We start from the raw sequence: 57,671 nt of genomic DNA, 5'->3' as shown, positions 1-57,671 counted from the left end.
GGCCCCAAAGAGGCGGGCACCGGACTCTTCGCCTGCTCCGACGGTTGGATCTACCTCGTCGGAGGCCTCGGCGGCCTGCCCCTGGCCTGGGACGCGATCATCGAGTGGCTGGAGAACGGCGGGCTGAATGACGCCGCCCAGCTGCGTGACCCACGCTGGCGCGAGCGTGACTGGCGCCGCAGCGACGAGGGCGTACGCAACTTCCGTCATCTCTTCGAGTCCTTCGCAGCACCGCGCACCAAACAGGAGCTTTACGAGGACGGGCAGCGCCGGGGCATCAGCATCGCCCCCGTCGCAACACCGGACGACCTCCTCGCAAGCCCGCAGCTCACCGAACGTGCTTTCTTCCGGCAGGTCACCGCTGGCGACGAAGTGCTCACCTTCCCGGGCTCGCCCTACCGCTTCCAAGGCCTCGACGTTGCGCCCGGGCATGTCCCGGCACAGCCCGGCAGGGACACCCCTGGCGTCCTGGACGACCTTCCCGCGGCCACTGCCTCAGACAACAAGGAGTAGCACCATGTCCTCCCGGCTCCCGCTCGACGGGGTTCGCGTGGCCGACTTCACGTGGGTCGGCGCAGGGCCCTTCCTGACGAAACCGCTGGCCGACCACGGCGCCGATGTCATCAAGATCGAGTCACGGACACGCACCGACCCCATTCGCAGCATGGCCCCATTCCGTGACGGGCACCCCGGCGTGAACCGGAGCGGATACTTCGCCAACCGCAACACCAGCAAGCGCTCCATCTGCCTGGACCTGAAGGACACCCGCGGGAAGGACCTGGCACTCGAACTGATCGCTCACAGCGACATCGTGGCCAGCAACTTCACCCCCGGAACCATGGACCGTCTCGGGCTGGGCTACAAAGACGTCCTCGAGGTCCGGCCGGACGTCATCTACCTCGAGATGCCCATGCAGGGCAACGCCGGTCCGCACCGCGACTTCCGCGGCTACGGTCTCACCATCGCGGCGGCCGGAGGGCTGCTGGGCCTGACCGGCCACCCCTACCGGCCGCCCGTGGGCACGGGCACCAACTACCCGGACCACGTCCCCAACCCCCTGCACGCCGCCGTCGCTGTTCTCGCGGCCCTGCGCCGCCGACGCCGCACCGGCGAGAGCCAGTACATCGAGCTGGCCCAGCTGGAATCGACGACCAACGTGATCGGCCCGGCGATACTCGCCGCGGCTGCGGGCATCAGCACCGACCGCTCCGCCAACCAAGACTCCGTCGCCGCCCCGCATGGTGTCTACCCGTGCCAGGGCGAGGATCGCTGGTGCGCTGTCGCTGTCACCACCGACAGCCAGTGGGCAGCCCTCGTGCGAAGCCTGGGCAACCCGCCATGGGCGGCGAACCCCGCGTACGCCACGGCCGCCGGCCGCCGGGCAGCACACCAGGCACTCGACGAACACGTCGCCACCACCACCGCCGGCCGTCACGCGGACGAACTTGCGGACGCTCTGTGCGCCGCAGGAGTCCCGGCAGCAGCCGTCAGCGACGCAGCACAGGTCCTTGCCGACGAACAGCTGAACGCCCGGGACCACTGGAAGATGCTCGACCACCCCGAGATGGGACGCAGCGTCTACGACAACATCCCCTACCGGCTGTCTGCCACTCCCGGTCACCTGCGGGGACCGGCGCCTGTGCTGGGCGCCGACACCCGTGAGGTGTGCCTGGGCCTGCTGGAACTGACACCGGACGAATACGAGCACCTCGCAGCACAAGGAGTCGTGGGCTGACATGGCCATCGAAACAGAGCGCACCGGCCGGACACTGATCGTCCGTCTGAACCGCCCAGAAGCGCTGAACGCCCTGGACGTCGACGCCATGCGTGACCTCAACCAGACCCTCCGGGACTTCAGGGACGACCCCGGACTCGACGTCGGCATCATCACCGGCGCCGGCGATCGCGCCTTCTGCACCGGCGCGGACCTGAAAAAGACCCTTCCGCCGCAGTCCTCGTTTGCTCAGGCCTACTTCGCGCCCTACGAGCAGAGCATCGAGGAGGGCCTGTACGTCAGGGCCATCACCCTCAGCGAACTCAACATCGGCAAGCCGCTCATCGCAGCCGTCAATGGCCACGCCCTGGGAGGCGGAGCCGAGATCGCACTCGATTGCGACCTGCGCATCGCCAGTGAGAACGCCACATTCGGCCTGCCCGAAGCCCGCTGGGCCAGCGTTCCCGCGGTGGGAGGTGTCTCGAAGCTGCTTCGGGCGGTGCCGCGAGCCGTCGCCATGAAGATGATCCTCACAGGTGACCGCATCGGAGCTGAAGAGGCCCACCGCGTCGGCCTCGTCAGCGATCTCGTCCCGGCCGACGAACTCCTCGACACCGCGCTGAATCTTGCCGAGCGGATCACATCCAACGGACCTCTGGCGATCAAGAGCCTCAAGGCTCTCGCCGAACGGACACAGGACATGCCGCTGTCCCAGTCCGTGGCCCTCGAGCAACTGCTGTGGGGCGTCCTGCGGGACACCGACGACCGGGTAGAAGGACGGACCGCCTTCGCGGAACGACGCCCCCCCGAATACCACGGCCGCTGAAAAGCCCCCACGGAAGGACACAAGCCCATGCCATCCCCTCAGACGCCTCCCGAGACCCGTCAGGTCGGCGCCGACTGGACCCACCAGAACACCCGCCTCACCATTACCGTCTGCCACGCCTGCTCCGGCCGCTGGTTCCCGCCACGTGAGGCCTGCTCGACCTGCGCTTCCACCGACGTGGAAAACGTCGCCAGCGATACGCACGGCACCGTCTACGCCTCCAGCGTCGTCCGGATCGCCCCGCGCGGATTCCAGGCCCCCTACGTGCTGACGTACATCGACATCAGCGGCGTGCGCCTCCTCGCCCACAGCCCCACCTCTCACCAGGCCCTGAAGCCCGGCACCCCGGTGGAACTGACGGTTGCCCCGATCGCGGACACCGACGACGGCGCCCTCATGTCCTACGCCGTGACCCCTCTCGACGACCCGCACACACCCACTGGAGAAGAGCGATGAGGCCTGTCCATGTCGCCGGTGCCGCAGTCCACCCCTTCGGCAAGCACCCCACCCTCAACGCAGCCGAACTCGGCTACCGAGCCGTCCGTTCCCTGCTCGACACCACCGGCATCACCCCGGACGCCGTCGACACCGGATTCGCCGGTTCGTCCTATGGAGGATCCCTTCTGGCGCAGCGTGTCCTGCAGCGCGTAGGCGTGTCCGGACAGCCCGTCTTCACCGTCGAAAACGCCTGCGCCAGCGGCGCCTCCGCCGTTCACCTCGGCTGGCAGGCTGTGGCCTCAGGAGCCGCAGACGCCGTGATCGCCTTCGGAGCCGAGAACCTCTCGGCCTTTGGCGGTGGCACCCTGCCCCTGACAACCAACGACATCGAGATCGAACAGGGCATGGTCATGCCCGCCGCCTACGCCATGCGCGCCCAGCGCTACCTGCACGACTTCGGTGCCACGGTGGACGATCTGACCGCCGTGTCCGTCAAGAACCGAGCCAACGGCGCCCTCAACGAGCGCGCCCACTTCCAGCGCAAAGTGACCGCCCAGGACGTCGCCGACTCCAAGCTGGTCGCCGATCCGCTCCACCTGCTGCACTGCTGCCCCAACAGTGACGGCGCCTCGGCCGTGCTGCTGTGCACCCAGGAGGTCGCCGAGCAACTGCACACGCCGAGCGTACGGATACGCGCCAGCGTGGTGCGCTCGGGCACCTTCCACACCCAGTACCGCGACATGACGTGGCCCGACATCACCGAACGCACTGCCCAAGCGGCCTACGCCATGGCGGAGCTGGGACCGGCAGACCTGGACCTGGTCGAGCTGCACGACGCTTTCAGCATTGCTGAACTCCTCCACTCCGAGGCCCTCGGCCTCGCCGAGCGCGGAAAGGCGCACCGCGCCGTCCGCGACGGAGAGTTCGACCGAAACGGACGAGTCGCGGTGAGCCCCAGCGGCGGACTCATGTCCCGCGGCCACCCCGTGGGCGCCACCGGTGCCACCCAGATCTGCGAGGCGTACTGGCAACTCACAGGCCAGGCCGGCGCCCTGCAGGTCCCCGGAGCCTCCGTGGCCCTCACCCACGTGACAGGCGGCGGCATCTTCGGAGTCGACAACGGTGCCTGCTCCGTGCACATCCTCACCGCCGACTGAAAGGCACAACCAGATGTCCGACCGCATCTTCCCGCCCCGCGCTCTCGTCCTGGACCCGGCCGGAACCGCAACAGCAGATGCCCTCACGGCCCGACTGAAGTCCAACGGCTACGGCGTCGACACCCGCACCGTCTTCTCCGAGCCCACCGGACCGATCGACGCGTTCGCCTACGAGCCCGGCCTCTTGGACGGCATCCCCACCGGCAACGCCGCCGAACAGCTGCTCACCGCCGTCAAGCGGTTGACCCCCTTCCTGCGCGCCGCCGAGGAGGGAGGCTCCCGGATCGTCGTCATCGCCAGTCGGGACGGTCTGGGGTGGCCGAGCCGCCCCGACCTGGCCGCCCAGAGCGGGGCACTGATCTCCGCGGCACGCAGTCTCGCACTGCAGCTGGGCCGCACGGGCACCACCGTCAACGTCGTGGCCGCGCTGCCCCCTGAAGGCAGCCCGCTGCGCTCCGCCGGCCGTCCCGAGAACACGCACCTCTACGAACCTGAAGCATTGACCCCCGAGCCCGTCACCGCACAGGACATCGCGGAAACTGCAGCCTTCTTCCTGGACCCCCGCAGCGGCTACATCACCGGACAGGTCTTGAACTGCTGCGGCGGCGCGAGTCTGCTCTCGAGCCTCTCCGTCTGACCCGCGACCATGATCAAACTCAAAGGAGACACGATGGATCTCGACGGACACGTCGCGGTGGTCACCGGCGGTGCCAGTGGGATCGGCCTCGCCATCGCCCGTGACTTCGCCGCCGCAGGAGCGAAGATCGCGATAGCCGACATCGACGAACACCGGGCTCGCACCGTGGCTCAGGAACTCGCTGATACCGGTGCCATCGCCGTGGGACTTCCGGTGGACGTGAGTTCCCGCAAGGACGTCGCCGCGCTCTTCACCATGGTCGAGGACCGGCTCGGACCCGTAGACATCCTCGTCAACAACGCCGGCATCAGCATCGACCGAGGAGTGCGTCGCATCACGGACGACGACTGGGACAAGACGCAGGCCATCAACCAGACCGGCGTCTTCCTGTGCAGCCAGGCGGCGGCCACCTCGATGATCCCCCGGCGCACCGGCCGCATCATCAACATTGCCTCCCGTGCCTGGCTGGGCTGGTACGGCCAGCTCGCCTACGCCACCTCCAAGGGAGGCGTGGTCTCGGCCACGAGGTCTCTCGCCATCGAATTGGCGAAACACGGCATCACCGTCAACTGTCTGGCCCCCGGGCTGATCGACACCCCCCTGCTTCGCCGCGAGCCCCAGGAGGTCATGGACCGCCTCCTGACGGCGCAGCCCATGGGCACGATCGGCGCTCCCGCCGACGTTGCCTGGGCCGCCCACTACTTCGCCTCGCCCGCCAGTCGTGCTGTCACCGGACAGGTGATGTACGTCTGTGGCGGCAAGAGCCTGTATGCCCAGCCGGCCCGGGGGTGACCCAGGTCGTGCACGGGCCCATGGGCGGTCCGGTGCGCCACTCGCGGCGGACCGCTCCCGGGATTGCGAAAGCACGGATCCGCATCCGGGAAATCGAATAACTGCACGGGTTGCGGCGATGGGATAGGCCCTCGATGCTGAGGCCATCGGATAAGTAACCCATGGGCGCCCCGAACCGGGCCTACCCCGCCGTGAACTGCCCGCAGGATCGGTGTTCGAGATGTCTCGTATGAGTACTGTCCCCTCGACGCTGGTGCTCACCGGTGCCACCAGCGGCATCGGAGAAGCCGTCGCCCATCGCCTCGCCGCTCACGCTCCTCGTCTCATCGTGCACGGCCCCCAGCGGTCCGAAGACGTGAGCCGGTTCCTTGCACATCTCAAGGAGCTCGGCCCAGGCGATGTCCACTACATCCAAGCGGATTTCGACGAGCTTGCAGCCGTCGAAACACTCGCAGAGCGGATCACTGGCCTCACCGACCGGGTCGACGTGCTTATCAACAACGCAGGACGCCCGGGGCCAACGGCCCGGCAGCTCAGCAGTGACGGCAACGAACGGACTCTGCAGACCAACTATCTTGCGCCCGTGCTGCTCACCGCACGCCTCGCCCCACTGCTCCGTGCCGCGCGCGGACGCGTCGTTAACGTCTCATCGGCCACGCATCTGTCCGCGTCTTTGAACATCGACGACCTCAACATGGAACACGCGGCCTACAGTTCCACCAACGCCTACTCGCGATCCAAGCTTGCCCTCGTGGCGCATGCGCGATGGCTGGTCGACCAGGCGCCTGAACCTCGCTACGACGCGGTGAGCCTGCATCCAGGTGTCATCCGTACGACACTGCTGCACGCCATGTTCGACATTGACGGGGACCCCGTAATCGACGGTGCGCGCAATGTGGTGCGGGCCGCCAACGCCGCCGCCCCATGGAAGGGGAAATACCTAGACGAGGACAGGCCGTCCCGCCCGAACCTTGTTGTGCTCAAGACGGAGTTCCGGCGCCTTCTCATGGAGCAGACGTTCCGACTGACACGGACCGGCGCCGACGGAACGCACGGCCCATGACGGTCAAAGCCAGCGCTGCACCGCTGACACGGTCCAGTAGCGAAACAGCCAATTACGTAATTTATAGTAGTTAGGTCGCTTCAAGGGGGGGCCGCTTGCTCACCGATACCTTCGGCCGAGTGGCCACCGACCTGCGTGTGTCACTCACTGACCGGTGCAATCTCCGGTGCTCCTACTGCATGCCCGAGGAGGGTCTGCAGTGGCTGGCCAAACCGGACCTGCTCACAGACGAGGAAGTCGTCCAGCTGGTACGTATTGCCGTCACCGACCTGGGCATCACCGAGGTTCGTTTTACGGGCGGTGAGCCCTTGCTGCGCCCCGGACTGATCGGCATCGTAGAGCAGTGCGCGGCAATGGATCCGCGGCCCCCGTATGTCTTTGACGACCAACGGCATCGGACTCTCTCGCGCGGCCGAAGCGCTAGCTCGCGCCGGGCTGGACCGGGTCAACGTGTCGCTGGACACCCTGCGTCCGGACGTCTTCAAGCACCTGACGAGAAGGGACCGCCACGGTGACGTCCTGCGTGGTCTCGAGGCTGCCCGCGCAGCGGAGCTGACGCCGGTGAAAGTCAACGCGGTCCTGATGCCGGGTCTCAATGACGACGAGGCCCCCGAACTGCTGGCCTGGGCCATGAAGAATGCCTATGAGCTGCGGTTCATCGAGCAGATGCCGCTCGATGCCCAGCACGGTTGGAAGCGCACGGAAATGATCACCGCAAGCGACATCCTGCGCTCGCTGCGCAGCCGCTTCCGCCTTGCTCCGGAGAGGCAGGAGGATCGCGGCTCGGCTCCGGCTGAGCGGTGGGTCATCGACGACGGGCCGCACTGCGTCGGCGTCATCGCCTCCGTGACCCGCCCCTTCTGCCGCGCCTGCGACCGGACCCGGCTGACCGTCGACGGGCAGATCCGCACCTGCTTGTTCGCTACCGAAGAGACTGACCTGCGCAGGGCGCTGCGCCGCGGTGCACCGGATGAGGAGATCGCCCACATCTGGCGGTTGGCGATGTGGGACAAGAAGGCCGGTGCAGGTCTAGGGGCGCCGGGCTTCGAGCAGCCCGATCGCCCCATGTCGGCAATCGGTGGCTGATGCAGGACGACCGGCAGGTGATCGGTCGCACTGTCTGCGCTGCTTGTCCCTTGCGTGTGATGACACTAACAGGAACTTGAGGGGACCCTCGGGTTATCTTTGCTGAGCGAACATGAGGGCGCCCTCGATATCTGCGTGTCAATTGCGGACGGGTGTGCCTCTGCGGCTATGCGTCGTGCCGCAAGCGCAGTGAGTCAGTAACTTCCCTTCGATCGAGCAAGGGGCGGCGCCGCATGCGCATCTCATGCGCCCGCGGTCCAGAGCCTCAGGAGACTTCGTGGAGCCGATCTTCTCCTTCTCCGCGCCTGCCGACGCGCGGACCCTTAAGGCCGGACAGATCCGGTGAGCGCGTGGGTTCATCAAAGGCGCCGCGGCGATGCCCCGGCATCGCATGCGGCCTTGTGCCGACGCCGGCGTGGTCAGGTCGTGGCAGCCGTCTCAGTCCTCCTTTCCGCCGCTCTGCTAGCCGTGACCGAAGGCGCCGGGCCGAATCGATTGGCGTCGTGGACGCTCGCTGTTGCCCCCCGAGCGAGGACCGCGTCGGAGGATTTCGCAGCAGACGTGGCACACGGGCTGTCCAACGTGCACTCCGTCGTCCAGTGGCCCTTGATGGCTTTGATCCTGCTCTGGCTGGGCCGACGGCACCAGACCCTCTACGTTCGCACCGCCTTCGCGTTGCTGCTGTCCAGCGCGGCTGGATTCGCCGTCCTGGCCGGGAGCCGGATACCGGCCAAGGGAACATCACTCGTCTCTCAGTATGTGGAGACACCCGGGGCACAAGCGGGCTGGTACGCAGTGATGGCCTTGGCGCTGGTCACCGCCGTACCGGCGCTATGGGCACGGGCCATCGCAGTGGTGGCGGCGGCGCTCGTGGCCGTCACCGTGGCGCATACTGCCGACAGTTGGAGTCTCAGCGTTCTCCTGGCCGGAGTCTTGCCGCTCACGGCTTGGTATGCCGCGGCGCCCTCCCTGCTGCAGCGTAGGTCCAGGAGGGCCACGCGCGCATCTTCCAGCCGCTTGGCCCGGAGAGCTGACTGATGCACATCGATACCTTGATCGATTCAGCCGGCTGGTGGTCGTACCTGCTGGTCTTCGCCGTGACGGTTGGTGAGACCAGTGCCTTTGTCGGCGCGTTGCTGCCGGGCGAGACCGTCATTCTCATTGCTGCCGCTCTGGCTGGCAAAGGCGACCTCAATCCTTTCCTCCTCGCCGTCGTAGTGGTAGTCGGAGGCATCCTCGGAGACAACCTGGGCTACATGCTGGGACGCCGGTGCGGGCAACGGCCGAGCAGAGGGAAGTTCGCCCGGCTCCGGCTAGATGTCCACCTTCGAAAAACCCAGACGTTCCTGGCACGGCACGGGGGGAAGGCAGTATTCACTGGGCGGTTCATCGGATTCATCCGCACCTTCCTGCCCTTCGCCGCAGGTGCGTCCGCCATGCCCTGTCGGCGTTTCTTCTTCTTCAGCACGCTTGCGTCGGTGGTCTGGGGAGTCGGGAGCGTCGTCCTCGGATACTTCGTCGGCGCCGCGGCCATCGACTACCTGCACTCCGCTGGATTCGTTGGCGCCATTGCACTGGCCGCGCTGGCGGTGGTGGCGTTCACCACTGTGCGGCTCGTGAAACGGTATCGACAAGGCGGAGGGGACCGATCCACAGGTTCGGTGTCCCCTCTGCCGGCCATGAAGCAGGGCCGGCCGCCCTTCGACGGTGACGGCGAACGCCCCACCCCTGAAAGTGGCCAGCCAAGGAGCGGCCCCATCGCAGGCAGCGCTTCCTGGGAGCCCGCTGATCCCCTATCGCAAGGGAGGCAAGTCGGACTTCAGCTGGGTCAACGCAGCGAGGGCCATTGCTGATACGGCGGCAGGCAGCGCGGTGGGAGGGTGCGGGGCGAAGCGCGGTGAGTGGTTGGGAGGAAGACTGGCAAGCCGCTCCGCCGCGGTCGTTCCTGAGGCTTCGGCCCACTGACGTGGACCCACCGTCCCCACCATCCAATAGCAGAGGGGCACCCCGGGACAGCCGTGAATCGAGAGACCTGCGTCTCCGTATAGAGCGAAGTCCTCGGTGGCCAGAGCAGGAGGCCACGGCACTACCCGCTGGACACCGAAGGCCGCCCGGTGGGCAAGGACCACCTCCGCAGCCGTTCGGGGGTCCGGGACAGTGGCGGCTGACTGGTGGAGCACAGTGATCCCGGCGGGGCGCGAGCTCCCCGACGCGTCTGACTCCTCTCGTACCAGGTGCTCGATGGCCGTGACGAGACGGTCGAGCGTTGTCTGTGAAAGAGCCCGCACACTGATTCCCAGCTCCGCACTGTCAGGAATGACATTGCTCTGCGTGCCCGCATGCACCGAGCCGACCGTCACAGCAGCCTGCCCCGCCAAAACGCCCTCGTGCTCCACGATCTTCGCCAGCCGCATGGTCACAGCGGCTGCGGTCAGGACGGGATTCACCGACAGGTGAGGTGCCCCGGCGTGCCCGCCCCGCCCGTGGAGCGTGACGTTCAGGCTGACACTCGCTCCGAGCACCGGCTTGCCCGCACGTCCATGGGCCACCATGCCGGCGAGCAGTGGTGCCGAGTGCTGCGCGAGCACCACCTCGGGGCGGCCGAAGCGTGCGTACAGGCCGTCCTCCAGCATCATGCGCGCACCCGTGAGGGTCTCCTCCGCCGGTTGGCCAACCACAAGGACAGTCCCTCGCCAGGAGGCCCGCGTCCGGGCCAGCAAGGTCGCCGCCCCCAGAACAGCCGCGATGTGAAGATCGTGGCCGCAGGCGTGGGCCAGTGGTCCGGCTGCCGAGTACGGCAGGCCGGTTTGCTCGACCACCGGCAGTGCATCGAGTTCCGTTCTGAGCATGACACGTCTTGTGCTCCCGTTGGTGAGCACACCGACCACTCCGTGGCCGCCAACGCCACGTGTCACCTCATATCCTTCGGCTTCCAGGGCGTCAGCCAGACAGGCTGCGGTGCGCTGCTCCTTTCCAGACAGCTCGGGATTTTGATGTAGGTCCAGCGCGAATACCGTCAGAGGCCGTAGCAGTGACGGCAGCTGCCGCAGTACGGGATGGTGCTCTGCCGAAGCAAATACCGGTGCGCTCACCAGCGCATGATGAGGGACCTCACTGGCCGCCCTCTGACAGGTCGCTGGCAGGGCGCTGACGCAGCTGTCAGCGCCCTGCCAGCGATGTGCGTCTCCACGCGTCAGCGGCGCCCGCTGCAATGGGGGAGCCAGACAGCTCCGGGAAAGACCCGGGGTGGCTGACTTTAGGAGTCACCATGGTTGACAAGTCGATCCTCGCCTCCCTCGCCGACGAGATCCTGGAGCTCGAGTCGGAGACTTTCGAGATCTCGGACTACTCGGACGCCAGCGAGGTCGTGCTCGCCGGCTCGACGAGCTGCTCCTCCACCTCCACCTGCTCGTCGACCACGAGCACCACCTCCTGCAGCGCCTGACCCTGTGACGCCCTCACCGGCCTGAGTGTCTGTGTCTGTCTGTGGGAGACGACGACGCTCACGGATTGCCATCCGGCTCCGGCGAGGTGCGGACCCCGGAGGGAGGTGGCGTGACGCCCAGCCCGCCCAATGCCACTACGGGCGTGTGAGCTCACGCCGGCCTCCCAGCCTTCTCAGGGGTGGATGAGGAGGCTGGGTGAACGGGCACGGAGTTGCCATCGCGGTATGTGCAGGACCGGGCCAGTCGGTTGGCCCGTCGCACGATCGTGACTGAGCCGTGGGCGGTGCATTGCCCGTCCACGGCGCACGTGCTTTGCCCCGGGACCACGACAGCCGCGGTCCTGGCAACGGCCGAGGGGCTGACGGCATCAGCTGGACTGTGTCGGGGGAACCACCGCATGCCAGGCTTACCAGCCGCCGGAGCCAGGGAAGTCGAACCGACGACTATGCGCCTGAAGGCCATCGCAGCGGTCGGAGCACGACGTCCGGCGAGTGGCGACAGCTGCACATCCCCTGGCCCACCGCATACCAGGGGGAGAGCCTGTCGAGCCCTCATGACCGCCGTCAGGATGGGGGACTGTGCGGCGGAGCCCTGTGTGAGAAGGTCAGGACCGCGTGGCCTGGTCCAGCTCTGTCAAGACTGAGCGGTATTCATGCCCTGTGGCCCGGTCCATGCCGATCTCGCACATGCGGTTGGCAGAGAGGTAGGCGTCGTACTCGCGGGAGTTCACCTCGGCTGCCTCCTTCGCTGTCGCTGCGGCGGTCAGTTCTTTGTGCAGCATTCCGCGGTCGCCTGCAAATGCGCAGCATCCTGTGTCGTCCGGGACGACGACTTCGTCGGCGCATGCCTGTGCGAGGGTTACCAGGTGGTCTACGACGTCCAGGTGCTGCATCGAGCACGTTGGATGCAGGACTGCTGATCCGGTTTTCCGGAGGATGGTGAGTTCCGGCAGGAGTTCTTTGGCCGCCCAGACGAGGGAGTCGACGATGGTGAGCTGTCGGTGGAGCTGTTGGTTCGCTTCAGTGAGGTAAGGCACGACCTCGCGGGCTATGCCCAGGGTGCAGGATGAGGCATCGACGACTAGGGGCAGGGCGCCGCCCGCTGTCCACTTCCAGGCGGCCTCAACCATACGGTTGGCCATGACGGTGTTGCCTTCGTCGTACCCCTTGGAGTGCCAGATCGTCGCGCAGCAGGTTCCCGCCACGTCTGCCGGGATCCATACCGGTTTCCCCGCGCGGGCCGAGACGTCGACGAGCGCTTGTGGCAGGGAGGGGGTTCGGTGTCCGTCGGGGCCGGCGAAGATCCGGTTCACGCAGGCCGGGTAGTAGACAGCGGTCGCCCCGGTCCGGGAGGTATGGGGGAGTTTTCGTGCGGCGGCGCCGGGGATCTCGGGCAGCCATTCGGGGACCAGGTCGGGGCGTACCGCTTTGCGTGCGAGGCCGGTGATGCCGCCCAGAAGCCGGTCGCCGAGCTTCTCCGCGGTAGCGACGGCGAGCCGGGTCGATGACTCCAGTGTTTTGAAGTTCTTGGCCGTGAGTGCTGCCATGCGCTCTTCGCGCGGTGAGTGCCGCTGGTGGCGGAAGCCCTTCATCATCGCGCCGGTGTCGATGCCGACGGGGCAGGCGAGTTTGCAGGTGGAGTCGCCTGCGCAGGTGTCGACAGCCTCGTAGCCGTACGAATCGAGCAGGGCGTTTTCCACCGGGGAGTTGTGGGGTTGGCGCATCATCTCGCGTCGCAGGAGGATGCGCTGGCGTGGGGTGGTGGTCAGATCCTGGCTGGGGCAGGTGGGCTCGCAGAAGCCGCACTCAATGCAGGGATCGGCGATCAACTCAATCGTGGGGATGGTCTTCAGGCCGCGCAGGTGGGCACGCGGGTCCCGGTCAAGGACGATCCGCGGCGCCAGAACGCCGGCAGGATCGATGATCTGCTTGATTCTCCACATCAGCTCGGTCGCCCTGGAGCCCCACTCCAGTTCCAGGAAGGGGGCGATGTTGCGACCGGTGGCATGCTCAGCCTTGAGCGAGCCGTCGAAGCGCTCCACGGTGAGTCTGCAGAAGTCGTCCATGAAAGCGGCGTACCGCTCGACGTCGGATGGCTTCGATGCATCGAAGGCGAGCAGGAAGTGCAGGTTACCGTGTGCGGCGTGGCCGGCGACAGCTGCGTCGAACCCGTGGTCCGCCTGCAGACGAAGGAGGGATTCGCAGGCGTCGGCAAGCCGAGAAGGCGGAACAGCGAAGTCCTCGGTAATCAGGGTCGTCCCCGGCGGGCGGGACCCGCCGACGGCGGTGACGAAGGCTTTGCGCGCCTTCCAATACCCGGAGATGGTTGTGCTGTCACGGGTGAATTCGTTGGTGACCGAGGCGACCGGCGCAATGAGGTCTAGCCCTGCCAAGGCTTCGACGGCTGCCTGTTCGTATCTCTCCTGAGCCGGTCCGTCCGGTGCCCGGAACTCCACCAGCAATGCCGCAGTCTCGCGGGGCAGCTCGGCCCAGTCCGCAGGTACCCCTTCCACACTTACCGAAGCGCGCAGGGTGTTGCCGTCCATCAGCTCTACGGCGATTGCTCCGGCTGCGTTGAAGAGAGGCACCGCGGCGGCAGCAGCCGCCAGGGTGGGAAAGAAGAGCAGTGCGCTGGACACCCTGCGCTCCAGCGGCAGGGTGTTGAAGACGACCTCGGAGATGAACCCGAGGGTTCCCTCGGAGCCGACCATCAAGCCGCGAAGGATCTGTACGGGTGTGGCGCCGTCCAGAAAGGCATCGAGCCGGTATCCGTTGGTGTTCTTGATCTCGTACTTGGCACGGATGCGGGCGGTGAGAGCGTGGTCCGCCTCGATCTCCGCTTTGAGGGCCATCAGGCCCTCGCACAGTTGGGGCTCGGACTGTGCAAGAGACTCATCGGCCGCGGGATCGGCCGTGTCGACGGCCGTGCCGCTCGGTAGGACCAAGGTCAGCGACGAGAGGGTGCGGTAGGAGTTGCGTGTGGTTCCAGCGGTCATTCCCGAGGCGTTATTGGCGACGACCCCGCCGACGGTGCACGCGATGGCGCTGGCGGGGTCGGGGCCCAAAAGTCTGCCGGAGCGGGCAAGGGTCGCATTGGCGCGCATCACCGTGGTGCCGGGGAGGATACGGGCTTGCATGCCGTTGTCCAGGACCTCGATGCCCGTCCAGTGATGCCGAACGTCGACGAGGATGTCCTCGCCCTGGGCCTGTCCGTTCAAACTGGTCCCTGCGGCCCTGAAGACCACTTCCCGTCCTTTGTCCCGGGCGTACGACATGATCGCCGAAATGTCACCGATGCTTGAGGGAACTACGACGACCTGCGGGACGAAGCGGTAGGGGCTTGCGTCGGAGGCGTACTTCACCAGGTCGGAGACTTTGTACAGAACCTTCTCCGCCCCCAGCAGAGCAGAGAGGTCCTCCCGCAGTCTCGCGGGGGTGCCCTCCGCCAAGCCGTCGGGAACCCGGTCAGGGGACGCAGAGCGCACAGCACCCGTGCGGAGGGCCGCGGGCTTCGGTTCCAGCAGGGGCATGGCGCCTCCTTGGCTGATGGGATTGATCTTCTGGAGATGGAGAGACGAGTCGTGGCCTGGCACAGACTCGGGGACCGCGCGCGTGCTGTCGGCGACGCGGTCCCCGAGGGTTATTGCCGTCGGAGCGAGACGAGGTCGCCCTTCGGCGCTCCGAGTGTCAGACGCCTGCTGACTCCTTGGGCTGGAAGCCGCCCGGTACCGCACTTTCCGGTGTCCGGCCGGGTACTGCGGAAGCGGCCGCGGGGGCGGGCTCCTGCGAAACGTTGAATTCCGCCAGCAGCGCCTGGCTGAAGCCGAAGAAGTACGTCGCCAGGAAGCCGGCAATGTAGCCGACCAGCAGGCCGCCCGCGTAGATCGCGATCGTGGAACCCAGGCCGTGGTTGCCGTCCAGAAGGGGGAACAGGGCCCAGCCCGACGGGCCGATGGCGGTGGAGCCGACCGAGTCACCGAGTTGGCTGAACAGCCCGACGAATCCACCACCGAAGGCACCACCGATGCAGGCGGTGATGAACGGCCGGCCGAGCGGGAGCGAGACACCGTAGATCAGGGGTTCTCCGACGCCCAGCAGACCTGCCGGGAGAGCGGACTTGATGGTCGCGCGGATCGAGGCGTTGCGTGGCAGGCGCAGGTAGACCGCCGCTGCTGCGCCCACCTGCCCGGCGCCAGCCATGGCGAGGATCGGGAGCAAGACTGTGAAGCCTTGCTGCTCGATGAGAGTGGTGTGGATCGGGATCAAGGCCTGGTGCAGGCCCAGCATCACCAGTGGCAGGAAGAGGCCGCCGAGCAGGAAGCCCGCGCCCGCGCCGCCGGTGGACAGCAGCCAGTCGGCGAACGTACCGATGGCGCTGGAGACCTCACCGGCTACGTACATAAGGCCGAAAATGGTGACCAGCCCGGAGACCAGGACGGTCAGGGTCGGGGTGACAAGGACATCCAGGGCTTCTGGAACCCAGCGACGGCACCATTTCTCCACGTACACCGCGAGCACTGCCGCGGCCAGCGCGCCGAGCACGCCGCCTTGGCCGGGGGCCAGGGTCTGGCCGAAGGCGTCGATATTGGCGACGCCTGGGAAGACGATGATGGCGGCGACCGCGCCGCCCAGGATCGGCGTACCGCCGAACTCCTTGGCCGTGTTGTAGCCGACGAAGACTGCGATCAGCGCCATGAAGCCTGAGGCGATTGCAGCGAGCGCCGGGGTGACTGCGGGCAGCCAGTCGAGGTTCACCAGCAGGCCGTTGAGACCGGCGATGATGCCGCACCCGATGAGCGCGGGGATCAGCGGGACGAAGATGTTCGCGATCTTGCGGAGGAACAGCTTGAAAGGAGTGGCGTTCTTAGCCTTTTGTTGTGCTTTGAGCGCCGCGCCTTGGGAGGCCAGCTCTTCAGCGGTGTGGGTGGCAGGAGAGTGAGCCGGAGTGGAAGCCCTTTCCTCCTCGATCAGCTGCTCGAACTCGGGAGTGACCCGGGCGACAGTGCCCGGCCCCAGAACGATCTGGTAGGTGTCGTCCTCCACTACGCCCATCACGGCGGGGAGTGCCTTGAGCGCATCCTCATCGACCAGGGAGCGGTCGATCAGGCCGAGCCGGAGTCGTGTCATGCAGTGGGCGACGGTACTGACGTTCGCGGCGCCACCGACGAGGGGCAGGATCGCGGCGGCAGTGGCGCGGTTCTTGTCTTCAGTAGCCATGGTGCGTGGTGCCTTGCTGTGCGTGGGAGCGGAAGTGGTGTCAGCGGGGGTGCACGGCCGCAAGGGCGGCTCGGAGGTGACCGTTCGATTCGTGCAGGAGCGTGGCGGCGGTGTGGCCGTCGACCTCGCCCAGGATGATGAGGATCGCGTTCTTTACCTCGCCGTCGGCCGCGGCGAGTGCGGCTTCGATCTCGCGGTCCGATGCGCCGGTGGCCAGGGAGACGATGCGGCGTGAGCGGGCGCGGAGCTTCTCGTTTGAAGCGCGCACGTCGACCATGAGATTCCCGTAGGTCTTGCCGAGTCGGATCATCGTGATCGTCGAGATCATGTTGAGGACGAGTTTCTGGGCCGTTCCGGCCTTGAGCCGGGTGGAGCCTGTCAGGAGCTCAGGGCCCGTGACGATCTCCAGACCGTGTTCGGCGGCGGCGGCAAGGGCGGAGTCTGCGTTGCAGGACAGGCCGATGGTCAGCGCGCCCTGGGCGCGGGCGTACTCGACTGCTCCGATCGCGTACGGCGTACGGCCGGAAGCAGAGATGCCGACCACGGTGTCGTTGGCGTTCAGAGCCAGTTTGTCCAGGTCGGCAGCGGCCAGATCCTTGCTGTCCTCGGCGCCTTCGACGGCCGTGACCATGGCGGTGGGACCTCCGGCGATCAGGCCGACGACCTCGGACGGGTCGGTGTTGAAGGTGGGCGGGCATTCACTGGCGTCCAAGACGCCGAGGCGGCCGGCCGTCCCGGCGCCTGCGTAGATGAGTCGGCCGCCTCGCGCCATGCGCTCGGCGGTGGCGTCGATAGCGGCCGAGATGTGTGGCAGTTCTTCGGCCACGGCGGCGGGGACGGTCCTGTCCTCACCGTTCATGAGACGTGCGATCTCGTGGGTGGAGAGCTGGTCGATCTCGGCGAGCTCGGGGCGGAATGCCTCGGTGGTGAGGGTGGCGAGCTGAGCATTCAACTGTTTGTAGCCGTCGGAAGCGGACGTGGTTGTGGTTGTGGAGTGCATCTCGGTGGTGGTCATGGCTGGTGGCTCTGCTTTCCAGGTCTGTGCGGTTCAGCGGGGGTGCGGAATGCGGCGGTGGGCGAGCGCCTCGTAGGAGGCGTTGAGCGCGGGGGCAGCGGCTTCGTTGGTGCGCTGGGCAACACTGACGAACAGGCAGTCGACGACCAGGAGCTGGCTCGTGCGGCTCGACATGGCTGCGGGCCGCAGCTTGCTCTCGCGAATAGGGGCTGTGGTCAGGAAGTGATCGGCGTACTGCAGGACTGGACTGATCTGGCGACCGGTGATCGCGATCGTCGTCGCGCCCTGGTTGAAGGCCGTTCGGAGGGGCTCGATGACGTCCCCGGTGGCCCCGGAGTGAGTAATGGCGATAGCGACGTCTCCAGATCGCAGCTGTACGGCGCTGGTCACAGCCAGGTGCGGGTCCGTGTGGGCGTGGGCGGTCAAGCCGATGCGCATCAGTTTCTGCGCTAGATCCTGGCCGACGAGGGAGGAGGCGCCGACGCCGTAGACGTCGATGCGACGGGCGGCCGACACGGCGGCGCTCGCGGCTCCGAGCTCGGCGGTGTCGAGGTCGGCGGCGGTGCTGGCGAGGGCCTGCTGCTCGTCGCGGGCGAGCTTGGCCACCACGTCACCGATCGGGTCGTTGACCACGATGTCGGCAGTGATGGCAGCTGGATGTGCTGTGAGGGCGACGAGCGCCAGACGCAGGTCTTGATAACTGGCATAGCCCAGGAGGCGGACGGTGCGCACCACGGTGGCCTTGCTGGTGCCGGTGAGGCCGGCAAGACCGGCCACGGTGAGGGCTGCACATCCGGTGGGATCACCGGCAATGGCTTTGGCGACTCGTTGCATGGAACGGGTCAGGGACGGTGTAAGTGCCCGGACCTTCCTCGTGAGGGCAGCAGACGCAGGCTCTGAAGCTGCGCCGAAACTTTCCTTCACGGTGATGGACATGGCCTGAAAGATATTTTCAGTAACATGTTCCGTCAACCCCCCTCTTCCGACCCCAGCGCTGCAGGCCCTCTGTCGCGCAGCCCGCCCCGACGGGCCGATGACACTGAAGTGTGATTCATGCAGAAGTGAGCTTGGTCGTGTCCCTGGGCAAGAGCCGCAAAAGCCGTTCCTGTCGGTGTGAAGTGGTGTGAACAGATCGCACCGGCCTGTTAGTGTGGAAACATGATCGACTGAAGTTGCCGATCCGCAGCTCTGTTGTTGGCGAGCTGGCGGCTTGCGGCACCATGCCCGGTGACTTGCATCGATGTGCATGGTGGATCCTGCTGTTGAGGAGCCTTGCCACCGCGATCTGGCCCCGGCCGAGTGTTCCCCCGCCTCGGCCGGGGCCTCTCCCTTCCTGGTGTGGTCAGGCGGTGGTGCGCCCAGCGTCTACGGGTGGCGGGGCAGGGGCGCCGACCGGCGGCGCGATCTTGTCGTAAGTGGGGGTTCCCGAGGCCGCGCCGCTGTGTGCACCAACTGGGGCCGTGGTGTGGCTGCTGGCGGAGCCGGGAGACCAGCCGGTGTTCACCACACGGATCTGCATGATCCAGGCGGCCACGAGGATGAGAGCGCCCAGGGTGAGCATGCCGACGAGTCCCGCAGCGCCGCCGAGCTTAGCGGTATTGCCCAGCAGGGAGCCGAACCAGCCGAAGTCGGCATCTCCGAAGGTGGTGTCGGCATCACCGTAGGGACCGAGCACCTTCAGTAGCAGGGCAGGGAGGAAGGTGATCAGTAGTCCGTTGAGGAAGGAACCGACCACGGCACCGCGGCGGCCGCCTGTGGCGTTGCCGTAGACGCCGGCGGCGCCTCCGGTGAAGAAGTGAGGCACCAGGCCGGGAAGGACAAGTGCCAGGCCAAAAGCGGGGTTGAACACCCAGATGAGCACCGCCAGGCCGGCGAGACCTCCGACGAAGCTGAAGATGAAGCCGATCAGGACGGCGTTTTGTGCGTAGGGGAAGACGATGGGTGCGTCGAGGGCGGGCTTGGCGCCCGGGACGACCCGCTTGGCGATGCCCTGGAAGGCGGGGACGAGTTCGCCGAGTATGGTGCGCACGCCGAAGAGAATGACGGCGACGGCGATGCCGAACTGCAGACCCTGCATGAGGGACTGCATAAGGTAGTCACCGACACCCGCGGCGTCGTTCCCGGTGGCTGCGGTGAAAGCCTTGAAAGCTGTGTCGCGGCCTGCCTTGGCGAGGAAGAGCACGGACATCACCAGATAGATGAGCACCATGGACAGCGCGGTGGCGACCATGGAGTCACGCAGGAAGCGCAAGCCTTCGGGCAGCCGCATGTCCTCGGTGCTTCGGCTGGGCTTTCCCATCTTGTCGGTCAGCTGGCCGGCGGCTCCGGACAGGACGTAGCCGGCCGTGCCGAAGTGGCCCATGGCCACGGTGTCGTTGCCCGTGACCTTCTTGGTCCAGGGGTGAGCGAATGCTGGCAGCGCGACCAAGAGGATGCCCAGCAGGACACCTCCTCCCAGGACCACGGCCACGGATGACTGCCCGGCCGTAGCCATGACAATGGTGAGCAGGGTTGCCATGAACAGCATGTGGTGTCCTGTGAGGAACACATACCGAAGTGGCGTAAAGCGGGCCAGGAGCAGGCTGATAAGGAAGCCTACGATCATCAACCAGGCGACCCGGGCGCCGAACTGCTCCTGGGCGATGCCGGCGATCGCCTCGTTGGTGGGAATGACCCCGTGGGCTCCTGTGGTGCCCTGGATCATCTTGCCCAGTGGATCGAGTGCGTTGGTGACCAGGCCGGCGCCGGCCCCGACAAGGAGCAGGCCCAGTGTGGCCTTAATGGCTCCGCCAGCGACCTGGCCGGCAGGCTTGCGCAGGGCCAGGAGGCCCACGGCCGTGATGATGCCTATCAGGTAGGCGGGTTGGCTGAGGACCTCGTTGACGAGGAACTTGGCGAGGGCGATGAGCCAGTCCATCAGATTGGGCCTTTCAGACGCTGTAGGTGTCCCGCAGGACCGCGTCGACTTCGGTGATGCTGGTGAAGTCACTGACGACCTTCACCGGTACGCCGACGTCGCCCAGGGTGCGGGCGATCTCGTGCGACGTGAGGATGGTGGCGGCTTCAGAAGCCTTTCCCTTGGCGGAGATGGTGTCGGTTGCCTCGACGACGACGTGCCGGGACCAACCCCATTGCTGAAGTACCTGCTCAAGGGTGTTCTTCAGGAAGAGGCTGGTGCCCAGGCCGTTTCCGCACACCGTGAGAATCTTGTGCACGGCGGGCGCAGCTGGCGCTTTCCCGGCAGAGGGCGGGGTGGGCGGCTGCCCGCCCAGAAGATCCAGGACGGTGGCGGCCGAACGGGCCTGCTGCAGGGCCTCGGTGGTCGCCGGGTCCGACAGCACGCGGGCCAGGGCCGCCATTGCCTGGGTGTGGGAGCTGGAGTCGGTGGCCGCGAGAGCGACGACGAGTGTGACCGGGTCGTTGCTCTCGTGGCCGAATGCGACAGGCCGGGCCAGCCGAACCCAGGACATGCCGGTCTTCAGCACGGCCGATGAGGGTCGCGCGTGGGCAAAGGCCAGTCCCGGGGCGATGACGATGTAGGGGCCGTTGTCGTCTACGTTGGCGATCATCTGCTCGGTGTAGTCGGCAGTGGCCGCCTGAGAGTCGATCAAAGCCTCTCCGGCCACGCGGATCGCGGAGCGCCAGTCGTCGACATGCACGTCCAGGCGTACGGCGAGGGGCGACAGCAGGGTGGTGAGTGCGGACATGGTGCCTCAGCTCCAGGTGGTCGAAGTGGGGGACCGGCGACGGCGAACCGAAGGGTCCCTCGGGAGGGAGCCGCGTGCCCGCTTGCCGGCGTTACCTGGTACGAGCGAGCGCGGGAAGTGGCCCCGCTGCTCCGAGTTCAGGCGCCAGGACGCAGAATGCCTTCGGGGTCGTAGCGCTTCCACAGCTCGGCGACGCGGGTTCCGACGGTTCCCGGGTATGTCTGGTCGAACGTGGCTTTGGTGGGGTTGCTCTCGAAATTCACGTAGGCCCCCTCCGTGTGCTCCGCCACCGGTTCCCATGCCTTTCCCAGGGCTTCGTGGCCGTAGGGAGGGAAGGACGAGGCGATGACGAGGGAACGCTGATGCCGGTGCGGAAAGGCAGTGTCTGCCGGATCGGCGTCGGCGACCGCGCCGCCCAGCGACCGAATCTGGATGAGGACGGGGGCGGGACCGCTTGCCACACCGACGATGGCGCGGGCAGCGGCGGGCGTGATGTCCGTGATCAGGCCGTTCGTGGACGAGGAATGCATTTGGCCCACGTTGGAGTGCATGTGCTGGCGCGGTACCAGGCTCGTGTAAGGCGCGATCACAGCTTGCTGGAGCGTCACATCCCCGATGCCGAGGAGGGGTTCGATCGCACGTCGGATGGCGTGCTCGTTATCTGTGGCCACGACTGCGGTGATGAAGGCACTCGTGACGGAACCCTGTGAGGACAGCATGAGAGCGGTCGTGAGTTCGCGTGGAGCATCCTTCAAGACCGCATCCAGGCGCTGGAGCACTTGACCCGCAGGGTCGACGCGTGCGACGAGCTGCGCATAGCCCACATTGCGCAGTTCGATGGCCTCGAACTCGAAGGCCACGGCGACACCTGCTCCCGCCCCCGCACCGCGCATCACCCACAGCAGGTCCGGCTCATTGGAGGCATCGGCGCGCACGACCGAACCATCGGTGAGTACCACCTCGACGGCGCGCACCCGGTCCACGGTCAGTCCGAAGTACCTGACGAGCCATCCGACCCCACCGCCTGTGGCCAGCCCACCGACACCGACATTGCCGTGGTCTCCCGAGCTGATGGCCAGACCGTGAGGACTCAGTGCCTCTGCGACCTGCGCCCAACGGGCGCCTGCTTCTACCCGCACCAGACGCTTCCTGCGGTCGAGTACCGTGACCTTGTTCAGCCGCCGGAGGTCAACGACCAGACCGCCATGGTTGGTGCCGCTGCCCGCCAGGCCGTGCCCGCCGCTGCGCACCGCGAGAGGAAGTCCGCGCTCGCGCGCCATGAGCAGCGCGGTGGCGACATCACTCGTGGTCACCGGCACGGCCACGACGGCCGGACTGCCCACCGTGGTGTAAGTGGACCGGTACTGGCCATACCGAGTGTCGTCAGGCGTGATCAGCTTGCCGGACAGTTCGGCCGGTGCCCTGAGCTCCGGGTTCATCGCTGCTCCCTGATGGCCGAGACGCGTGCACGCACAGCGGGTACGACTTCCGAGGTGAACAGGTCGAGCTGGGTCTCGGCATCTCCCGCGGGCCAGAAGATGAAGGTGTCGAAGCCCAGCTGCAGAGCCCAGGAGGTGAGGGTATCCACCCATACATGAACATCTCCGACGAGTCCTTGGCCGGCGCCGAGCGGCCCGATGGAGCCGATGACGTTGTAGATGCGCCGGATAGATCGCGGATCGCGTCCGGCGCCCGTAGCCGCGTCATCGATGATCTGCTGGCGCGCAAGCACCTCCTCGGGAGGTACGTAGATGTTGAGCGGGGAGATCCACCCGTCTGCAGCACGGCCGGTCACGGCGAGCATTTTCGACTTCTGGGCCCCCAGCCACAACTGCACCGGTGCAGAGGGCACAGGGCCGGCGCGGTAGCCCGTCACCGCGTGGTGAGGGGTCTGCATCTGTACTGTGCCGCCGCTCAGCGCCTGGTGCATGAGATGGAGAGACTCCTCGGTGAAGGCCACCATCTGGGCGCCGCGCCGAGGCCGGCCGCCCATCGAAGCGATCGCGTCAGCGAAGGCGCCGCCGCCGACGCCCAGCTGTATGCGCCCCTCAGTGAGGAGACTCAAAGAGGCGGCTGCCTTGGCGAGCATGGTCGGTGGCCTCAGTTGGAGGTCGGCCACGTCGGTGAGGAATGAGATGTGGTTCGTGGTTGCTGACAGGTGACTGATCAGCGTCCAGGTTTCCAGGTAGCCGGGCTGATACGGGTGGTCCTGGACGGCGAGGTAGTCCAGTCCGCCTGCGTCGGCCCGCTGTGCGAGCCGACGAGTCTCTTCGAGTGAGTTCGCCGCCGGGTTGAGGCTCAAGCCGAACGACAGCTGGTGTCCATAGTCGGTCATGACACCACAGTGCGGCAGCTGCTCACCTGCGACAAACTGCTCGTAAGGTGCTAATCTTTAGTAAGTAACTTAGGGAGTGATCGCGTGCCACGACAGCTTGAGCGCAGTTCCATTCACGACGAGACCTGCCCGAGCTTCCAGGAAGCTCTCGAGGTGATCGGCCGCCGCTGGACTGGCTCGATCCTGGTGGCCGCCCGTCAGGGCGCCACGCGATTCGGTGAGTACCGTGCGGTGATTGATGGCATATCCGACCGCCTGCTCTCCCAGCGACTCAAGGAACTGGAGAGCCAGGGGCTCATCAGCCGGACAGTGGTACCGACCACACCTGTCCAGATCACCTACAGCCTCGCGCCCGCCGGGGAGGCCCTGATCGACGCTTTGCAGCCGCTGGCGAAGTGGAGCATGCAAAGGGCCGGCCATGGCGACCCGGCCCCCGCTCACGCATCCGCGGTCGGCGGCCTGGGCTGAGCCCTCGCCGCCCAATGTCGCAGGCGCCGGTGACACCGGCGCCTGCGACATTGGGGCGGTGTGTTGTCGTCACGTTCAAGCGTCGGCGGTGGTCGGGCCCGGGGCCACCCGGACCCGGGTCCGACCCCGCCCGCTGCGGGGAAGGTAATACCCTGTACGCCTCCGGGTGACCCCAAGGGTGTCTCGACACCTGCCCGGGCGAACTTCGGGGCTTACCGGAGCGCCGATCCGAAGTGGCGTCGGCGGCCGGCCTTCCCGCAGCGGTCCATCGGATTCGTCACCCTCCGAAGTTACGCGGCGACGCGCTGCGCCAGCTCCTTGGCCCTGCTGGCCGCATGGGCGAAAGCCTGCTCACGCGAGGCTTCGTAGAGAGGGATCAGCTCTTCCATGGCCGGGTTGACCGGCGCCATGGTGAGTTCCGGCACGATGAAGTGCAGGTCCATGCCGAGCGTGTCGGCGAATATCGCGGTGAGGTAGTTGCGTACGTACTCGTACGGCTCCTTCGGTGTGCCGGGCTCGTAGGAGCCGCCACGGCTGGCGACAACAGTGATCGGCTTGTCCTTGACGGTGGATGCCTCGCCGACCGTACGGCCGAAGAGAATGACGTTGTCCAGCCACGCCTTGAGGGTGGACGGGATCGTGTAGTTGTACATCGGGGCACCGATCACCACCGCGTCGGCCTGCTCCAGCTCCTCGATGAACTTCACGCGCTCGGCGAAGGCTGCGACCTGCTCAGGTGTGTGTTCCGAGGCGTCGGACAGGCCCGCTACGTGCGCGTCAGCGCTGATGTGTGGGGCCGGCTCCACCGAAAGATCGCGGTAGATCACCGCTGCGTTCGGGTGCTGCTCCAGCCAGGTCGCGCGGAACGTCTCGGCGACGGCGCGGGAGGCGGAGGCGGAAGACGGGAAAACGGACGAGTCGATGTGCAGAAGCGTGGGCATGCCCAGGTCTCCAGATGGGGGAGGGGAGTGCGCTGCCGGTCTCGGCGGACGCGCAGAACTTTCGTTCCTTACTAGAGATAACACATGAGCTTACTTTTTTTCACCCGCCTACTTCGTACCAGTATCCTGGAGCCATGACGGTCGAGCAGAAGCACGAGGAGTCGGCATGCAGGCGCGTGGATGGCGGCATCACCCGGGTTTTTCAGTTGCTGGGCAAGCGGTGGACCGGGCCGATCGTGGCCGTGCTTGTGGCGCAGCCCGCTCACTTCGCCGATCTGTGCAGGGCGATTCCCGGCATCAGTGAACGCATGCTGTCCGACAGGCTGACTGAGCTCGGCGCGGCGGGCCTTGTGGTCCGCGAGGTCGAAGGGGGGCCGCCGCTGCGGGTGTCCTACCGGTTGACGGAAGCGGGGGCTGCACTTGAGCCCGCCTTGCAGGAGCTGGGTAAGTGGGCTGAGAGGCACCTGCCTGAGAGCCAGCCGGACGTCGAGGCCGACGCGGGTTGACGGTTTCGGAAAGATGCCAGCCGCAGGGTGAGCTACGCCTCGACTACCAAAACTTGAGGGCCCCCTCAAGTTTTGGTAGTGTCGTTGCATGTATGCAGCAAAGCCGGCCAGGCGCGAGGGACGTCCCCTGCGGCGGGATGCCCAGCGCAACCGTGAGGCAATCGTCGCAGCGGCGGCAGCCGCGTTTGCCCGAGAAGGCATGGGAACGCCACTGGAGCCCATCGCCAAAGCCGCTGGTGTGGCAATCGGCACCCTGTACAGTCACTTCCCCACGCGCCTTGACCTGGCGGAGAGTGTCTTCGCGGAGAAGATCGATGCCTGGCTGGAAGCAGCGCAGAAGGCAGCAACGGCGGAGGACCCATGGTCGGGCTTCGCCGAATACCTTGAAATGGTCTGCGAACTGCAAGCCGACGACCGAGGCCTCGGCGATCTCACCTCAATGAGCACGCCCCTGGCCGAGTGCGTCGAGAGCCGCCTAGCACGCATTCGCACACTGGGCCAGACCATCGTCCAGCGCGCGCAGAGCCAGGGAACCCTGCGGGCCGATGTGTCGCCGGACGACATGGCCTTCGTCATCTGGGCTCACGGCGGGATCATGGCGGCCATCCAGGACGTTGCGCCGGAAGCATGGCGCCGCCACCTGGCGCTGATGCTCGACGGATTCCGGGCAGAGCGCGCGACTCCCCTTCCCGTCCCCCCGCTGCACGTCGTCGCGCGGGCGGCTACGGGCAGCGCTCAGGATGGCTCGAAGAACGGAACCCTCTGCAAGGTCTTCGCTGCCGAGTGATCTGCCCGGCAACATGCAGTTACCGACGAGGGGGCCGAGGTTATGAGCGGGACAGTGACGGCGGTCAGCAGCAACGAAGAGTACTGGTCACCAAGCCGGACCCGAGGCAGCGCCAGGCTGCTCGCTGGGCTTGGTGTGGAGGGGACGTCCACGCTGGTGTGACGGTCATGCACCGCTCGCGCATCGCGCAGGATCTCAACCAGCCGAATCTGCGCCAGGCCTCATTCATGAAGAGCTCTTCGCCCACGTCGGCGACGGAGGGTTCAAGGTGGCGCCCGGCGACCTCGGCGAGAACATCACTACACGCGGCATCGACCTGCTCGTCTGCCGGTCGGCACATTGCTGCGCAACGCGACTTCGCGGGCCTGGAAGTCACCGGGCTCCGCAATCCCTGCCTGCAGATCGATCACTTTCAGGATGGTCCGCTGAAGCGTGCCGTCGGCCGCGATGAGGCGGGGAACATCGGGCGCAAAGCCGGAATCGTGAGCATCGTGAGGGACGGCGGCGTGGTACGCCCGAAGATTGAGGAGGCGCGGGACCATGGCCAGTCCCGGCCCTGCAGCGTCCCGCGTCAACATCTCGGCGAGTTGGTCGAAGAACTCAGGCCACGCGGGGAAGCGCGCTGAGCGTTCGTCGCGCAGCACAAGCGGCCGCCGAAGCGCGCGTCGGCGGCAGCCGGGGCGCGGTCGGTCCAAAGCGTGAACTCGCTTTCACCGACCGATGCCTGGCCGCCTGGTTGACCTGCGTTCCGGGTCCTGCCCACGAGATGCCGGCGTGATCTACGAGGTGGGCTTCTCCACCATCGACTGTGCCGTCAACGAGGTTCACCGGCCCCTGATGGAGCGCGGATCGCCCTCCCGAACCAGCCCGGTCTTCGCTTGCCTACCTAGGGGCACGTGCTCGCCTACGCCGTCTTCTTTGACTGATCACTTCGCCTGGTCTTCGTTCTGTCGTCCAACATCCGGAGCGTGGTTGTGCTCTGGGAACTGCGCCACGGCCCAGGAGGATCGTCCCCAAGGCCCTCACCGAGACGCTGTGGCGCTGCGGTCCGGCGGAATGGTGGGTCGGTGGGCGCACCGTGGAGCGCACCGTGCGTGGAGTACCGGCCTCGCCCCGGTGCGAATTCTGCTGCCCCATCGACTCTGTCGGAACGTGGCCTTCGGGCAGGGCGACGAGGTCATGGCCGCCCAGTACGCTCCGTGCGACGTAGCCGCCCCCGGGGTCCCTGAGAGTGAGGCGCAGAGGGCTCCTGCCCGGGTGATCCACGGCTCGGCTCTCGCTGCACTGTTGCCCTGGATGCGGGTGTCGTTGAAGGTCACGCGGGAGACGCCCAGGTTCGCACTGCGGAGTTCCGTAGGGGCTTGACGGAGTCGGGCGTATCCCGTTCGCTCACAGCACCTGGTCGGCTTCCTGCGACTCCGGCCATGCCGTCATGGATCCCCAGATCATGAAATCTGCAGTGACCTAATCATTGCTCAGCTCGACAGCAGGCAGGCCAGCTCGGTCTCTATGTCGAATTGCTCATGCTCGGAACCCTGCGGGACCAGTGACTGCGTCCGGCCCAGGAAAAGCTCCACATCTTGGTGGGACGCTTCGATCAGGGCCGATTCGCCGGCAGGTCCGAGAGCGATGTACAGCAAGCTCGGCTCTCGGTCGGCATCCGGCCATACACGCAGATCACCGAGGCCGGCGGGGCGCTTGAGTCCCTCTATCAGTACGTCACGGCTGAGAACCCAGTGCACTGCCGTGGCTGGATTGCCTACCAGGGCGAACGTCGCATGGACAGCAAGTGGATCATAGGCTACGTACTGCATGTGCATGGAGATTGGCCCGCTGCCGATGGGATGCACGAACAGCTTTACGGGCAGCTCGGTTTCAGCAGTACTGCTCGATTCCATGGTGGGCACGTCATTCTGATTGGTTCCTGGATGCCAGGTCGCCAGGAGGTGGAAAGACGCAATCGACGCTGACTGTGCTTTCCCACCGCCTGGCGACCTGACCGGGTGCTTGCGGATACGTGAGTTAGTGTCCGAGGCGACACTCAGCGCTGGGCCGCGATCAGCTGGTCGACGTACCAGCGGTCGACGACGCCATGACGGTAGGGCGTCACATCAACCCAACGGCCGTCCACCAGGCGGTACAGGTGGTGGCCGTCCCAGCGATACTCCATCTGGTCCCAGTTCCGGTCCGTCCAGGTTCGGTCGTTCCGGTTCCGGTCGTTCCCGCGGTGATCCCTGTCCTGCCCATACATGCCGCGGTGGTCTCGGTCTGTGGTCTCGAACCGCCGGTCGTCGCGACGGTCGGATTCCGAGTAGCGACCGCGGCTGTCCTCTCGATGGTCACCGCGCTCCGTACGGTACTCACGGGCGTGACCTTCACGGTCGGCCCCGTCGCTGCCTTCACCGCCCTGGAAGCCCGAAGCCGATACTCGCCCGTGCTCAGAGGGTGCGGATGGTGCCGCTGACGCCACTCCGGCCGTGCCGAGAGCCGCGCCGCCTGCGATTGCCACCGAAGCGACAGCGAGCGAGATCCGCTTGGCAAATGCATTCATCGTCAGTCTCCATGTGTCTGTGCAGTCCACCCACGCCGTTCGTGGGCCTTCGTCCATTGAGAGGGCGGTAGACGGCTCGCTCCTAGGACTCACTGAACTTGAGGGGTTCCTCATGTTCAGTGCTCTGGCAGCGTACATGAGGGTGCCCTCAAGTTAACGTGTCGCTCCTCACAAGCGGACGGGACTGTCGGGGTCGAGAGGTGCCACCTCTGGTCAACACCGCTTCTGGTTAGGTGACTTGAGAGCATGGAAGGTGGCAATTCAGGTGTCACGCCTCCGCGGGTCATGCGGTGTCGGGGCGTGAGTGAAAGGGATGATCCCGCTTGGCGCGCCACGAGCATGCCGGGGGTATAGGGCCAGGATGGCGACCCGTGCATGTGCAGTCGCTTCGGTGGTGACCGCGCTGGCGGCAAGCAGGGGTCTTCTCCGGTGCGTCCTTCTGTGCGGTGCGGCGGCGTCGTTCATGCCTCGCGGCCGCCTCAGCCGTCGAGGGGTAGGGCTGAAGCCGCCGAAGGGAACTCCCTTGTTATGAGATCATCTGCTTAGCAGATGAATAAACTACAATGGTGTCCACGAGATCGCCTGCCCTTCGGAGCGCTCCATGCCCGACTACGGTCACCCGCTTGTACTCGGTACCTTCATCACTCCGACTGCATCCGCCCCCGAGCGGGTCGTGCAGCTGGCGGAACTGACCGAGGCGGTCGGCCTTGACATTGCCAGCTTTCAAGATCACCCGTACAGAGGGGACTTCCTGGATACGTACACCTTGTTGACCTGGGTTGCAGCGAAGACCAGCAGGCTCCGTGTATCGGCGAACGTCATGAATCTGCCGCTGCGGCCGCCGGCGATGCTCGCCCGCGCCGCGGCGAGCCTCGACCTCCTCTCCGGGGGGCGTTTCGAGCTGGGAATCGGCGCAGGGGGTTTTCCCAAAGCCATCCACGGCATGGGAGGCGCCGACCTCAGTCCCGGGCAAGGGGTCGAAGCCCTGGAAGAAGCGATCGGCATCATTCGTGGCGTGTGGGACACCAGACAAACCGAACCGCTGCGCCACGACGGTCAGTACTACTCGGTACCCGCGATGAAGCGTGGACCGAACCCCGCTCACGACATCAGTGTTTGGCTGGGCGCCTACAAACCGCGGATGCTTCGGCTCACCGGCCGCGAGGCTGATGGGTGGCTGCCGACCTTGCAGTACATAAAGACACCCGGTATGTCTGAGGCGAACAAGATCATCGACGATGCGGCGTTGGAGGAAGGCCGGGCTCCTGGTGACATCCGGCGCCTGCTGAACCTTTTCGACGTCGGCTTCTCCACGGCGAGGCACGGATACCTGCAAGGTCCTCCGCAGCAGTGGGTGGACGAACTGTTGCCTCTGGTTCTGGAACATGGCTTCTCCGCGTTCCTGATAGGGCAGGACTCCCCACACGTCATACAGACCTTTGGAGAAGAGGTAGGGCCGGCCCTACGCGAGGCAGTCGCCCGTGAGCGGAAGGCCGCAGGCACGAGGGAAGCCCCACTCCGCCCGGCGGTAGTGCTCAGCAAGCGGCACCCAACTATCGATTACGAGGCCATACCCGACCAGCTGGCAGGGAAGACCCTTGAGCCCGGTGACCGGATATACGAGAACGTTCGGCACACCTACTCCCGGACCGGGTCACCTGCCTTGGTCATCCAGTGCGAAAACACCGACGACGTCGTCGCGGCACTCGCCTACGCACGCGGTCAGAACGTCGACATCTCCGTGCGCAGTGGCGGCCACGGCCTCAGCGGCCGGTCGACCAACGAGAGCGGCATCATCATCGACCTCGCGAAGATGAACTCAATTGAGGTCCTGGACGAGGACACGGGACGTGTCCGCGTCGGCCCCGGCGCACGCTGGGGTCACGTCGCGCAGGCCTTGGCCCCCTACGGTCTCGCGATGAGCTCGGGTGACTACGGGGATGTGGGTGTGGGCGGCCTCGCCACCACCGGCGGTATCGGCTACCTGGCCCGCAAATACGGCCTCACCATCGACCACATCACGAGCGTCGAAATCGTCGTCGCCGACGGCCGCATGCTCAGAGTCGATGCCACGCACTACCCCGACCTGTTCTGGGCGGTACGCGGGGCAGGTGGGAACTTCGGCATCGTGACGGCCATCGAACTCGATGCCTATCCGCTCAAGGAGGTGGCCTACTCGACCATCACTGTGGATGCCACTGACACCGCGGATGTGCTCGTCAAATGGGGACGTCTGGTTGAGTCGGCGCCGCGTGAACTGAACAGCTTCCTGTCACTCTTTCCTGTGCGCAGGGGAGGTCCCGTAACCGCGCAGGTCACCCTGGTGTACGCGGGAGACGATGTTGAAGCGGCACAGGAGGCGCTGACACCTTTCCTCACGATCGGGCCGGTGATCTATCAGCATGCCCAACTCGCGCCCTATCACGCGCTCGTCACACCGCCGGAGAACCGGCACGCGGGACAAGGGCTCGAGGATTCGCGCAGTGGGATGCTCGAGCACATCACCAGAGAAGCAGCCGAGACCATCGAGAAGACGATAAAGTCCGGCGATGTCATGATCATGCAGTTCCGGTCGATGGGAGGCGCGGTGCATGACGTTCCGCGGCACGAAATGGCCTGGCCGCACCGCAGCCAGAACTTCTCCGTGCTTGCCGCGACGGCGCCCGCCAAGGTGTCCCGCCTCGACGAGCACTGGGACAGGCTCTACCCCTTGCTGAACGGCATGTATCTAAGCTTCGAGACCAGAACTGACCCCGCGCGACTGCTTGATGCATTTCCTGAGCCGGCCCTGTCCCGCCTGCGCCAACTCAAGGCCGAATGGGACCCGCACGAGGTGTTCAACCGCAACTTCAACATACCGCCGGCGCTGTCAGGCGGACCGGACAGCCTGTAGCACGTCCGTCCTGAGTACTGCCTCACTCTTGCCATGCACCTATAGGGCGGGCCCGGGCAGTAGCACGCGTGCATGCAGCCGCCGTCAGGCCAGGAAGCCTGGGATCATGTGCCAGGGTCTGGAGCGCGACAGCGTGAGTCACGGGGATCACTCCAGGGCAAGGCTCTGCATATCTCCCTCCCCGCGACGCGGCCGCCGCAAGACCCGGCAGCCGGGGGCCGCCCGGTCCGAACACCATGCTCAGCGTCGGCGACAGCCGACCGAGCGCCAAAGACCTCTCAGGCGGGACTGCGGCGGTATGGGCCAGCAGATGAGACAACCGGCGACCTGCCGGCGGGCCCTGCTCAGAGCGGTGCAGATGGCGGGCCCGCATGTACGGGGGGCCATGCGGGCCCGCTCACGAGCCACCATATCGGCGATGGGCTCCAGCTCAGGGAGGTCGTTGAGAGGATGGAACGATCGGGAAGGCTGCACTTCCCCATTGGTCAACCGGGCGGCTGAGCCGACCGGTTACAGAATGCCGAGACGGGCGCCGTACCCCACTGCGTGGGCACGGTTGCGAAGGCCCAGCCGGGTGTTCAGGCAGTGAATCGCGTGCTTGATAGTGCGCTCGGAGTAGCTCAACTTCTCGCCGATCTCCTTGGTCGTCCATCCCTCGGCGAGCAGCCGGATGATGTCGATCTCGCGCTCTGTCAGGGTGAACGCAGAGACTCCAGAGGACTGCAGAGCCCTGAGATCCTCGACCAGCCCTCGTACGAGCGACACCGGCAGGTGAGCGTGACCGGCCCGGCCACCGAGCACTGCGGAAAGAATGTGCTGCATCCCTGCCTGCCGTCGGGGGAGAAAGCCCACCAACCGGCAAGCGATGGCGCCGGACAGCTGGCTTCCGGTGATGCTGTTGGCCACCAAGATGATCCGCATGTCCGGATTAGTGCTCTGCTGCGTCTCTTTCCTGATCTCGGTGAGGGTCGCTGCCGTGACGTCGGTGTCGAGGATGACCGTCATGTCCGCCCTGACACGATCATCGCCGTCGAGCAGGTCGACTTGTGGGTGAGCGGACAGGTAGGCCGACACCCCCTGCTGGGTGACCGGATCGCTGGCCCGGACGGCTACGGTGAGTGACTGTAGAGGCCGTAGCGCGTCGTGTACGGGCGTGTCGCAAGGTCCCGGAGAGGAGAATGGGGGAGAGGAGTGCAGTTCCATGGACATCCTTGCCGTCTCAAAATGCTTGGGGGCGGGCGACGCTGCAGGCAGAATCACCCACGCCTGCCGTTACGTGATCGGTCCATCAGCGATGTGATTCGTTGGGAAAGGGTGGCAGAGAACATCGGTGACAGCGGACACTACCGAGCTACCGCAACGACCCACCACCCCTGTGAGGAACGTGTATGGGCTGGTCAGAGTGCCTATCTTACGAACCGTAAGACCCAGAGCACAGAGTGTCGGGGCTGCACGGCAGTCGCGAGCACTCACCGCGAGTGCTCCCGGCTGTCGGCACGTCTCACCTGCGCCCGCCCATGCTTGGCGGTCCCATCCACCAATGCCACTGTTGCGGGCACCCGACTGCCAAGGCGTACAGTCTCGGCTCGCTTGGCACTGACGGCCATGTGCGCTGACAAGGCCACCGCTACCGCGCACAGCACTGCCTGCCCCAGGGCTGCGGCTCGGACGCTTTGACCGCTTTCCGCAGCGACGCCCACGTGTGGCGGGGAACGTCGGCCGCCGCCAGCGGTAAGAGAATCCGGCTGGCGAATGCGGCTGCCATCGTCCCGCTCAACAGCGTCACCTTGGCGAGTTGGATGAACCAGGTGCCGTCGTCGCCCCTTTGGTATAGGCGGCTCCTTCGCCCAGCGGCAGACTGTCGACCGCAGGGCGTCTGGCGACGGGAAGAGCAGAGCTGGCGCCGCAGGTGTGCACACCTGTCTATAGCCTGGTCACGCCACCGTATGCTCATGAGCAGGACGGGAAGCAAGGAGTGGATATGTCAGTGCCATCCTCGGCAGCAGACAGCATTGAGGCGGCGACAGCGTTGCTTCAGTCGGAGCTGAGGCAGCTCGAAGAGCAACAAGAGGTTCTCCAGAAGCAGCTGCAGTCGGTCCAGACGGACCTTGCCGCGGTCTCGGGCAAGGCCGAATCCATCCGCGGAGCTCTGGCTGCCCTAAGCGCACTGCCATCTGAGACGAACCCGCGCTCGCTCTCCCTGCAGGAATCAACACCCGTAAATACTGCTCCGGTGGCTGCGCCCTCTGCTCAGGCCGGGTCGGCTGTGTTGGATGATGTGGAGGAGGTGCCACAGGACTCGCCTGTGATCCAGGACGGCGAGCAGGAGGCGCCTGGAACGGAGCCGGCGACGCACAGGGCCAGCTCCAAGGCCGCTTCCCCGGACAAGCCCGTGCTAAGGGGAAGTCGTTTCACAGACCAGGTGATTGATGTACTGACACGCGATCCCCGTGTGGCGCTACGTGCCAGGGATGTGGCCCAGGCGCTCGGCCGCGATGAGGACTCGGGCAGTATCAACGCGGTCCGAAGCACCCTTGACCGTCTGGTCGCGACATCTCGGGCGCAGCGTGCGGGGAGAGGGCTGTACCAAGCTCCCGCCGTCTGAAGCAGGCAAACATCCGCTCCCGCTGGGTCATAAGCCAGGCCACCGTGGCGATCGGCCGTCTCCGCCTGGATTGCATCGGCGGCTGTACGAACTCTGCACGCGACTCCGGCACAGTTGGTGTCATCAGTGTGATGCGGCCGTGGCCCCCCCCGCAACGCAGTCGCTTCCACGATGGTGACGAGAAGACTTCAGAGGTTGGGGCGTGCTCGTCTGCGCCGTACAGCGCGATCGGGCTTCTTGCCAGCGGCTGACTCTGTAACCACTTCGCTGGGCTCAGCCTGCTCCTGCGCGCTCACCTGCCGTGCGATCGTGTACACCATTTCCTGGAACGCGGTCTGAGACTCCTCAGGGAGAGCCGAGAGGAGCTGCCGGTCGATATCGTTGACCTCGGCGTGCAGTACCTCCCACAACTTTGCTCCGCGAGCGGTGGCAACGATCCGCCGGCTGCGGCGGTCTGACGGGTCCGCCTGGCGTTCGACTAGGCCAGCTTCTTCCAGATCGTCCAGCAAATAGGTCATCATGGTCCGGTCGACGCCCAGTCGATCAGCAAGAAATCGCTGACTGCGCGCCTCCCCCCGAACTGCGGCAGCGAGGATGAAGTATCCGCGGGGTCCCCCAGTCAGGTTTGCGACAGTCGCTTCGACGGCCTTCGCGTAGGCGCGGAACATGATGCCGATCGCGAAACCGAAGTCGTCCTCCAGCAGTGGCCTCACCTCAGGCGGGCCTGCTCGATCGTTCGTGCTTTCCGACGTCACCGTGATTCCCCTGTGAGCTGTGGGGCTTTGATCGCTGCGATTTTAGTCTAGTTGGCAGAAGATAGGCAACGCCTACGATTGACGGCCCTCCAGCGTAACGAGAATGACCAGGCGGGTTGAGGGTCGGAGGGATGCTGAAGCAGTCCGGCCTACCTCCACGGGTGAGGCATGTCGATACCGGAAGTCATCGACCTGGCCGTTGCTGTGGTCGTCTGAGCGAGACGCAGCGTTGGACACAGTGTCCAAGTTCTCTTAGGGTGGCGGCGCGCTGCGCTCCGCCACCTGGTCACCCTGGACAGGTGATGTGAGGCCGAGGTGCTTCGACGGCCACTCCGTCAGCTGCCTCGCTCTGTGTGCCGCGCGAGAGCGAGGCGCGCGCAATTTCTCAAATGCAACTTTTGTGCCGCTGATCCGTCCCAAGACGAGTATCTGGAATCCCACGGGCTTTCTTCTGCATGCATGTGGAGGTGACGGCCGCTCAAAAAGGGATATATCGATGCAAGTGATGTCAAGGTGGTGCTCCGCTTTGCGACCGCAGTGCACGAGTACCACTGAAGAAGAACAGCGCGAGAGGGGCACGTTGCTGTCATCGGACGGTGCAAATGCATCCGGCGATAGCGCGCTGACGGTGTCCGGTCCGTCCGCCGGCGAATCGGCAGTGTTCGAAGGAGCCAACCACAGGCGCTCATTCATGCGTCACTGCATCGCCTCGTGGGCTGTATGGCCGACGGTGGCAACCCTCCTGCTGATGGTGGTAGCCCCTGCCGGTGCAGGATCCGGAGCGCAGCACCGGGCAACCCATGAAGCGATGCTGGCCGTAGTCCGAGGCGGTGTTCCAGGGGTGACGACAGCCGCCGCTGACGCACAGGGCAGCTGGTCGGCAGCAGCTGGCGTGGGTGATCTGAGGACGGGGAAGCCGCGCTCGGCGCGGGATCGTTACCGCGTGGGGAGCATCACCAAGACGTTCATAGCAACCGTACTGCTGCAACTGGAAGCAGAAGGAGAACTGTCGCTGGATGACAGGGTCGACAAGTGGGCGCCGGGATTGGTCGAGGGCGGCGGGAACAGCGGCAGACGCATCTCGCTACGCCAACTGCTCAACCACACCAGTGGCATCTTCAACTACTCGGACGACGGCTACTTCGCCCGAGCTGTTCTTGGAACGGGCGGCTTCTTCAGGAACCGCTACAAGACGGTGCCCCTGCATCGTCTCATCGACCTCGCGATGCAGCACGAACCAGACTTCCCGTCAGGAACATCGTGGAACTACTCCAACACCAACTACCTGCTTGCCGGCAAAGTCATCGAGGAGATCACGGGCCGCAGTTACGGCGAGGAGATCCGTCGTCGCATCATCGATCCCCTGCGTCTACGGGCCACCTCTCTTCCGGGGTCCCGTGTCACCGTCCCGCAGCCCAGCAGCCGCTCCTACTCGAGACTGGGGCACACGGCAACTGGGCAGCTCCACGACGTCACCGAACTGAACCCCTCGATTGCCGGACCAGCCGGTGAGATGATTTCCAACTCGGCTGACCTCAGCCGCTTCTACTCGGCACTGCTCCGAGGGCAACTGCTCCCACGGAAGCAGCTAGCTGAGATGACCTCCACGGTCCCGGCATGGAACAGGGAAGGCTACGGGCTCGGCCTGACCAAGAGGGTGCTGAGCTGCGGTATCACCGTTTGGGGTCACGACGGCCGTATCCACGGGTCCGTCTCTATAGCGGCCGTGACGAGTGACGGCCGGCATGCGCTGGCCGTCAACTTCAACGGGGACTGGGCAGCGGGCGCCGCCAGGGTGATCGAGGCCGAGTTCTGTGGCTAATACCTGTCCCTGCCTGTACTGCGGGTGACCTTGATCCCGAGAGGCACGACGGTTGAGTTCGATGGCAATCCGTGTGACTGCTGACACTGAGACACCTGACGGTGAGCGGACAGGGACCGGTGTGGAACTTTCCCTACGTACCCGCATACGGGCCGGTGACCCGCAGGCCTTCAGCCAGCTCTTTCGTGAGCACGCCGGGGCGGTGTCCAGCCATGCACTACGGCTGACCGGCGACTGGAACACAGCGGAGGACGTCGTCTCCCTGACCTTTCTCGAAGCTTGGAGACTGCGGGAGAAGCTGTTGCCGGATTCCGCGCCGGCGAACGGCACCCGCCCAGGGGCCACTGTCTCCGTCGACGACGCCGGACTGCGCCCGTGGCTCTTCGGCATTGCCACCAACGTGCTACGGAACACGCAGCGTGCTGCGAGGCGGCACAAAGCCGCCCTCGCTCGGATACCGGTGCGCCGGGCAGACATCGACACGGTGAGTGATTTCGCCGATGAACTGGTCAGCCGCATGGAGGACGCCGAACGGCTGGCCGCAGCCCGTACGGCCCTTGGGTACCTGCCTAGGCGTGAGCGGGAAGTGTTCACACTGTGCGTCTGGTCAGGACTCAGCTATGCGGCCGCTGCCGAGGCCTTGGGCGTGCCGGTCACCACTGTGCGATCTCGGCTGTCCCGAGCCAGGAAGCGACTACGTGCCCCGGCCGAGGCAGAGCTCGCCCGGAAACTGGGCCAGTCCCATGCGAGGGCAGCACTTCCTGAGGGAGCCGCCATGCCTCCGGAAGTTGATCAGCGGGCGGGACACACCTCTGGCAGCGGACAGGAAACGAGCGGCCGCACCACGGCGGCCCGGTTGACACAGGAGTACCACCGATGAACCCCGCGGAGCGCGAGGAACTGGCTCGGCTGCTACCGAGCCCGGGTGACCCGGTCCTGCAGAGCGACCGCCTACGACAGCTGGAGAACCGACTGATGCAAGAGATCACCCGAGAAGCCATCCCGCAGGCCACACCTGCGGTGGTACCGGAACAGCTGCCTGCTCGCCGCAACACACGTGCCCGGATCGCCTTGCCCATCGGGATCGCCGCCGCAGTTTCCGCGTTGTTCCTCGCGGCCGGAGCCGGAAGCGAGCCCGAGCGCCCGGCCTTCGATGATGAGGCCGTGGGGCTGTTGACCCGCATCGCCACGGTCGCGGCAGCCAAGAACACGCCCTCGGTCCGCGACGACCAGTACATCTACACCAGGACACAGGGCATGCAGCAGATCGCGGGCGAAGGTGAGGACAACTTCCAGCGGTCCGACTGGCATGCGGTCAACGGCAAACGTGACGGACTCGCCCGCATCACCGTGCTGTCGGGCCCTTCCGGGAAGGGAAGCATGGATATGAAACTCGCCGCCGATCCGAACGCCACCAGCTACCGCGAACTGCAGGAGATGCCGACCGATCCCGACAAGATGTACAACACTGTCTGGGAGGCGACGCAGGGGCAGGGGCCGACCCATGAGGCAGCGGCTCTGGAGCAGATTGGCACGATGCTGCAGGGAGCGACGCTGCTGCCCGAGGTAGACGCGGCACTCTACCGCGCCGCAGCCATGATTCCTGGCGTGAGCGTCATCGACAGCGCGAAGGACGCCGCAGGCCGCCCTGGTGTCGGCCTGGCCTTCGGAATCGGCGACGACCGCGATGTCTGGGTCTTCGACAAGAAGAGCCTTACTTACCTCGGCTCCGATGACGTGGCCCTCCTCCAGGTCGGTGTCGTCGACCACCTCGGCCAGGCGCTGAACAGGTGATCCGGGGCTCCCTAGGCCTTGAACGGCCTCAGCCGGCTCACTGAGTGACCGTACCGCCCATGGGAAGTCGGCCCGCCGTCCAGCACCGACGGCGGGCCGCACACGTAACTGACGCCCACGAGCACGCAAGCTTCTTCACGCCTTGTACCGGGCAGGCCTGCGCCACTGTCCCCCGCGCGGAGGCGACAGCGCTTCCTCCGCAGTCCAACGTCACAGCACTCGGCCTGTCGGCTGCCACAGCGACACCCCAGCGCCACGTGTGTCGAAGAAGCGCTACAGCAGCCGACCACTAAGGTCACGATCATGCGTATCGTCATCGCAGGTGGACACGGGAGAGTCGCGCTGATCCTGGAACGCATCCTTGCTGGGCGAGGAGATGCAGTCGCAGGAATCATCAGAAACCCGGCCCAGGCAGGCGCCCTCGAGGCCGTCGGCGCACAGCCGCTGGTGGCGGACCTTGAGACCGCTTCGGTCGCGCAAATCGCTGAGCTAGTTCAAGGCGCGGACGCCGTAGTGATGGCTGCTGCTGCCGGTGCGGGCACCCAAGCCGATCGCAAGGAACTTGTGGACCGCGACGCGGCCGTACTCCTGGCCGATGCGGCAGAGACCGCCGGAGTACGCAGGTATCTCATCGTCTCGTCCATGGGAGCTGACACCCAGGCAGTGGACGGAGCCGTCAGCCCCGAATTTCGCACGTACTTGCGGGAACATGACCCTCACAACGGCCAGGATGAGAACGGCAGCTCTCCCCTGTTCGGGGCCTACCTGCGGGCCAAGGGTGCTGCAGACGAGGCACTTCGTGCGCGCACGACGCTTGACCTCACCATCCTGCGTCCGGGGCTGCTGAACAATGACAATGGCACCGGCCGAATCAGAATGGCGCCATCAGCCGGGGCAGGGAGCATCCCCCGAGAGGACGTAGCTTCGGTCCTGGCGGCCTTGCTTGACGCTCCGGCAACGGCAGGAAAGACAGCAGAAATCATCAGCGGAGGCACACCGATCCCACGGGCCGTCGCCGCCCTTGCGCAGGAGACCGCGCCGTAGGGGGCCTCCTGCTTGCCCCACACGGGCACCTCCTCGTCGCGCCCCGCTCAACGGAAGACAAATGCGCGGCGCGCGGACAGACGACGGACCCCGACGGGCTAAGGCCAGCCGCCGTCATGCAAATGAGGGCCTAGCCTAGTGGGCATGCAGAGGCAGCCACCCTTGCCGTCAGAACGGTCCTTTTGGGCCCGATTCTTTGAGAAACTGCCAGAACAGCCCACCGTGACAACGCCCGCGCACCGGCACACACCGGAGTTTCTGGAAGCCGAACGGGCTCGACTGGCCTCCCAGCCCGGCCTTGGCCTCGCCGGCCTCCTGATGGTGCTTCCGATTGCCGCACTGTTGGCGGTTGGCCTGGGCGACGCAGAAGATTCGGTCGTGGTCTTCTCTCCACTGGTCACCTTTGCTCTGCCCGCGCTAGCAATGATCGCCTTTTGGTGGGAAGACTGGCCGGGGTCAAGTCTGCGTCCCGGGTGGTCAGGGCTCATCGACGCACTGCTCGTGGCAGCGGCGGGCATCGTCCTTGCGGTCATCGGCCAGATCGTGGTCGGGCGCTTCGATGTCCAAGGAATTTTCGACCCTGATCCAGGGCCGGGTCATGCTTCCTTGTTCCCTGCGGCATTACCATTGGGGCTGACAGCATTTACAGCAATGTTGCAACTTACGCTTGTCTGGGAGGGCTGGCCACTGAAACGTCTCCCTCGCCTGCTGGCCGGTCTGATGGCTCTTTCGATCTCCTGGGGCATCGCCCTCCTCGTCCACTACCTGGCTTACGACCTGCCTGCCGAGCCGGGTTCCGGTCTGAACGTGCAAGAAGGATCGTTCTCGGGCGAAGACATTTCAGTGCTCCTCGCCGTATGTGGCTCGTGGCAGGTGTGGATCTTTCTGGTCTGGCGAGGATGGCCCCTTCACGGTTTGCCGAGCCGGTGGCTTCGTATTGTGCTGGGTAACGTTCTGGTGGTCACCGGAACCACACTCGTCTACTTTTTGCTGTCTGAAGCTGCTGGAATGGAAAAGCCCGTAATTTTGGCGGGTTCAGCAGGATTCAGTTCAGCCGGACTTGTGATCGGAATGCTTTTCGAGGGTGCATTTCGATCGCATCTGTCCCGTTCGCAAGAGCGAGTGGTCACTCTTGCGGCGACGGCAGTGCTGGGGATTATCCTGTCCGTCAGCTTGTGTGCATATGCTCGGAATTGGGCCTGGTCAGAAGCCACCGCCGAAGCGTGGGTAGGGCACGTCTGCGTCAACGCCCTGGGGCTTGCCGTCATCCTGCACGTCGCCGTTTTCCACCGATGGCCTCTTGATGACAAGACAACAACTCCAGACAAGTCCGCAGCACGCTAGTGGCACCGCACAACCGGACCGCTCCGACAGCGGCAGGCCATACCGCGACGTCGGTGACGCAGGAGCAATAGTCAAAGACTTGTGGATCGGCAGTTGCTCAGCTTCGAGTTGATTGGAGCCTGGTGGTTTCTCCGACCGCCGAGAGCTCGTCGCTGAGAGGCTCGGCGGCGGCCGGCGAGGTGATGAGCAGGAGTACCGGCATGTCGGGGTGCTCGTCGTCGTAGAGATCGTCTTCCCCGTCGTCTCCGGCAATGGCGTTCGGCTGGACCTGGAGGCGGGTCGTGTCGGCGAGGGTGGTCAGGAAGCAGACGCCGAGGAGGACCAGCACGAACGAGTGCGCCTGGCCGAGCCGCACCTTCAGGTGGACCCCCTCGGGCCATACGTAGACGAAGTCGCGGTCGGACAGGTCCCGGTCCTGGAAGGCGGCGTGGCCTCGCTCCACTGCTTCGTTGTTGCTTGCTCCGTCCACTAGTACCGTCCCGGAGTGTCGGTCTGCTGGATCGGCGCCGGAGCCGCCGTCTTCTTCATCGCTTCCCGCGCCCTCGTGCGAGACGTGCGCCGACTCCTTACCGGGTCGACCACCTGACAAGCAGCGTCGCTACAACCAGCCCCGGCCCGAGCCCAGGTCGGCAGCGGGCCGAGGCCAGAGGGGTCCCACTGACGTCTTGACCGTCCCACTGAAGGCGCCGGCGCAGCCTGCCCTTGACACCGTGCCAAGCTCACCAGACTGCTCCAACGGGTGTTCTCTGTAGCGCGGCTGCTCTTGGACGGCGAGACACCCGGCACTGTCGACGGCAGTGCCCCGTCGAGATCCGCAGCCGGTTCCGGTCGCGCTGGCACCGCGAAACGCAGGGGATCGCTGCGGCCGATGGGGGCCCACATGATCTCGGCATCAGACCAGACCTTCAGAGTCCTACAGACAAGGGGCCCCGGCGGTAGCTCTCCGCGCTCGTCGATGAAAGCCGTGTCGAGTTATCACCCCATGGCCCACTTCGCCGTGTAAGAAGTGACCCGGCACGCGCATTGCTTAGTGAAGGCACCGATACGAGGAGACGGCGCGTGTCACATGATCAACGCTTCCGGGACGTATACGAGGAGTGCTACCCGCGCGTCCTTGCCTACGCCACGAGCATCGTGGGGCGGCAGATGGGGGAGGACATCACCAGTGAGACTTTCACCGTCGCTTGGCGCAGGCACCATGACGTTCCACAAGCCGCACTGCCCTGGCTGCTGGGAGTGGCACGCAACCTGATCCGCGCCGCCCGGCGCCGGGACAGCCAGCAGTATCTTCTGGCTGCCGAGGAAGCCCGGCTCATCGGCCAAGCGGAATCAGCTGATGTTGCGGCGGACGTAAGTGACCGGCAAGCCGCGCTGCAAGCCCTCAGCAGTCTCTCCGAGTCGGATCGAGAACTGCTCACACTGCTTGCCTGGCACGGTCTGACCACCAAGGAAGCCGCACAGGTCCTCGGTTGCACCATCGCGGCGCTGGCAGTACGGGTGCACCGAGCCCGGCGACGCCTGGAGAAGGCCCTTGAAAGAGCATCGGTCCTGCCGGAGACCCCAGTCCTCAACTCATCGGACCGCCGTTTCCCAGACCGCAAAGGGGCACTGACATGACGAACATCGACAAGCTTGAAGACCGTCGGCTGGATGCCCTTCGCCTTCTGGCCGACGCAAGGCCCGATGAACTGGATCCCGAGCGTCTCGGCGGCTTGCCGCGGCAGAACAACGACCTGGCTGTCATCTTGGCCGAAGCCCCGACATGTCGGCCCCATGCACCGACTCCACCGCTGGCACGGGGATGGAAGGTAGTCGGGACGGCTATTGCCCTGGGCGTCATCACTGCCTCCGCCGTGGTCGCGGTTGAGCACAGTGAGCCGGCGAAGAGCCCACCGCTCCGGCAATCCCGGCCTCAGCCGTCTCCGGCAACTGTTACGGACGCGCGCGTCTTGCTGCTGAGTGCGGCAGACCAAGCTGCCGCAGCACCGTCTGCAGGCAAGTACTGGCGAACCGACACGCGGTCAGAGACCGTGGAGATCGCTGAAGCGGCCGGAAGCCTGTTCGCCGTCACCAGGACCTCGTCAGCACAATGGTCGGTTGGCGTGGACAGTCAGGCGCATAGCCTCCTGGTTACCGGACTCGATTCGATGACGAGGCCTCGCACGGATGCGGACGCCGCTGTGTGGCGCAGCGCGGGGGCACCCGCCTCAGTGAAGTCCGCCGAGCCATTGGGCGGGGGAGACGCATGGCGCTCCATCACGATGGGGGTTCGGCAGCCAACGGTCATGCGGACCAACATCGGTGACAAGATCTACGCCCTTGGCGCGCGCAACCTGACCTATGCCGAGCTACGCGGGCTGTCCTCCGACAAGGACACGTTGTTGCGCCTGCTGAAAGGGCTTCACCCAGGCGCCGAGAGCGAGAGGCACCGTTCAGCGTCGCTTCTGCGTGCAACGGCCGACCTGGTTGCGATGCCAGTGACGTCAAAGGTCCGAGCTGCCGCATACCGGCTGATGGCGGATCTGCCAGGTGTACAGGTGCGAACCGGCGCCCGCGATCCCCTGGGGCGACCGGGCGTCAGTGTGATGTCGCCCCTCGTGAGCCAGACCTTCCTGGGCGGGGTACGCCAGCGACTTGTCGTAGACCCGGCCTCCGGGGAACTGCTGGCTGACCAAACGCTCCTCGTCGAGCCGTCCGTAAAGGCCCAGAGGGTCGGGCTCAAGAAGGGGATGACGGTGAACTACTCCGTGACTGAACGAATGTCCTGGTCCGCCGAACGGGCCGAAGGGACCCTAAGAGGCGCATCAAAGGGGTCGCCTGACGCAGGTGCCTCGCCGCCTCGGTGGCATTGACTGAGAAAATCGCGCTAGGCCGGTTCGTTTGGATCCCTTCCGGTGGCCGAGGTTGTCCTTGAGGCTGTCCGTTATGAGAAGACCGCGACCATCTACCTGGTCGGACTCCGCATCGCGGGCATCTTCCTCTGGTCAGCGCGGTGATCCAAACGAAACTGCCTAGCCCAGCACCCGACAGGCGGATCTACCGGGATCACGGCAGGGAACAGCGCTGCCGTGATCCCGTCATGCGAGGCACCGGGCATCCTGGGGATGCCCGGCATGCCGCCTTGATAGCGTGCAGGAGAGAGTTGATCAGCGCGTCGAGCGTGGCCTCCCGGGCACCGGCACCCCATCCTCTGTCACGTACTTCTTACCGTCGTCGTACTTGGTGATGGTGAAGGAGTCCAGGACGTCGCCGACTTTCTTGTCCGTCGTCGAGCGGTCGTCCCACTTGGCTGCTATCACAGCCTCGTAGCGCAGTTGGTTCTTGCTGACCTTGATGCCTTGGAAGGTAGAGGTGTGTCCGGCGCGCACGACCTCAGTCGCGCCGTTGCGTTTCCAGACGCTTTCGTTCTCAGGGGCCAGCTCGTAGTACTTCGGTCCGGAGACTGCGACGGTGTAGACCGGCCCAGTGGTCAGGCCCGGGGTGTCGGTGGCGTCGGCATCGACGTACCCGCGGGAGTACACATGATCGTGGCCCATGAGGACCAAGTCGATGTCGTTGCGCTGAAAGACCGGCAGCCAGGCGTCCCGGACAGGCTTCTCGTCCCGTCCCTCAGCGGCCGAGAACACCGGCTGGTGGAAGACCGCTACAGCCCACTTGTTCGGATTGTTCCTCAGGGCATGGTCCAGCCAGCGTCCCTGGAGATCGAGCCACAGCTTCTCCGGATCGGGACAGTCCTGACTGCACGCCGGCAGCCATGGAGGTGTCATCATCGAACGGGCGTCACCGGTGCTGGCGTTGAGAGTGAGGAACCTGACGCCCTGGTAGTCCGTGTAATAGGCGGTCTCAGTGATGACCTTGGCCATATGCGCCTCGTACACTGCGCGTTGCCGCTCGGCCGGTGTCGTGCCTGCAATGCCATCCGCTCGTGGACCGTTGGCCGGGAACTCGAACGTTGACTTCCAGGTGCGTAGGAAGGTGTCGCCGGAGTACTCGTGATTGCCTGGGGCGGCGATGACGTTGCTGGTCTGGCTGTAGCCGTTCATGGCTCCGAACCAGTCCCGCCATTCGCTGTCGTTCCCGCTGGTGTTGACCAGGTCGCCAGCGTTGACGCTACCAGCAGCATCGGGGTACCGCTCGTACGCCTGCTTCACCACCGGAGCCCATCGCGATGCCAGGTCGTTCTGAGCATCGCCGAAGTACAGGAAGGTGAAGTCTTCGCCGGGGCGTTCTGCACTGGTGAAGGAGTAGGTCGGACTGAACAGCCTGCCAGTACCGACTTGGTACTCGTACGTGGTGCCCGGCCGCAGATCGTTCATCACAGCGGAGTGCGTACGGGTCGGGATACCGGCACTGACGAGTTCGTCATTGGAGCGGGCCTTGCCTGTACGCCAGCTCTGATCGCCGACCTTGCGGAAGCGTACTTCGCCCGCTGTGACAGCGGCGGCGGTGCGCCAGGTGACGGCCTGCGAGGAGTGCGGTGTTCCAGTTGGTGTGAGCACGGTCCGCTCCGGGACTGCTCCGGGTACTTCCATGCCTTGCTTGGTCGTCAGCGCCACATCGAAGATGTGCATGATGCCGCGGTCCGTGCTGCGGGGCAGGACGACCGAGGCGACTCGCTTGGTCGGGTCGAGCTGCCGGGGGACGGTACCGAAGACTTTGGTCTCGACGGTGTCGCTGCCGCCGGCGGCGCGGTTGCGGCCGACGGTGGTTATCAGCGGGGTGTTGCCGAACTGGTAGGTGGTTCCGGGGGTCCAGTCGGTGAACTGAACGCCCACTTCCTGAGTGGACCCGTCGGTGTACTCGACGATAGCGCTGCCCTGGGAGGGCCCGTTGGTGGCGAGGCCGAGGAAAGAGACGCCGGTGGCCCGGACGTCGCCCATGTCGATCCGCTGGCCGTGCGGGATCCAGTTGTCGGGCTGTCCCTGCTCACTCTTCGGCCACGTGAACGTGACTCCGGTATCGCCGTGGGGGATGCGGCCCCCAGGGGCCGCGCCGGCTGCGGCCAGGCGCTCGCGGGAGAGGGAGTTGTCACTTACGTCCAGCGACCCGGTGTTGCCGGCCCCGTCCGGTGTCGTGCCCACATTGTTCCGAGCGTTGCTGCCGTCGGTGTGCGACGGCGGGACGTCTGACGCCCGAGCGCCCCAGGTGCCCTGCCGTGTGGACGTGGTCAGGCGGATGTCGCCGCCCTTGCGAGTGAAGTCCTCGTTCAGCCACGAGCGTGTGGTGGAGCGCCCGTCGATCTTCATCTCCGTGACATACGGCTTGGTGGAAGCTCCTTCAGCGTTGATCACGATGCGGCGGCGGCTGTCAGCGCTGTCAATGACGACGCGGTCGAACCGCGGGCCGCTGACGACCAGGTCTGCTGTGCCGGGGATGGCGGGATAGAGGCCGACGTTGGCCCAGACGTACCAGGAGCTGAGCGACCCGAGGTCGTCGTTGCCGGGCAGGCCGGAGGGCGTCGTGTTGTACATCTCAGTGGAGGCGCGGTTCAGGGCCTCACGGGCCTTGTTCGGCTGACGGAGCCAGTGGTACACGTAAGGGGCGCCGAAGCTGGGCTGGTTGCTGAGATATGCGCCGCGTGTGTTGTAGACGCCGGCGTCAAGCGCGCTGAGGTGTTCGTCCAGTGCGAGCGTCGAGATGTCCAGGCCACCGCGCTGGTCGATGAGCGTGCCGACGTTGTGCGGGACCATCCACCCGTACTGCCAGCCTGTGGCCTGCTCGAACTGGTCACCGCGCTCGGCGAGGTTGAACCCCCGGTCGAAGCCGTTGCGGTCTCGAGGACGGATATGACGGCTGACCTCGTCGAAGACGTTCTGCCAGTTCTGCGCGCGGGCCATGAAACGGTCGTAGGCCGTCCTGTCGCCCAGGCGCTTGGCGAGCTGGGCGATACCGAAGTCGTTGACCGCGTATTCAAGCGTCTTCGAGGTGGCGGCGTCGGCCTTGCGGTTCTCGATGAAGCCGACGCTCATGTACTGGTAGCCGTGACGGCGCAGGGTTTGGTCGGCGGGCAGGGTCTGGGTGGCCTTCATCGACTCCAGGGCCGCCCGGCGGTCGTAGTCGGTGCTGCCGAAGGCGTCCACGGAGGACAGCAGGGACTGCAGGGAGTCACCGCTCATCTTCTGCTGAAGCTGGTTCAGGTGTGGCCAGTTAGGCCATTTGCCGCTTTGCTTCACCATGTCGGTGATCGACTGGTTGATGTCGCTGCCGACCTTCGGGAAGAGCAGCGCGACGAGCTGCGCCTGGCTGCGGTAGGAGTCCCAGCCGGCGTAGGTGACGTAGTGGTGACGCCCCTTGGCGACTTTGTGGACCTTGCCGTCGTACCCCGGGTATTCACCGCTGACGTCATCGAAGGTGTTGGGGTGCAGCAGCGCGTGGTAGAGGGCGGTGTAGAACTTGGTCCGCTAGTCCTTGGTGCCGCCGTCGATCCGGACGGTGTCCAGGGCGGCACGCCATGCGTCCTCGGCATCTTCGCGGACGTTGTCGAAGTCGTCGCGTGAAGAGACTTCGTGGGCGGCGTTCTGGGCGGCGCCCGCGATGCTGACGTAGCTGAGGCCGACCTTGGAGGTGACCTTGGCGCCCTTGTCGAAGACGAGATACGCGCCGGCGCCGTGCTTGGCCTCTGCGGCCCGCGCGGTGGCAGAGCCGGGGGTGACGTTGCCGCCTTCCCAGGTTCCGTGCGAGCGGATCGGCTTGTCGAACGTGGCTGAGAAGTACGCGCGGTAGCGTCCGCCCTCGTCACAGATGGATGCTGCCTCGACCCAGCCCTCAACCGTGTTGCTGCTGCGGACGGTCACTTCGCTGCCGAAGACCCGGTTGTTGGAGCCGGCGACATCGAGGATCAGGGTGGAGCTGTCCGCCTTGGGGAAATCGAAGCTGCTGACCGCGGTGCGTGTGCTGGCGGTCAACTCCGTAGTGACATCGTTGTCAGTCGTTACGGAGTAGTACCCGGGCGCCGCCTGCTCATGGGAGTGGTCGAAGCCGAGGTAGTAGTCGGAGATGCTGCCTGCGGGACTGGTCGGCAGCGCGCCGCCGGGCAGCGGTCCGGTGTACGGCACGAGGGGGAAGTCGAAACCGCTGAAGCGGCCCTCGCAGCCCGTGCCGGACAGGCGCGTCATACCGAAACCGCGGAGCTTGTCGGCGGTGTACTCGTACCCGCCCTTCTGGTCGCCGTCGGAGGACCGCAAGGTGGCAGGACTCGACTGCACCATGCCGAAGGGAGCGGTGGCCCCGGGCCAGGTGTTGCCGTAGGCGCTGTTGCCCTTGTTCTGCGAGGGGTCCAGGCGGGTTCCGATGAAGGGATCGACTGCATCGAACGCGCTGAGCCGGGAGGTTGCTTCAGCGCTGTCTGTGACGGGCGGAACGAACGCGAGGGAAGCGAGGGCGAGGGTGACCGCAGCGAATCTGCGTCCGTTTGCCCGAGGGAAGGGGGCGCGCTTGCGGAGCGAGCGCCCGTGTGATGTCCACATCTGGGATGCGGCGCCTTTCGATGAATGACCATGCGCAGCGAATGCGACGCTATGACTGGCTCACGCTTACGGCAGACATTTTCCATGGCCGGGCGATCATGCGACAGCTTGGTGAACAGAGACTGAAGAGAGCAGAGAGTCAGTTGCTCGCTCGGCTGCTGAGGTGGACCGACCGACGGCTGTCGCATCAGCGCAATCGAAGGCCTTGAGGCGAACAGGCTACACGCACGTGCCATGTTGAATGAAGAAACACCTGTTTGCCCCCCCACTGGGCAAAGCGCAATCACCTCGTACATGCGGCGTATTCTCTGCGCATGCGTACCTATCGGACAGCGAAGGCGGCTTCCCAACCGGGCGTCAACGCCGCTACCGCCAGGGCGTCTGCTCGACGGGCAGACTCGCTGCTGAACGCGACGAGTTCCGTCACCGGACCGCCCGTGGCACGTCTTTGCGGTGGACGCCCGAGACCAGCGTGGGATCGAGCGGGGCCTTTCGCTTACTCGGCCCGTAACGACCCTCACAAACGTGCCGGCCCACGTCGTGCCCAGGCCGGGCCACCGCTGTGCTGGGCCAGCCAGCGCACCCGGCTAGAAGTCGGACCAAGTCCCACGTAGCGGGTTATCTCAAGAGAGAGGAACCGTGATGACCCCTTCCATCCGCAGGGTGCTTCACGTGAACGCCGCAGGCGTCGCTGCTCTGATGGCTCTGAGCGCGTGCTCTTCCTCCGACCGGGAGTCCAGCGCCTCCTCCCCAGCCAGCGGTTCGGGCGACGTGTCGGGAACAATGAACGTTTTTGCCGCGGCCTCACTGACGGAGAGCTTCACGGCTCTGGGCGATCGGTTCGAAAAGCAGCACCCCGGCACGAAGGTCGTCTTCAACTTCGGGGGCAGTGACTCGCTCGCCGCAGGCATCACCAGTGGCGCGCCGGCCGACGTCTTTGCCTCTGCCAGCTCCAAGACGATGAGGACCGTTACCGACGCCGGGGACGCTGCGGGTACACCAGTCACCTTCGTCCGAAACGAATTGGAGATCGCCGCCCTCCCCGGCAACCCGGCCAACTTCGACTCCTTGAAGAGCCTCACCTCCCCAGAGGTGAAGGTGGTGCTGTGCGACAAGACGGTGCCATGCGGCGCCGCCACCCAAAAGGCCCTGAGTGCCCCCGGCCTCCTCCTCACCCCGGTCTCCTACGAAGAGGACGTCAAATCCGCCCTCAACAAGGTGGTGCTCAAGGAGGCCGACGCCACCGTCGTCTACAGGACTGACGTGCAGGCGGCCGGTGAGAAAGTGGAGGGCGTGGACTTCCCCGAGGCGGCCGATGCCATCAACGACTACCCGATCACTCTGCTCAACGACGCACCCAACCCCGCGGCGGGCCGCGCCTTCATCGAGCTGGTGCGGTCGCCCGAAGGCCGGAAGGTGTTGACCGAGTCGGGGTTCACCGCGCCGTGACACTGCCGTACAAGCCCGCCGCCGAGAGCCGCCTCCGCAGGAACGGGCCGCGGCTGCGCCACACTCTGCCTCCGCTGCCGCTTCTCGTGCCCGCCCTGGTCGGACTGACGTTTCTGCTGCTCCCGCTGGTCGCACTGTTCATCCGTGCGCCTTGGACGAGCATGCCCCAACTGCTGACCACCCCGGAGGTATGGGAGGCGCTGCGGCTCTCGTTGATCTGCGCGACGACGGCGACGGTGGTGAGCATGGTGGTCGGTGTCCCGCTGGCCTGGCTGCTGGCCCGAGTCAATTTTCCGGGCCGGGGTCTAGTCCGGGCTCTGGTGACACTGCCGCTGGTACTGCCACCGGTCGTCGGCGGTGTCGCCCTGCTGATGGCACTGGGCCGCACCGGCGTCGTAGGCCAGTGGCTCGATGCTTGGTTCGGCATTACGCTGCCGTTCACCACCACAGGTGTCGTCCTGGCCGAAGCGTTCGTGGCGATGCCATTCCTCGTCATCAGCGTCGAGGGCACGCTCCGCGCCGCCGACCCGCGCTACGAGGAGGCCGCCACGACACTCGGCGCCTCCCGCTTCACCGCGTTCCGGCGGGTGACTCTGCCGCTGATCGCGCCGGGCGTCGCCGCCGGCGCTGTCCTGGCCTGGGCCCGAGCACTGGGTGAGTTCGGGGCGACGATCACATTTGCCGGGAACTTCCCGGGCCGCACCCAGACCATGCCCCTTGCTGTTTACCTCGCGATGCAGAGCGACCCGGAGGCGGCCGTTGCCGTCAGCCTGGTACTGCTAGCTGTGTCCATTGCCGTACTCGCCGGACTACGTGACCGCTGGATGACCACTTCATGACCGGCACCGAGAAGATCGCCAAGAGCAGGGACGCGAACGCCGGACGGCAGGGGCTCGACGCCCGGCTCGTGGTCGAGCGCGGCGCATTTCGCCTCGACGTGACACTGACTGCCTTGCCTGGGGATGTCATCGCCCTGCTTGGCCCCAACGGCGCTGGCAAGACCACCGCTTTGCGGGCCCTCGCCGGTCTCCTCCCGCTCTCAGACGGCCATCTCTCCCTTGATGGGAGCGAGTTGCATCGTATGCGGCCAGAGATGCGGCCGGTCGGGGTTGTCTTCCAGGACTACCTTCTCTTCCCTCACCTCACCGCACTGGACAATGTCGCCTTTGGTCTTCGCTGCCGAGGCATGGCCAAGTCGAAAGCCCGCGTTGTGGCCGCCGACTGGCTGGACCGCCTGGGGCTCACCGAGCACGCCGGAGCGAAGCCACGCCGGCTTTCCGGTGGCCAGGCCCAGCGCGTCGCCCTCGCCCGGGCGCTTGCCACCGACCCGCGACTCCTGCTCCTCGACGAACCCCTCGCCGCTTTGGACGCCCGCACCCGGCTTGAGGTCCGCGCCCAGCTCCGCCACCACTTGGCCGACTTTGAGGCCGTCGCCGTGCTCGTCACCCACGATCCGTTGGAGGCGATGGTCCTCGCCGAGCACCTCGTCGTTGTCGAGGAAGGCCGTGTCGTCCAGCAGGGCAGCCCCTCCCACATCGCCCGTCACCCACGCACCGACTACATCGCACACTTGGTCGGCCTCAACCTCTACCAGGGGCAAGCGAAAGGCCACACGGTACGGCTCGACGAGGGCCCCCTGATCACAACCTCCGAAGAGTTGACCGGGCCGGTGTTCGTCGCCTTCCCTCCCAGCGCGGTCACGTTGCACGCCGACCGCCCCACCAGCTCTAGCGCCCGCAACGCCTGGCGATGCGAAGTAGCCGGCCTGCAGAGCCACGGAGACCAGATCCGCGTCGACCTCACAGGCGAACTCCCACTTGCCGCCGACCTGACCCCCATCGCCGCCGCCGAACTGCGCCTGCACGCCGGCGCCGCAGTCTGGGCGACGGTCAAGGCCACACAGACCCACGTTTACCAAAGCTGACGAGACGAGCCCAGGCAGGGCCTGACTGACTCAGCGATGCAGCCCGCAGCAGCTGACCCCATGCCTCCACCAGCGCGGTCGTCGATCTGCTCGCCGCACGGGCACCAGGACTGCTGACGACTCTGCGCAAGCATGATCCCGACGGCACCCTCGCCGAGTGCGACCGGGTCGGCGACGGCCGGGCCGACTACTCCCACAAACACCGCAGCACGGTGTGAACGTGCAGTTCATCTGCGATCCCGCCTGCCGGCTGCTGTGGCTCTCGCACGCCCTGCCGGGCCGCACCCGCGACCTGACCGCCGCCCGCACCGACCGGATCATCCGGCTCTGCGAGTGTCAGGGCCTTCCCGTCGTGGCCGATCTCGCCTACCAGGGCGCCGGAGCTGGCTGACCACCGGCATCAAAGGCAGCCGCTCCCGGAACTGACGCCCGCCGAGGAGACCCGCAACCGAGCTCAATTCGGCGCGCTCTGAGCCGAGGCAGCCCCTGGAGACCGCGTGGGCCGGTTGTCGCTGTCCTCGCGGCTGCAGGCGGCAGTGGCCGGGCTCGCCAAGGTCTAACAACGTCAAGCGCCTTGAATGACGCGATCAGATGCCAGGAAGTATGATTTGCGATAACTAAATGTGTGATGCAGTCAGTTGCAATTGGTTAGTTTTGCTAGATTAGTGGCCTGAACAGTGCCTAGGAGGGTGAGTGAGCCAGGGGAAAGCGCAGGGTTCGACGAGCGTGACTGAGGCACGGAATGAGCTCTTCTCGCTGGTGAAGCGCACCGAGGTGGAGGGGCGTACGACGCTGATCCACAAGCACCGTGAGCGTGCGCTGCTGGCTCCCCTCGACCGGCTTCCGGCCGCACGGAAGGCGGACGCGTTCCCCTCCCACGCGCTGAGTGCGGCGCAGAAGGACTTCGGGGAACTCCTCACCCTGGCCGCTCAGGGCCAGCCGCAGGTGCTCCGCCGCGGCCGTACCCCAGTCGCTGTGCTCCTCCCTGTCGACGCCGCATCAGGCGTCGTGTTGTCCGACACCGCCGCGCACCCCACCAGCGCGGCATCCGCAGGAGGTGCGGTGAACAGCCCACAGGACCAGGACAGTGGCCGCGCACCGCGCAGGCTCGCCACGCTCGGCGATGCCATCGGCGCCGCGCTCGCCTCCGGCCCGGCCGGCGGACCCACATTTGGACTGGCCGGCCTGGACGCTGCAACGGGAGGCCTGCAGCCCGGACGGCTGACACTCGTAGCGGCCGCACCGAACGTCGGCGGGAGCCTGCTCGGCCTGGCCGCCGCACGGCAGACCGCGCTCGTGGACAACCAGCGCGTCCTGTACGCGGCTTCGGGCCCCAACCAGTCCGACGTCATGCGCCGCATCATCTCCGCGGAGACCGGGGGTGACTACCCGCGCCTGAAACAAGGCCGCCTCACCCAGCACGAGCAGAAGCTGGCGCAGGAGCTCGTGCAGGCGCCGCTGCTGATCGACGACGGCAGCGACCTGACCGCTGAGGCGATCGCGGAAACCGCCCCCTACGTCCAAGACCTGGCCCTGGTCGTCGTAGACCGCCTGCAGGCCTCACACAACGCCCGCCTGCCCCTCTCGGGTGACCGTCTCCCCGCCGCCTCTCAGACCTTGGCCGCCCTCGCGCGGACCGTGCAGGTACCGGTGCTCGCGATCGTGGACAGCGACGACCCCGCGCTCCTCGCGCTCCTGGACGCCGACGTCCTCCTGACGCTCACGCCGACCGAGGATCCTGCCAAGGTCCACGTGAGCGTCACCGAGCGCGACTTCGGCATGATCGCGTCTGCCTGCCTGAGCCCTGATCTGCTGCACGCCCGGTTCCTCGACGCCGACGCACCCGCCGCCGTCCCCGCGGACAGCGCACACCCAGTGGAGGGTCTGGGCAGCGCGGTGGAGAGGGAAGTGGCCGAGGCGGCACTCGCCTACACCTCCGGCGCCCACCAGGGACTGCCGGCCGCCCTCACGCACGTGCTGTCCGCGCTGCGCACCGCGCTGGCCGCGGGCGACCCCAAGGCCCTGGCCGAACTCGGGCCGTCCCTGGCGCAGGCAGCCGCAGCCCCGCCGCAGATGCCCGAGACCCCCGAAGGCCGCCGCCTCGCCGCAGCGCTGGCTGCCTACGCCGCCGTCGAGACCGCCGGCACCCGAGAACAGGGCGTCGCCGTGAACCCGTCCGCGGGCAGCACCAACGACGTGGAGGACGAGGCCGGCTCGGAGACGGACGTGGAGATCCAGCCAGGAGACGAGGAGGACGAGCCGGAAGGCGCCGTCTTCCCCGCACTGAAACTCCTCAAGGACGCCGTCACCCGCTCGAAGATGCACCCGATCAAGGTCATCCGCATCGAGGACCGGGCCAGCGGCCCCTGGCCCCTGATCAGCGAGCACATGGACGGCGAACCACGCTGGACCCATCCCGACGTCACCAGCACGCGGGTACCCTTCACCCGCGGCAACGGCAAGCGGGTCCGCCGGGACCAGCTACAAGTGCCTGCCTCCTACGGCGACGGCCTCCTGTGCCTGATCGACCGCAACGGCAGCTACCCGTCGGCCTGCTCGGCCGTACCCCTGGCGCCGAACAAACTGCTGCACACCGGCCGGCTCGAGGCGTTCGACAAGAGCCAGGCCGGCATCTACCTCATCGACATCCCCCAGTGGACCCGCACCGACATGCCGCACCCGCTGGGGCGGATCACCGACCGGCCCGACAAACACGGCCGCGTGTGGGTCACCACCCCGCACCTCAAGCAGCTCGCCAGACTCACCCGCGACGGACACCTCGCCGCCATGCCACGCATCCACGACTCCTGGACGGGCAAAGCCAACGAGTCCCTGTTCAAGCCCTTCTACGAAGCTTCCCGCAAGGCACGTACCGAACTCGTCGAGACCGGCGGCGAACCGTACAAGACGTACAAGACGCGGCTGTCCATCGCCCTGCGTCTCCTGTGGCCCAAGCGCCCCGAACAGCGCTCCCCGTTCTGGCGGCCGGACTGGCGCATGAGCATGGTCGCCGAGGCATCCGTGCGCCACTGGACCGTCGCCTTCAAGGCCGTCCAGGAAGGCCACACCCTCCTCGCCCTGCGCAACGTCGACGCCGCCGTCTTCTGGACCCCCGACGACACACCGCCCACCACCTACCGCATCGGAACCGGCTTCGGCGAAGTCAAGGCCAAGTTCATCCAGCCCGGCGAGATCATCCCCGAAGGTGACGACTGATGGCCGGCCCCACCGGCCGCGGCCAATCCCTCGGCAGCGCCCTCAACGACCTCCTGCGCGCCCAGGTCACCCCCCGCCACCGCCTGACCTCCTACAACGCCAAGCACTGGCACGCCCAGCTCTCCCAGCTCACCGCAACCCATCGCGGACATCAGGCCCTGGCGGACGCCGGCCTCGACGTGACCGCCAAGACCCTCCTCAACTGGCTCTCCGACCCCGAGTACAGCGTCCGCCGCAGCTACCGCGACCTCATCCACACCGCATACGAGAACGTAGCCGTCGTCCCCGCCGACCCCATCCCCGACCACATCAAGAACGGCCAGTACGAGATCAGCGGCTATGTCACCACCGGCACCGACCGCCGCGAACGCGGAACACCCCACGCCGCGCCCCTGCGCATCGACGGAAGCAGGGGCGACTGGGGCCCGATCGAGGCGCTCTGGATGACCGGCGAGCTCACCGACGACGAGTTCGAGGACCAGTTCATCGACGACGTCATCGTGCAGGACATCGGCGAAGGCACCGACGGATGGGAATTCGACGGAGGCCTCTACTCCGTTGAACTCAGGTAGCACACGCCAGGAAACCGGCTTCAGATGCGCCTCAACGTCGGAAGACCGGGGAAGAACCAGGGGAGGGGAGTCATGCCATGTCGGCGACCCATCTTGGTCCGAGCTCTGAGGCGCCTATTAGGTCCTGGGCCGCCCGCGGCACGCATGGGCGGCGCTCACCGTGTTGCTGTTGTTGACCCTGGCGGTCGGCGCTCAGCGGGCCATGGTCGCCGACGCGCTGGCGGGCGCCCTGTCCCCCTCCTGCTTCCCCAATCTGGTCGCCGACCCGGCAGAGCAGGCCGACGGACTGCAGCAGGCCGACGGGCTGCGCTTCCAGCGCGTACACACGCTTGGCGTGAGTGCTGGCCAGCTCGGTCGTTGGTGCGGTCATGGTGGGGGCCTTGCTGATGTCAGGCAGTGGGCGGGCGAACTCGAGGCGATGCATGAGCGGTTCGGGCGCTGGCTTCAACCGGGAGGAAGCGCGTCAGTCGGCGCTTGAGGGCCCGGGGCAGTGCGCTGCATTGCTCGTGCGGAGATTTCAGGTTTCGAGTTCGACGATTGAGAGTTGTCCCGCAATGCTCAGTTGCGTGCAAACAAGGCGGATAATCTGCTGGCGGCGGGGGCGGGCGGCCCCGCCTATGCTTCGGCCATGCAGCAGCCTCGATCCATAGCAATGACCGACAATGACCTGGTTGCGGCGTTCCCACACCAGCTTGCCGATGATGTTCACACGGTCTTGGCGGCCATGCCGCAGGCCCGGATTGCACCAGTGTCGCCGTTCTCGGTGCACGTAGGCGATGAAGCCGTGGCCATTCCGTATCGGATCTATCAGGATGAGCTGCCCGTCGACGTGATGCGCTCGTTGACGGGGGTGCAGCAGACGATCCTGCACTGCCTGTACTCACGGCATAGCGACGGGCTGGTCCGCCAGCGTCACCTGGAGCAGATCACCAGTTCCGACGAACCGTGGGTGGTGCCGTTCGTGATGCAGTTGGCCGGCGAGTACGTCTTGGAGATCCTGGAGTCCATCCAGCACGGCCTTTCCGATCTGCCCTCCAAGCGGTCTGCCCAGCGGCTGGCATACGGGGACTTTATCGCTCGGAATTCGGGGTTTTTCGCGCGGACTGAGCGCCGGGTGGTGAGCTACTGGTCCTGCTACTACCGGTGGAAGTTCCCCGTGTTCGGCACATACCCGGGCTGTCATGTGCTGGATCTGCTGCGGGCCGCCGCAATCGACCGCACGGGGAGGCCATGGCCCCGCCACACGCCCGCGGGCTAACGGCGGGGACTGGTCTGTGAGATGAACACCGTCGCCGTCACCCGGTGAGTGCGAGGTTGTGCAGGTGGGCGATGCCGAGCACGGCGTGGTGGACGCCGTCGCCTTTCAGTCGGCAGTCGCGAAGGGTCTTCCACGTCTTCATGCGGGCGAAGACGTGCTCGACACGGGCCAGGACCTGCTTGTGGGACTTGTTGTGCGCCTGCTTCCAGGCGGGCAGTTCCTCGCTCCTCCTGTGGTGGCGATGTGGGATGACCAGCCCTGTTCCCTGGTAGCTGCCGTCGGCGATGGTGGTCGTGGTGCCGACGGCGGTCTTGGCGCCGGACTCGCGCCAGGCTTGGCAGTCGTTGCGGTTGCCGGGCAAGGGCTGGCCGACCACTACGATCAGGCGGGTGTCGGCGTCGATGACCACCTGATGATTGGTGGAGTAGCGATAGTTCTTCGACTGCTCTGCGATCTTGTGGTCGCGGGTGGGCACCAACGTGCCGTCGACGATGAGAACCGTATCCCTTCGGAACCGCTTCCTGGATTGCAGGGCCAGTAACGGACCAGTGCGGTCGATGATGCGATCGGCCGCTGACTTCGAGATCCCAAACAGTGGGGCAAGTTGGCGCAGGGTCAGGTTGGTGCGCCAGTACGCCGTGACCAGCAGCACTCGATCCTCCAGCGGCAGGCTCTACGGCCGACCGCGGCGGCATACGTCGCCGCCCGCGCGCCGCAACTGACGCATCAGCTTGGCAAACACCCGCGGGCTTACAACGGCTAACACAATGAGGTGGATGAGTCCTGGTTGCCGTGTCCGGCACGGGAGTTGAGCGTTTGTTCGGTGTGGGGACGTCGCCGTGGA

The 57,671-nt window shown here is 66.1% G+C and carries 43 protein-coding genes and 5 pseudogenes (1 of these 48 running past the window's edge); 31 read left to right on the top strand and 17 right to left on the bottom strand.

The features are described from left to right. The 10 genes and pseudogenes from ACGF3J_RS36715 to ACGF3J_RS36670 form a co-directional block, all read left to right on the top strand. Positions 1 to 513, top strand: the final stretch of a protein-coding gene (locus ACGF3J_RS36715; RefSeq protein WP_393855851.1) for a CoA transferase. Its footprint begins 684 nt before the window's first position; the window shows 513 of its 1,197 coding nt (coding positions 685–1,197); its start codon lies beyond the left edge, outside the window; its stop codon occupies positions 511 to 513. A 4-nt stretch (positions 514 to 517) separates the two neighbouring features. Then, positions 518 to 1,735, top strand: coding sequence for a CaiB/BaiF CoA transferase family protein (locus ACGF3J_RS36710; protein WP_393855850.1), 1,218 nt, complete (start codon positions 518 to 520; stop codon positions 1,733 to 1,735). Between the two features lies 1 nt (position 1,736). Continuing rightward, positions 1,737 to 2,540 (top strand): enoyl-CoA hydratase/isomerase family protein, encoded by an 804-nt coding sequence (locus ACGF3J_RS36705; protein ID WP_393855849.1) that lies wholly within the window; start codon positions 1,737 to 1,739, stop codon positions 2,538 to 2,540. A gap of 27 nt (positions 2,541 to 2,567) precedes the next feature. Continuing rightward, entirely contained in the window at positions 2,568 to 2,996 is a 429-nt protein-coding gene (locus ACGF3J_RS36700; protein WP_393855848.1) for a Zn-ribbon domain-containing OB-fold protein, read from the top strand. Further along, positions 2,993 to 4,135, top strand: a complete 1,143-nt coding sequence (locus tag ACGF3J_RS36695) for a thiolase family protein (RefSeq protein ID WP_393855847.1) — start codon at positions 2,993 to 2,995, stop codon at positions 4,133 to 4,135. Before ACGF3J_RS36700 ends, ACGF3J_RS36695 begins: the two co-directional genes overlap by 4 nt. Before the next feature lie 13 nt (positions 4,136 to 4,148). After that, positions 4,149 to 4,772 (top strand): SDR family oxidoreductase, encoded by a 624-nt coding sequence (locus ACGF3J_RS36690; RefSeq protein WP_393855846.1) that lies wholly within the window; start codon positions 4,149 to 4,151, stop codon positions 4,770 to 4,772. Positions 4,773 to 4,805: 33 nt separating this feature from the next. Beyond that, positions 4,806 to 5,564, top strand: coding sequence for an SDR family NAD(P)-dependent oxidoreductase (locus ACGF3J_RS36685; protein ID WP_393855845.1), 759 nt, complete (start codon positions 4,806 to 4,808; stop codon positions 5,562 to 5,564). A gap of 229 nt (positions 5,565 to 5,793) precedes the next feature. Beyond that, a complete protein-coding gene (locus ACGF3J_RS36680; RefSeq protein ID WP_393855844.1) occupies positions 5,794 to 6,627 on the top strand; it encodes an SDR family NAD(P)-dependent oxidoreductase in 834 nt (277 codons plus the stop codon). A gap of 95 nt (positions 6,628 to 6,722) precedes the next feature. Then, positions 6,723 to 7,713 (top strand): annotated as a pseudogene (gene moaA, locus ACGF3J_RS36675) (GTP 3',8-cyclase MoaA). Positions 7,714 to 8,750: 1,037 nt separating this feature from the next. Continuing rightward, complete coding sequence (locus ACGF3J_RS36670; protein ID WP_393855843.1) at positions 8,751 to 9,566, top strand: DedA family protein; 816 nt, start codon at positions 8,751 to 8,753, stop codon at positions 9,564 to 9,566. On the opposite strand, the gene ACGF3J_RS36665 is transcribed toward ACGF3J_RS36670, so the two are convergent. Then, complete coding sequence (locus ACGF3J_RS36665; RefSeq protein WP_393855842.1) at positions 9,507 to 10,805, bottom strand: amidohydrolase; 1,299 nt, start codon at positions 10,803 to 10,805, stop codon at positions 9,507 to 9,509. The two genes, ACGF3J_RS36670 and ACGF3J_RS36665, sit on opposite strands and share 60 nt — an antisense overlap. Before the next feature lie 176 nt (positions 10,806 to 10,981). Here ACGF3J_RS36665 and ACGF3J_RS36660 point away from each other — a divergent pair, with 176 nt between their 5' ends. Further along, positions 10,982 to 11,158, top strand: a complete 177-nt coding sequence (locus ACGF3J_RS36660) for a thiazolylpeptide-type bacteriocin (protein ID WP_385802370.1) — start codon at positions 10,982 to 10,984, stop codon at positions 11,156 to 11,158. A 605-nt stretch (positions 11,159 to 11,763) separates the two neighbouring features. Here ACGF3J_RS36660 and ACGF3J_RS36655 read toward each other — a convergent pair. The 8 genes from ACGF3J_RS36655 to ACGF3J_RS36620 form a co-directional block, all read right to left on the bottom strand. Next, on the bottom strand, positions 11,764 to 14,688 hold the full coding sequence (locus ACGF3J_RS36655; RefSeq protein WP_393855841.1) for an FAD-binding and (Fe-S)-binding domain-containing protein: 2,925 nt from the start codon (positions 14,686 to 14,688) through the stop codon (positions 11,764 to 11,766). Between the two features lie 157 nt (positions 14,689 to 14,845). Beyond that, positions 14,846 to 16,375 carry a PTS transporter subunit EIIC gene (locus ACGF3J_RS36650; RefSeq protein WP_393855840.1) on the bottom strand — a complete coding sequence of 510 codons (1,530 nt, stop codon included), beginning with the start codon at positions 16,373 to 16,375 and terminating at the stop codon, positions 14,846 to 14,848. 40 nt (positions 16,376 to 16,415) lie between these two features. After that, complete coding sequence (murQ, locus tag ACGF3J_RS36645; protein ID WP_393855839.1) at positions 16,416 to 17,390, bottom strand: N-acetylmuramic acid 6-phosphate etherase; 975 nt, start codon at positions 17,388 to 17,390, stop codon at positions 16,416 to 16,418. A 33-nt stretch (positions 17,391 to 17,423) separates the two neighbouring features. Next, positions 17,424 to 18,326, bottom strand: a complete 903-nt coding sequence (locus ACGF3J_RS36640) for a MurR/RpiR family transcriptional regulator (protein ID WP_393855838.1) — start codon at positions 18,324 to 18,326, stop codon at positions 17,424 to 17,426. 406 nt (positions 18,327 to 18,732) lie between these two features. Continuing rightward, positions 18,733 to 20,307, bottom strand: a complete 1,575-nt coding sequence (locus tag ACGF3J_RS36635; protein ID WP_393855837.1) for a PTS ascorbate transporter subunit IIC — start codon at positions 20,305 to 20,307, stop codon at positions 18,733 to 18,735. A 13-nt stretch (positions 20,308 to 20,320) separates the two neighbouring features. Continuing rightward, the gene (locus ACGF3J_RS36630; protein ID WP_393855836.1) at positions 20,321 to 21,097 is read right to left on the bottom strand and encodes a PTS sugar transporter subunit IIA; all 777 of its coding nucleotides are present in this window, start codon (positions 21,095 to 21,097) and stop codon (positions 20,321 to 20,323) included. A gap of 137 nt (positions 21,098 to 21,234) precedes the next feature. Then, positions 21,235 to 22,536 (bottom strand): FAD-binding oxidoreductase, encoded by a 1,302-nt coding sequence (locus ACGF3J_RS36625; protein WP_393855835.1) that lies wholly within the window; start codon positions 22,534 to 22,536, stop codon positions 21,235 to 21,237. Next, the gene (locus ACGF3J_RS36620) at positions 22,533 to 23,432 is read right to left on the bottom strand and encodes an LLM class flavin-dependent oxidoreductase (protein ID WP_393855834.1); all 900 of its coding nucleotides are present in this window, start codon (positions 23,430 to 23,432) and stop codon (positions 22,533 to 22,535) included. Before ACGF3J_RS36620 ends, ACGF3J_RS36625 begins: the two co-directional genes overlap by 4 nt. Positions 23,433 to 23,516: 84 nt before the next feature. Between ACGF3J_RS36620 and ACGF3J_RS36615 the strand changes: the two genes are divergently transcribed. Continuing rightward, the gene (locus tag ACGF3J_RS36615) at positions 23,517 to 23,900 is read left to right on the top strand and encodes a winged helix-turn-helix transcriptional regulator (protein ID WP_393855833.1); all 384 of its coding nucleotides are present in this window, start codon (positions 23,517 to 23,519) and stop codon (positions 23,898 to 23,900) included. Between the two features lie 290 nt (positions 23,901 to 24,190). Here ACGF3J_RS36615 and ACGF3J_RS36610 read toward each other — a convergent pair whose 3' ends face one another. Then, a complete protein-coding gene (locus tag ACGF3J_RS36610) occupies positions 24,191 to 24,841 on the bottom strand; it encodes an FMN-dependent NADH-azoreductase (protein WP_393855832.1) in 651 nt (216 codons plus the stop codon). Between the two features lie 134 nt (positions 24,842 to 24,975). Here ACGF3J_RS36610 and ACGF3J_RS36605 point away from each other — a divergent pair, with 134 nt between their 5' ends. The 3 genes and pseudogenes from ACGF3J_RS36605 (at position 24,976) to ACGF3J_RS36595 (ending at position 26,760) form a co-directional block, all read left to right on the top strand. After that, the gene (locus tag ACGF3J_RS36605) at positions 24,976 to 25,347 is read left to right on the top strand and encodes a winged helix-turn-helix transcriptional regulator (RefSeq protein WP_393855831.1); all 372 of its coding nucleotides are present in this window, start codon (positions 24,976 to 24,978) and stop codon (positions 25,345 to 25,347) included. A gap of 88 nt (positions 25,348 to 25,435) precedes the next feature. Then, positions 25,436 to 26,134 carry a TetR/AcrR family transcriptional regulator gene (locus tag ACGF3J_RS36600; protein ID WP_393855830.1) on the top strand — a complete coding sequence of 233 codons (699 nt, stop codon included), beginning with the start codon at positions 25,436 to 25,438 and terminating at the stop codon, positions 26,132 to 26,134. Between the two features lie 42 nt (positions 26,135 to 26,176). Beyond that, positions 26,177 to 26,760, top strand: a pseudogene (locus tag ACGF3J_RS36595) (MOSC domain-containing protein). A gap of 849 nt (positions 26,761 to 27,609) precedes the next feature. Here the strand turns inward: ACGF3J_RS36595 and ACGF3J_RS36590 are convergent. Together ACGF3J_RS36590 and ACGF3J_RS36585 are read right to left on the bottom strand one after the other, a co-directional pair. Then, positions 27,610 to 28,032 (bottom strand): SsgA family sporulation/cell division regulator, encoded by a 423-nt coding sequence (locus ACGF3J_RS36590; RefSeq protein ID WP_393855883.1) that lies wholly within the window; start codon positions 28,030 to 28,032, stop codon positions 27,610 to 27,612. 143 nt (positions 28,033 to 28,175) lie between these two features. Beyond that, complete coding sequence (locus ACGF3J_RS36585; protein ID WP_393855829.1) at positions 28,176 to 28,685, bottom strand: hypothetical protein; 510 nt, start codon at positions 28,683 to 28,685, stop codon at positions 28,176 to 28,178. Between the two features lie 601 nt (positions 28,686 to 29,286). Here ACGF3J_RS36585 and ACGF3J_RS36580 point away from each other — a divergent pair. Then, positions 29,287 to 31,578 (top strand): LLM class flavin-dependent oxidoreductase, encoded by a 2,292-nt coding sequence (locus ACGF3J_RS36580; RefSeq protein ID WP_393855828.1) that lies wholly within the window; start codon positions 29,287 to 29,289, stop codon positions 31,576 to 31,578. A 510-nt stretch (positions 31,579 to 32,088) separates the two neighbouring features. Here ACGF3J_RS36580 and ACGF3J_RS36575 read toward each other — a convergent pair. Both ACGF3J_RS36575 and ACGF3J_RS36570 read right to left on the bottom strand, forming a co-directional pair. After that, entirely contained in the window at positions 32,089 to 32,652 is a 564-nt protein-coding gene (locus ACGF3J_RS36575) for a response regulator transcription factor (RefSeq protein ID WP_393855827.1), read from the bottom strand. Between the two features lie 1,719 nt (positions 32,653 to 34,371). Beyond that, a complete protein-coding gene (locus tag ACGF3J_RS36570; RefSeq protein WP_393855826.1) occupies positions 34,372 to 34,938 on the bottom strand; it encodes a MarR family winged helix-turn-helix transcriptional regulator in 567 nt (188 codons plus the stop codon). A gap of 496 nt (positions 34,939 to 35,434) precedes the next feature. On the opposite strand from ACGF3J_RS36570, the gene ACGF3J_RS36565 reads away from it, so the two are divergent. The 5 genes from ACGF3J_RS36565 (at position 35,435) to ACGF3J_RS36545 (ending at position 40,942) form a co-directional block, all read left to right on the top strand. Then, entirely contained in the window at positions 35,435 to 36,760 is a 1,326-nt protein-coding gene (locus tag ACGF3J_RS36565; RefSeq protein ID WP_393855825.1) for a serine hydrolase domain-containing protein, read from the top strand. Between the two features lie 61 nt (positions 36,761 to 36,821). Continuing rightward, positions 36,822 to 37,640 (top strand): RNA polymerase sigma factor, encoded by an 819-nt coding sequence (locus ACGF3J_RS36560; protein ID WP_393855824.1) that lies wholly within the window; start codon positions 36,822 to 36,824, stop codon positions 37,638 to 37,640. After that, complete coding sequence (locus ACGF3J_RS36555) at positions 37,637 to 38,554, top strand: CU044_5270 family protein (RefSeq protein ID WP_393855823.1); 918 nt, start codon at positions 37,637 to 37,639, stop codon at positions 38,552 to 38,554. The genes ACGF3J_RS36560 and ACGF3J_RS36555 overlap by 4 nt, the downstream gene beginning before the upstream one ends. 303 nt (positions 38,555 to 38,857) lie before the next feature. Next, positions 38,858 to 39,598: an NAD(P)H-binding protein gene (locus ACGF3J_RS36550; protein WP_393855822.1), complete on the top strand. Its 741-nt coding sequence runs from the start codon at positions 38,858 to 38,860 to the stop codon at positions 39,596 to 39,598. 144 nt (positions 39,599 to 39,742) lie between these two features. Then, the gene (locus ACGF3J_RS36545; RefSeq protein ID WP_393855821.1) at positions 39,743 to 40,942 is read left to right on the top strand and encodes a hypothetical protein; all 1,200 of its coding nucleotides are present in this window, start codon (positions 39,743 to 39,745) and stop codon (positions 40,940 to 40,942) included. A 97-nt stretch (positions 40,943 to 41,039) separates the two neighbouring features. Here the strand turns inward: ACGF3J_RS36545 and ACGF3J_RS36540 are convergent, their stop codons facing one another. Further along, the gene (locus ACGF3J_RS36540; protein WP_393855885.1) at positions 41,040 to 41,384 is read right to left on the bottom strand and encodes a hypothetical protein; all 345 of its coding nucleotides are present in this window, start codon (positions 41,382 to 41,384) and stop codon (positions 41,040 to 41,042) included. Between the two features lie 617 nt (positions 41,385 to 42,001). Between ACGF3J_RS36540 and ACGF3J_RS36535 the strand changes: the two genes are divergently transcribed. Further along, positions 42,002 to 42,559 (top strand): RNA polymerase sigma factor, encoded by a 558-nt coding sequence (locus tag ACGF3J_RS36535; protein ID WP_393855820.1) that lies wholly within the window; start codon positions 42,002 to 42,004, stop codon positions 42,557 to 42,559. After that, a complete protein-coding gene (locus ACGF3J_RS36530) occupies positions 42,556 to 43,794 on the top strand; it encodes a CU044_5270 family protein (RefSeq protein WP_393855819.1) in 1,239 nt (412 codons plus the stop codon). The genes ACGF3J_RS36535 and ACGF3J_RS36530 overlap by 4 nt, the downstream gene beginning before the upstream one ends. Positions 43,795 to 44,088: 294 nt before the next feature. On the opposite strand, the pseudogene ACGF3J_RS36525 reads toward ACGF3J_RS36530, so the two are convergent. Next, positions 44,089 to 48,408, bottom strand: a pseudogene (locus ACGF3J_RS36525) (GH92 family glycosyl hydrolase). 642 nt (positions 48,409 to 49,050) lie between these two features. Between ACGF3J_RS36525 and modA the strand changes: the two are divergent. The 8 genes and pseudogenes from modA (at position 49,051) to ACGF3J_RS36485 (ending at position 56,827) form a co-directional block, all read left to right on the top strand. Next, the gene (modA, locus tag ACGF3J_RS36520) at positions 49,051 to 49,857 is read left to right on the top strand and encodes a molybdate ABC transporter substrate-binding protein (protein WP_393855818.1); all 807 of its coding nucleotides are present in this window, start codon (positions 49,051 to 49,053) and stop codon (positions 49,855 to 49,857) included. Then, complete coding sequence (locus ACGF3J_RS36515; RefSeq protein WP_393855817.1) at positions 49,854 to 50,696, top strand: ABC transporter permease; 843 nt, start codon at positions 49,854 to 49,856, stop codon at positions 50,694 to 50,696. The genes modA and ACGF3J_RS36515 overlap by 4 nt, the downstream gene beginning before the upstream one ends. Then, positions 50,693 to 51,781, top strand: a complete 1,089-nt coding sequence (locus ACGF3J_RS36510) for an ABC transporter ATP-binding protein (RefSeq protein ID WP_393855816.1) — start codon at positions 50,693 to 50,695, stop codon at positions 51,779 to 51,781. The genes ACGF3J_RS36515 and ACGF3J_RS36510 overlap by 4 nt, the downstream gene beginning before the upstream one ends. A gap of 59 nt (positions 51,782 to 51,840) precedes the next feature. Next, positions 51,841 to 52,236: pseudogene (locus tag ACGF3J_RS36505) on the top strand (transposase family protein); the annotation flags it as partial. 271 nt (positions 52,237 to 52,507) lie between these two features. Further along, entirely contained in the window at positions 52,508 to 54,997 is a 2,490-nt protein-coding gene (locus ACGF3J_RS36500; RefSeq protein ID WP_393855815.1) for a DnaB-like helicase C-terminal domain-containing protein, read from the top strand. Further along, positions 54,997 to 55,569, top strand: coding sequence for a hypothetical protein (locus ACGF3J_RS36495; protein WP_393855814.1), 573 nt, complete (start codon positions 54,997 to 54,999; stop codon positions 55,567 to 55,569). Before ACGF3J_RS36500 ends, ACGF3J_RS36495 begins: the two co-directional genes overlap by 1 nt. Before the next feature lie 160 nt (positions 55,570 to 55,729). Continuing rightward, on the top strand, positions 55,730 to 56,047 hold the full coding sequence (locus ACGF3J_RS36490) for a hypothetical protein (RefSeq protein WP_393855813.1): 318 nt from the start codon (positions 55,730 to 55,732) through the stop codon (positions 56,045 to 56,047). Between the two features lie 66 nt (positions 56,048 to 56,113). Further along, positions 56,114 to 56,827 (top strand): hypothetical protein, encoded by a 714-nt coding sequence (locus ACGF3J_RS36485; protein ID WP_393855812.1) that lies wholly within the window; start codon positions 56,114 to 56,116, stop codon positions 56,825 to 56,827. 37 nt (positions 56,828 to 56,864) lie between these two features. Here ACGF3J_RS36485 and ACGF3J_RS36480 read toward each other — a convergent pair. Continuing rightward, a pseudogene (locus ACGF3J_RS36480) lies at positions 56,865 to 57,605 on the bottom strand (transposase). Positions 57,606 to 57,671 lie beyond the last annotated feature (66 nt).

The organism is Streptomyces sp. NPDC048171 (assembly GCF_043202655.1).
Taxonomy (GTDB): Bacteria; Actinomycetota; Actinomycetes; order Streptomycetales; family Streptomycetaceae; genus Streptomyces.
Note: the sequence above shows the minus strand (reverse complement) of the source record. Positions and strands in the feature narration are given on the sequence as shown.

Coding starts and splice junctions, on each gene's coding strand:
- ACGF3J_RS36710 (WP_393855850.1), top strand. CDS start 518: ATGTCCTCCCGGCTCCCGCTCGACGGGGTTCGCGTGGCCGACTTCACG.
- ACGF3J_RS36705 (WP_393855849.1), top strand. CDS start 1,737: ATGGCCATCGAAACAGAGCGCACCGGCCGGACACTGATCGTCCGTCTG.
- ACGF3J_RS36700 (WP_393855848.1), top strand. CDS start 2,568: ATGCCATCCCCTCAGACGCCTCCCGAGACCCGTCAGGTCGGCGCCGAC.
- ACGF3J_RS36695 (WP_393855847.1), top strand. CDS start 2,993: ATGAGGCCTGTCCATGTCGCCGGTGCCGCAGTCCACCCCTTCGGCAAG.
- ACGF3J_RS36690 (WP_393855846.1), top strand. CDS start 4,149: ATGTCCGACCGCATCTTCCCGCCCCGCGCTCTCGTCCTGGACCCGGCC.
- ACGF3J_RS36685 (WP_393855845.1), top strand. CDS start 4,806: ATGGATCTCGACGGACACGTCGCGGTGGTCACCGGCGGTGCCAGTGGG.
- ACGF3J_RS36680 (WP_393855844.1), top strand. CDS start 5,794: ATGAGTACTGTCCCCTCGACGCTGGTGCTCACCGGTGCCACCAGCGGC.
- ACGF3J_RS36670 (WP_393855843.1), top strand. CDS start 8,751: ATGCACATCGATACCTTGATCGATTCAGCCGGCTGGTGGTCGTACCTG.
- ACGF3J_RS36660 (WP_385802370.1), top strand. CDS start 10,982: ATGGTTGACAAGTCGATCCTCGCCTCCCTCGCCGACGAGATCCTGGAG.
- ACGF3J_RS36655 (WP_393855841.1), bottom strand. CDS start 14,688: ATGCCCCTGCTGGAACCGAAGCCCGCGGCCCTCCGCACGGGTGCTGTG.
- ACGF3J_RS36650 (WP_393855840.1), bottom strand. CDS start 16,375: ATGGCTACTGAAGACAAGAACCGCGCCACTGCCGCCGCGATCCTGCCC.
- murQ (WP_393855839.1), bottom strand. CDS start 17,390: ATGACCACCACCGAGATGCACTCCACAACCACAACCACGTCCGCTTCC.
- ACGF3J_RS36640 (WP_393855838.1), bottom strand. CDS start 18,326: ATGTCCATCACCGTGAAGGAAAGTTTCGGCGCAGCTTCAGAGCCTGCG.
- ACGF3J_RS36635 (WP_393855837.1), bottom strand. CDS start 20,307: ATGGACTGGCTCATCGCCCTCGCCAAGTTCCTCGTCAACGAGGTCCTC.
- ACGF3J_RS36630 (WP_393855836.1), bottom strand. CDS start 21,097: ATGTCCGCACTCACCACCCTGCTGTCGCCCCTCGCCGTACGCCTGGAC.
- ACGF3J_RS36625 (WP_393855835.1), bottom strand. CDS start 22,536: ATGAACCCGGAGCTCAGGGCACCGGCCGAACTGTCCGGCAAGCTGATC.
- ACGF3J_RS36620 (WP_393855834.1), bottom strand. CDS start 23,432: ATGACCGACTATGGACACCAGCTGTCGTTCGGCTTGAGCCTCAACCCG.
- ACGF3J_RS36610 (WP_393855832.1), bottom strand. CDS start 24,841: ATGCCCACGCTTCTGCACATCGACTCGTCCGTTTTCCCGTCTTCCGCC.
- ACGF3J_RS36605 (WP_393855831.1), top strand. CDS start 24,976: ATGACGGTCGAGCAGAAGCACGAGGAGTCGGCATGCAGGCGCGTGGAT.
- ACGF3J_RS36600 (WP_393855830.1), top strand. CDS start 25,436: ATGTATGCAGCAAAGCCGGCCAGGCGCGAGGGACGTCCCCTGCGGCGG.
- ACGF3J_RS36590 (WP_393855883.1), bottom strand. CDS start 28,032: ATGGAATCGAGCAGTACTGCTGAAACCGAGCTGCCCGTAAAGCTGTTC.
- ACGF3J_RS36585 (WP_393855829.1), bottom strand. CDS start 28,685: ATGAATGCATTTGCCAAGCGGATCTCGCTCGCTGTCGCTTCGGTGGCA.
- ACGF3J_RS36580 (WP_393855828.1), top strand. CDS start 29,287: ATGCCCGACTACGGTCACCCGCTTGTACTCGGTACCTTCATCACTCCG.
- ACGF3J_RS36565 (WP_393855825.1), top strand. CDS start 35,435: ATGCAAGTGATGTCAAGGTGGTGCTCCGCTTTGCGACCGCAGTGCACG.
- ACGF3J_RS36560 (WP_393855824.1), top strand. CDS start 36,822: ATGGCAATCCGTGTGACTGCTGACACTGAGACACCTGACGGTGAGCGG.
- ACGF3J_RS36555 (WP_393855823.1), top strand. CDS start 37,637: ATGAACCCCGCGGAGCGCGAGGAACTGGCTCGGCTGCTACCGAGCCCG.
- ACGF3J_RS36550 (WP_393855822.1), top strand. CDS start 38,858: ATGCGTATCGTCATCGCAGGTGGACACGGGAGAGTCGCGCTGATCCTG.
- ACGF3J_RS36545 (WP_393855821.1), top strand. CDS start 39,743: ATGCAGAGGCAGCCACCCTTGCCGTCAGAACGGTCCTTTTGGGCCCGA.
- ACGF3J_RS36530 (WP_393855819.1), top strand. CDS start 42,556: ATGACGAACATCGACAAGCTTGAAGACCGTCGGCTGGATGCCCTTCGC.
- modA (WP_393855818.1), top strand. CDS start 49,051: ATGACCCCTTCCATCCGCAGGGTGCTTCACGTGAACGCCGCAGGCGTC.
- ACGF3J_RS36510 (WP_393855816.1), top strand. CDS start 50,693: ATGACCGGCACCGAGAAGATCGCCAAGAGCAGGGACGCGAACGCCGGA.
- ACGF3J_RS36495 (WP_393855814.1), top strand. CDS start 54,997: ATGGCCGGCCCCACCGGCCGCGGCCAATCCCTCGGCAGCGCCCTCAAC.